Raw genomic sequence first — 57,671 nt, forward strand, 5'->3', positions numbered from 1 at the left:
TGTTGACGAGCCAGGGCGGCGACCGGGGCCGGGCGGGTTTTGGCTGAAATTCGGCGGGATGGCGCGGGTAACGTAGACTTTGCACTGTCGCGCCGGCCCTGGCGCCTGCCTTTTGAAGGATGCGCCATGCGCGAGCTGATCGAACGTTACCTGGCAGCCTATAACCGCTTTGATGTGGACGGCATGGTGGCGACGATGCATCGCGAGGTGGTGTTCGAGAACTACACCGCCGGCGTGCTGAGCGTGCGTACGTTTGGTGTCGATGAACTGCAGCATCTGGCGCAGAGTTCGAGCTTTCTGTTTTCGGCGCGCCGCCAGGTGATCCTGGCCTACGAAGAGCGGGATGGAACGGCGACGGCGCACATCCTGTTCGATGGAACGTTTGCCGTGGACCTGCCCAACGGCGTGCGGGCTGGCCAGTCGATTACGTTGAACGGGCGCAGCGAGTTCCGCCAGCGTGATGGGTTGCTGGTCTATATCGGTGACTACAGCGAGTGAGATGTTCGCTCCATCGCTTGATTGGTGCGAATGGACGAAGAGCGATGGCTGACGTTTCGATCAGGCCACCGAAGCGTTTCCAAGCACTTTTGTAGTGATGCACGCGGGCGCGAAGCGCTCTAGTCCTCGAAACCTGCAGCGCGCGCATCTTGCCTGAGCGCATCCACATCGGCACGGCGTAGTAATGCATTCCGCCAGCATTGTTGCTGGATGGTGTTGGATTCCACCAGCCATTGCGGTTTGCCGGCGACCCAGGCCGCGACAGCGGCACCATCCTCGTAGAGCACGCGCGTGCCGGCAACGGCGGGAAGCTTGTTGCCGGCGAGTACGGTGCCCACGAGGTTGAGTGGATCGGAGCCGCTGACGAGGACGAGTTCGCCTTGTGGTTCCTGCTGGCGAACGGCGCGCAGTTTGGCGATGGCTTCGGGCAGGGCGAATTGCTCGCCGACCAGGCCTTCGACGAAACGGCCGCCGCGAATTTCGCCACGGGCTTCCAGGCGGTGATAGACGCGCAGGAGTTCGCGCCAGCTGGGGAGCCAGGGAGCTTCGCGTTCGAGCAGCTTCCAGAAGATGACGCCGTAGCGGCGCAGGAGGCTGCGGGCGATGTGTTCGAGTTGGTCGGGGTCGAGCTTTTGGGTTGAGATAGGTCGGGCTTTCTCGAGCACCCGACCTTTATCCCCTTCCCGGGACTCATCTGCCCTGCCGGGCATCTTCTCCCCGGAGGGGAGAAGATTTGCTCGGTTTGACCTTACTAGCGACCATCTGCCTGCGTCTTCGATGCCGGTGAGCATGTGGCGGCGCAGGCGGCGATGACGATGGGCGTCGCGTTTGGCGGCGGGTACGAGGAGCGCGCGCAGGCCGGCGAAGCTGTCGGCGGTGACGCGGCCGGCGGCGACGAGTTCGCCGAGGGCGTCTTCCAGCTCGGTGCGAAGCAGGTGCGTGTCGGTCAGCAGTTCGTCGAAGAACAGCGCGCCGTGATCGCGCAGTGCATCGAGCACGGCCTGGGCGCGCGACGATACAACGACGTCTTGCAGATTGGCTTCGGCATTCGCGGCTTGCGACCACACGGAAAGACTGCGGCGTGGCAACAGCACGATGGGTGTAGCGCGCACGGGACCGCCGCCGCTGCCATTGCCGTTGCGCAATCGGCTCCAGCTCACGCGGCCGGCGCGGATCTGTTCGTCCAGCCAGGTGATGGAGTAGTCGTCGATGCGCGTGGGCAGCAGTTCGCTTTCCCATGCGCCCGCGGCAGCTTCGAAGCCCTCCAGTTGCGTGAGCACGGCAGGCAGTGCGTCCGGGCCACTGAGGCGTGCGCCGGGTGCGACGTGCTGCCAGTCGAACAGGAAACGCATCAGGTCGCGGCGGCTGACGGGTTCGATTTCACGACGCAGGCGACCGATGGTGTAGCGATGGATGCGCGCGAGCAGATGGCGTTCGCACCATTCCACGTCATGCGTGCCGGGCGTGAAATGGCCCTGCATGACGTAGCCTTCCGATTGCAGGCGCAGAAGGGTGAGGTCGATGTCGCTTGGCTCGACGTGGAGCACCGTCGCGAGTTGAGCGACGGTGATGGGGCCGGAGCCGGTGAGGCGGCCTCGAGTGAGTTCGAGGAGGGCGTCTTCGCGGGACCATCCTTCCGACGCGTATTCGGGTGGGGCGTCGATGGGTGGTTGTAGCGTGGCGGTCGGGTGGACGGCTTGCCACTTGGGCAATGCCTCCGCAGTGACCCAAATGGCCAAAGAGCGGGACTGAGGCGAGATTGACCCCTCACCCCGGCCCTCTCCTCGCTCCTCAGAGCCGCGGCCATCCATGGCCGCTCCCCGCGTACCCCGGAGGGGAGAGGGAGTAAGGTGTGTCGCTCGATGGTTCTTTGCGAGACTCTTCAGCCACTCGTTCCAGCCTTCGTTCGCATCGGCTTCGCTTTGCTTGATGCCGCCCAGGATGGTGAGCGCCTCATGCATCTCATCTGCGCTGCGCACTTGCGGCCACGCTTCTTCGCGCACGGAGGCGATGGCTTCCGGGTCCAGGCGGCCGAGATCGTCGGCGCTTTCCGGGTCGGACCAGCGGCGTGATTGCACGGCTCGCGTGCGGCGTTCTTCCAGCGGTGCGTCGTCGAGGTACGCGTACGGTGCAGCGGTGAGTACTTCGCCGGCCAGGGGGCTGGGCGCAGCGAGGTCGCGTGCGACGACGGCGATGTTGCCGTCTTCAAGCCCATGCAGGATATGCAGCAAGCCATCGACATCCATCGCTTCGCGCAGGCAGTCGTGCATGGTCTGGTTGACCAGCGGGTGGTCGGGAATTTCGCGCTCGCCGACAATGTTTTCCAGGCACGCCACCTGATCGGGAAATACGGTGGCGAGCAGGTCTTCGCTCTTCATGCGCTGCAATTGCGGCGGCACTTTCTTGCCGCCCTGGAAGCGCGGCAACGCCAGCGAGGTGGTGGCGTTCCAGCGCCATCGCGCGGGGAACAGCGGCGCGTCGAGCAATGCCTGCACCAGCACATGTTCGGCGGTGTTGGAGTGCAGGTAGCGGGCCACTTCGTCCAGCGGGAAGCTGTGGCTGGTGGAAAGCGACAGTACGATCGAATCTTCCGTGGCCGCGGCCTGCAACTCGAAGTTGAACTGCCGACAGAAGCGCTTGCGCAGCGCCAGGCCCCACGCGCGATTGATGCGGCTGCCCCACGGCGTATGGATGATCAGCTGCGTGCCGCCTGATTCGTCGAAGAAGCGCTCGAACACCAGGTTGTTTTGCGTCGGCAGCACGCCGAGTGCCGCCTTGGCCGCCGCCATGTATTCGGCCAGCTGCTGCGCGGACGATTCGTTCATGCCCAGCGTGTGCATCAACCAATGCATGACGGCGGGAGTGCCACCATTGTCCAAGCGCGTGGCGATCTCTTCGCGCAGACGCGATACGCCGTGCGACAACTCGGCGCTGCGGCCCGGCGCTTCGCCCAGCCAGAAAGGAATATTCGGTGGCACGCCTTGCGCGTCTTCCACGCGCAGGCGATCGCGTTCCACACGCAGGATGCGGTAGCTGGTATTGCCCAGCTGGAATACGTCGCCGGCGAGGCTTTCCACGGCGAAGTCTTCGTTTACCGTGCCGATGATGGTGGCCTGCGGTTCCAGCACCACCAGGTAGTCGGCGGTGTCGGGAATGGCGCCGCCGGATGTGACCGCCGTCAATCGTGCGTTGCGACGCGCACGCAATTGTTTGTGTACAGCATCGCGATGGATATACGCACCACGCGGACCGTGACGTGTCGTGAAGCCGTCGGCCAGCATGCGTACGGTAGCGTCGAACTGTTCGCGCGTGAGGTCGCGGTAGGGATACGCGCGGCGTACGACATCGTAAAGCGCGTCTTCATTCCATTCCTGGCAAGCCACTTCGGCCACGATCTGTTGCGCGAGTACGTCGAGCGGTTGCGGCGGCTGGATAAGCGTGTCGAGTTCACCGCGGCGAACGCAATCGAGCAATGCCGTGCACTCCACCAGGTCATCGCGCGAGGTGGGGAATAGGCGTGCTTTCGGCGTGCCGTTCACCGCGTGACCGGAACGGCCGGCGCGCTGCAGGAAGGCAGCGATGGAACGTGGCGAGGCGAGCTGGCAGACGAGATCCACATCGCCGATGTCGATGCCCAGTTCCAGCGACGCGGTAGCGACCAGCACGCGCAAATCACCGCGCTTCAGGCGTTGTTCGGCGTCCAGGCGTTGTTCCTTGGCAAGGCTGCCGTGGTGCGCAGCGACGGCTTCCTTGCCAAGACGTTCGGAGAGATGGCGCGCCACGCGCTCGGCCATGCGCCGCGTGTTGACGAAGACGAGCGTGGTGCGATGCGACTCCACCAACTGCGCGAGGCGGTTGTAGATGAGTTCCCAGCAGTCGTTGGACATGACGGCTTCGAGGGGAACGGGTGGGACTTCGATGGCGAGGTCGCGTTCGCGGGTGTGGCCGACGTTGATGATGGTGACGGCGTCTTTTTCCTTCTCCCCGCCGGGGAGAAGGTGGCCCGAAGGGTCGGATGAGGGGGCGGGGCGTGCTTCGGTTTTTTTCGGAGCGCGCTTGTGGGTGGACTTATCGCCAGACTGGCCCCTCACCCCAACCCTCTCCTCGCTCCTCAGAGCCGCGGCCATCCATGGCCGCTCCCCGCGTACCCCGGAGGGGAGAGGGAGTTGAGCGTTGGCACCGACGAGGAATTTCGCGACGTCTTCGATCGGCTTTTGCGTGGCCGACAAACCAATGCGCAACAGCGACCGCTGGCAGAGTGATTCCAGTCGCTCCAGCGACAACGCCAGATGTGCACCACGCTTGCTCGATGCGAGCGCGTGGATTTCATCCACGATCACCGTGCGCGTGCCCTTCAACATCGAGCGGCCCGATTCCGAGCCAAGCAGGATGTAGAGCGATTCGGGTGTGGTGACAAGGATGTGCGGTGGTTGCTTGCGCATCAACGTGCGCTCGCCCTGCGGTGTATCGCCCGTGCGTACCGCCGTGCGGATGGCTACATCCGGCAAGCCCATTTTTTCGAGCTCCGCGCGAATGCCTTCCAGCGGTGCATCGAGGTTGATGCGGATGTCGTTGGACAGCGCCTTCAGCGGTGAGACGTAGACCACGGTGGTCTCGTCGGGCAACGCACCGTCGTGCGCCACGCCCTCGCGCACCAGCGTATCAATGGCGGAGAGAAAGGCGGTGAGTGTCTTGCCTGAGCCTGTCGGCGCGGCCACCAGCGTGTGATGGCCTGACCGTATGGACGGCCATGCGGCTTTTTGCGGCGACGTCGGTTCAGGAAAGGTGCCCTGGAACCAGGCGGCGACGGCCGGATGAAAGTCGTGCAGGGGCATGGACTTAAGTGTGGCGCAACGCGCTCTCAGAGAGCGAGACATAGGGGCGCCAAGCGGTTTTCGCAACGCTGGCCGCAAAAATCCGCTTCAGTCCCACACGAAATTACGTGACAATATCGTTAAGCCGCGCCTACAGAATGGTTTCTTGCGGCTCTCTTGCACCACTTCTTCCTTTGCTCTTCCACTCTCCGGGGAAACTCAATGACCGCCGCCAGCCAGACGCGTTTCGCGTTGCTCGCCCTTTCCATTGCCAGCGCCCTTGCCGCAGGAACCAACGCTTTCGCACAGGACGCGAACCCGCCCGCCGCCACCCAGGCGAAGGGCAGCAATGGCAAGCCCGTCCAGCTCGAAACCGTCAACGTGACCGCTGAAAAGCGCGTCGAAGACATCCAGAAGGTACCGGTGTCGATGTCCGTCATCACGCCGGAACAGTTGAGCAACTACGGCCAGTCGGGTGACACCGTGCTGCAGCTCGCTGGCCGCGCGCCGAGCGTGTATGCCGAGACATCCTACGGTCGTGAGTTCCCGCGCTTCTACATCCGCGGCCTGGGCAACAGCGATTTCGATTTGAACGCATCGCAGCCGGTGTCGATGGTGTACGACGACATCGTGCAGGAGAACCCTATCCTCAAGGGTTTCCCGCTGTTCGATCTGGAGCAGGTGGAAGTGCTGCGCGGTCCGCAGGGCACCATGTTCGGCCGCAACTCGCCGGCGGGCGTGATCAAGTTCGATTCGGTGAAGCCGAGCCAGGAAACCAGTGGCTACGCGAAGGCCTCCTACGGCACCAAGGGCACGGCCAATGCCGAAGCCGCGCTGGGCGGTTCGCTCGGTGGCAACTGGTCGGGTCGCATCTCCGCGCTGGCGCAGCATCGCGACGGCTGGATCGACAACGACTACACCGACAAGAAGGACGCGCTGGGCGGCTACAACGATCGCGCCGTGCGCCTGCAGGCCATGTATGACGTGCAGGATTTCAACGCACTGATCAACGTGCACGGCCGCTGGCTGGACGGCAGCGCCATGGTGAATCGCGCGAACGCCATTCCGCTCGGCGGCGACAGCCTGGTCGAAGGTTTCGACCGCAATGTGGTGTACCAGGATGGCCTGAACCGTCAGCACCTGTTCTCGTGGGGCAGCAACCTGCACCTGACGTGGAATCTCGGTGACTACACGCTTACCTCTATCACCGGTTTCGAGAAGGCCACCACGTACAGCCTGGGCGACGTGGACGGCGGTATCGCCATTCCGCAAAACGCGAGCCAGCTGCCGTACGTGACACCGTTCCCGTCGGAGACGGCCGATGCGCTGCCGCACGATCGCCAGATCACGCAGGAAGTGCGGCTGGCCAGCAACCCGCAGGATCGCCTGAACTGGCAGGTGGGCGCGTACTACTTCTACGAAGACATCGCGATCGTCAATTACGACTACAACACGCTCGACAACCACGCGCTGGATGGCTACGCGCAGCAAAGCCAGACCACCAAGGCGTACGCGGTGTTCGGTTCGGCCGACTATCACATCACTGATGATTTCGACGTGCGTGCGGGTACGCGCTGGTCGCACGATTCGCGTGACTTCAACGTGGATCGCATCCTGTCGCCGATCGGCGGTGGCCCGCTGTCGCTGAGCGCCAATCCGCACGACGCGCGCTGGAGCGGCGACCTCACCGGCACGTGGACACTCAATCCGAACGTGAACGTGTATGGCCGCATCGCCAACGGTTTCCGCGCGCCGAGCGTGCAGGGCCGCGTGCTGTTCTCGGACTTCATCTCGCAGGCCAAGCCCGAGACCATCACCAGCTACGAGCTGGGCGTGAAGACCACCGGCATGGACAACCGCCTGCGCTTCAACGCGGACGTGTACGACTACACCATGCACAACCAGCAGCTCACCGCGGTGGGTGGTGCGGTGAACGTGACGCAGCTGGTCAACGCGAAGAAGACCGAGGGCTACGGCGCCGAGTTCGACATGGAAGCGTACGTAACGCCGAATTTCGTGCTCACCGCCGGCGGCAGCTACAACCACACCAAGCTGGTGGACCCGAACCTGGCCGTGGCTATCTGCGGCGCCGGCTGCACCGTGCTCAACCCGCTCAATGCGGACGGCAACGCGCTGATCAACGGCAACCCGCTGCCGAACGCTCCCGAGTGGATCGGCAACCTCACCGCGCGTTATGGCATTCCGTACGGCGAGAGCGGCGAGTTCTTCATCTACACGGACTGGAGCTACCGCAGCGAGGTGAATTTCTTCCTGTATGACTCGGAGGAATTCCGCGGCAAGCCGATGCTGCAGGGTGGCGTGCGCGTGGGCTACAACTGGGATTTCGGCAAGCGCGAAATCGCCCTGTACGGCCGCAACATCACCAACAAGCAGTACATCACCGGTGCCATCGACTTCGACAACCGCACCGCGTTCGTCAACGACCCGCGCATCATCGGCGTGGAGTTCCGCGCGGACTTCTGACGTGCTGGCGGGCGGCGACGCCGGTCGTGCAGTGCACAAGGGGAGCGGCCTGGCCGTTCCCCTTTTTCTTTGGCGGCACAAGGCGCCGACATTCCCCTCTTCCTTGGTGCCACGAGGCGCCGGCATTCCCCTCTTCCTTGGCGCCACAAGGCGCCGACATTCCCTCTCTTCTTTGGCGCCATGGGGCGCCGGCATTCCTTCTCTTCTTTGGCGCCATAGGGCGCCGGCATTCCTTCTCTTCTTTGGCGCCATAGGGCGCCGGCACTCCCTCTCTTCTTTGGCGCCATAGGGCGCCAAAGAGCCGCCGCTTGTTGCAGAATGTCTCGCCATTTCCAAACAGAGTGCGATGTGAACCACCCGGGCGACCACGGCAGCGAACGCTCCCTTACCCTCACCATGGCCGATGGCCAGACCCTGTTCGTGCGCGACTGGCCCAACAGCCGCGCGCAGGACTCGGTGCTGATCGTGCATGGGCTAGGCGAGCACAGCGGGCGCTACCAGCGGATGGCCCAGTGGTTCCGCACGCGCGGTTTCTCCGTGCGCTGCTACGACCAGCGCGGCCACGGCCAGACGCCGGGCCGCCGTGGTGCGCTTGCTCACGCGGACGACTTGCTGGAAGACCTGGCCACGGTCTACAACGACTATGCCCAGTCCCAGCCGACGCCCCCGCTGCTGCTCGGCCACAGCATGGGCGGCCTGGTCGCCGCGCGTTGCGTGCTGGATGGCCGTATCCAGCCGCCGGCGATGGTGTTGTCCTCCCCTTCCCTGCGCACCTGGGAACCGGTCTGGCGACAACAGCTGGCCGCCGTGCTGGCCAAGGTGTTGCCCAGCCTTCCGCTGCCGAACGGCTTGCCGTTCGACAAGCTCTCGCACGATCCGCAGGTGGAAGCGGCCTATCGCGCCGATCCGCTGCGGCACGGGTGGATCACGCCACGCCTGGCGGATTTCATTTTCCGGGCGGGCGACGCATCGGTTGCGGACGCCTCCAAGCTCACCATTCCCACGCTGCTGCTGGTGGCGGGTGCGGACATGCTGGTGAACCCGGCGGGCAGCCGCGATTTCTCATCCGGCAACTGGGCCGGCAACAAGCTGACCACGCGCTACTTCGACTCGCTGTACCACGAGCTGTTCAACGAAGCGGAACCCGCGCGCAGCCAGGTGTTGAAGCAGCTGGGTGATTGGTTGCAGAAGCGGGGCTGAGCAGCGTTCGCCTCGTCTTGTTGGTGCCAGCTCTTCTGTAGGAGCGCCCTCGGGCGCGACCGCAGCGTGGCTGCTGGCGATTTCGTGCGTGCCTGTCGCGCACAAGTGCGCTCCTACATAGAGCCTTGGGCGCCGGATTCTGTTGTGGGAGCCCACCCTGTGGGCGACAAGCTGACGGAGCGAGGATGCGTGATGCCCGTGTCGCGCACAGGGTGCGCTCCCACAAGTGCACTTCCATGCAGCCAGGTGCTGAGGCAGTTGGGGATTGATTACAGAAGCGGGGTTGAGCAGCGTTCGCCTCGCCTGTCGGTGCCAGCTCTTCTGTAGGAGCGCCCTTGGGCGCGACCGCAGCGTGGCTGCTGGCGATTTCGTGCGTGCCTGTCGCGCACAAGTGCGCTCCTACAAAAAGGCTTGGGCGTCGCGTTTCCTTTGTGGGAGCCCACCCTGTGGGCGACTAGCTGACGGAGCGAGGATGTGTGATGCCCGTGTCGCGCACAGGGTGCGCTCCCACAAGTGCACGTCCATGCAGCCAGGTGCTGACGCAGCTGGGGATTGATTACAGAAGCGGGGTTGAGCAGCGTTCGCCTCGCCTGTCGGTGCCAGCTCTTCTGTAGGAGCGCCCTTGGGCGCGACCGTAGCGTGGCTGCTGGCGATTTCCTGCGTGCCTGTCGCGCACAAGTGCGCTCCTACAAAAAAGGCTTGGGCATCACGTTTCCTTTGTGGGAGCCCACCCTGTGGGCGACTAACTGGCGGAGCGGGGATGCCGTGATGCCCATGTAGCGCACAGGGTGCGCTCCCACAAACGTAGCGCGGCGCTTCACATCCATTCGCGCTTGGCGGTGAAGACGATGGTGAGCCACTCGGCGCGGATGTCGCTGCCGAGGCGTCGCGCGATCTCGTCGCGTACCGCGTCCACATCACCCATGTCGCCGAGCGGACGTGTGGTTTCCACCAGGATGTGGATGTCGATGAAGCGCATGCGGCCGATCTTGGCGACATAGCTGGAGAAATCCAGGTAACCGCGCTCCTGCACCATCGCGCCCATGACATCGCGCACGCGCTGGTCCAGCGCATCGGGCGCTACTTGCAGCACTTCGCGGAATGCCTGCCACAGGCTGCCCAGTGGCAAAGGCAACAGCGCTATGGTCAGTACCAGCAGGATGGTGGAATCGATATAGCGGGTCCAATGACTCAGCGGTCCGCCCTGGATGATGGACGCCAGCGCAAAGCCCACCAGCACGGCGATGCTGATGCAGCCACCGATGAACCACCCCTTCGCATCCAGCTGCAGCAGCACGGAGCCCAGGGCCTTCGATTCGCGGCGCATGTAGAGCGCCATGCCCAGGCTGGCCACGCCCATGATCGCCGCCCACGCCGCGCCAAACCCGAATGCCAGTTCGTGCCCGCCGGTAAGCAGGCCGTGCAGCGCGGTGAAGCCACCGTAGCTGCAGATGGCGGTCAGCACTGCCGCATTGAACACCAGCACCAGGGGTTCCAGGTGCCAGTAGCCGAACTGGAAACGGCGGCTGCCTTCGCTGGTGACGAGGTGCGACACCATCAGGGAGCCGGCGGTGAGCACCACGTCCACCAGCGAATAGAAGCCATCGAAGGCAATGGCCTGTGAATGCATCAGCAGGCCCACGGCAACGCAGGCCACGCCCACGAGGAACGTCACGCCGATGGAGAAGCGCAACTGCCGTTGTTCGCGGGAGGTGTCCATGGCCATGGCGGCAGGTTAGAGGGACGGCGGGCCGGACGGAAGGCTCTGGCGTGAGCAGCAGAGCGGGACAAAGCGGAAGCGCCGGATGACCCTTTTCGCCGCTGGAGAGCGCCTCCGGCTTTCGACGGAATGCCTGTGAGGAAACCAGGAAGCAAACGGCGATAGCCCAACCTATCCGTCATTCCGGCGCAGGCCGGAATCCAGTGGCGATCACCTCACACTGAGGCTCTGGATTCCGGCCTGCGCCGGAATGACGAACAAAAGGCGCTTCGACTTCAGGGTTGGCGAGGACTTACTTCTTCAGCACTTCCACCACATACCTATCCCCATCCGGGTGCTGCTCGATGATCAGCCCGTGGATATCCGATTCAAAGCCCGGGAAGCGCGCATTCTGTTCCTTCGCCGTGCGCAGGCTTTCGATGATCGGCGAATCCTTCGCGCCAAACTTTTCGCCCGGCATGATCACCGGGATACCCGGCGGATACGGCACCAGCATGGTCGCGGCCAGGCGGCCGGCAAGCTTGTCGATTTCCACGCGCTCCACTTCGCCGCGCACCAGGCGGTCGTAGGCCTCCCACGGCGGGATCACCGGGTCGGGCAGCTCCACGTACATCTCGCGCATCACCTGCGCGATCTTGCTCTTGGTGTTGAACGCGTGCAGCTCGTCGCACAGGTCGCGCAAGCCGGTGTTGGCATAGACGTCCGGATACGACTGATACAACGATGGCAGCGACTTGCTGAGCGGCGTATTGGCGTCGTACAGCTCCTTGAACGCCAACAGTTCGGTGGTGAGCGTGCTCCACTTGCCCTTGGTGATGCCCATGGAGAACAGGATCAGGAACGAATAGAGGTTCGTCTTCTCCACCGTGATGCCACGACCCCACAGGAAGCGGCTCACCACGGCCGCGGGAATGCCCTGCTTTTCCATGCGACCATCCATGGTCAGGCCGGGCATCATCAGCGTGACCTTGATCGGATCGATCATCACGAAGTCGCGTGCGAGGTCGCCGAAGCCGTGCCATGCAGCCTTGGGTACCAGCTTCCAGTCCGCCTGCTTGGTGGTGACCGGCTGCGCGGCACGCTCGCCTTCGTCCAGGCGTTCCTTCAGGTTGTCCGGCTGCCACACGCTGAACCACCAGTCGCCCTTCTTGATGTCATCGCCCACGTGCAGCACGGCGCGGCGGAAAGCGATGGCTTCCTTATGCATCTGCTCGATCAGGCTGCGTCCGGCGCGGCCTTCCATCATGCGCGAGGCGACGTCGCACGAGGCGATGATGCCGTAGTGCGGCGAGGTGGACGTATGCATCATGTACGACTCGTTGAAGCGCTCGGCGTCCAGCGCGCGCGTGCGGCTGTTGCGCGCGTGGATCATCGAGGCCTGCGAGAACGCCGCCAGAAGCTTGTGCGTGGAATGCGTGGCAAAAATGATCGGGTCCTGGTCACGCGGCTTGCCCTTGGCCATGGCGTAGTGGTTGTCGTACATCTCGTGGAACGCGGCATACGCGTACCAGGCTTCGTCGAAGTGCAGGTAATCCACGCCGCCGCCAATGTCCTTGGCAATCTTCTCCACGTTGTAGCAAAGGCCGTCATAGGTGGAGTTGGTCACCACGGCGATCTTGGGTTTGAAATCCTTGCCCTTGGCCTTGGCCGCCTTGCTCGCCAGCGGATTGGCGGCAATGGCCTTGGCCATCGCCTTGGGTGTGAACTGGTCGAGGCTGATGGGACCGATGATGCCGTGCGCATTACGACTCGGCGTGAAGTACACCGGAATCGCACCCGTCATCACCAGCGCATGCAGCAGGGATTTGTGGCAATTGCGATCCACGAACACCACGTCGCCGCGCGCCACCACGCCGTGCCACACCATCTTGTTCGCAGTGGACGTGCCGTTGGTGACGAAGAAGGTGTGATCCGCGCCGAAGTTGCGTGCCGCTTCCTTTTCGGCCGCCTTGATGGGGCCCGTGTGATCGAGCAGCGAACCCAGTTCCGGCACCGACACGGACAAATCGCTGCGCAGCGTGTTTTCACCAAAGAACTGGTGGAACGCGCGACCCACCGCCGACTTGGTGAACGCCACGCCGCCACCGTGTCCCGGCGTATGCCAGGAGTAATTGGATTCGGCCGCATGCTCCACCAATGCCTTGAAGAACGGCGGCATCAAATTGTTCATGTACTCATCGGCGGCACGCATCACCTGCTTGGCGATAAAGGCCTTGGTGTCCTCATAGAGGAAAATGAAGCCATGCGTGATGCCGAGCAGCTTGGTCGGCACCTGTTCCACGGTGCGGCGCTCACCGTAGAGGAAGATCGGCAGATCCTCGCGATAAGCCAGCTGGGTATTGAGAAAATCGTAAAGGCGATCGAACTGGTGGGGCCCCTCTTCCTCGCCATCGATGGAAATCAACACCGCCGACGCGGCGTTATACGTGCGTGCGCCCGCTTCCGCATCACTCATGGTGAGGCCGCTCAGCACACGATGGCTGTAGCCACGGATCTCATCAGCGAGTGCACGGATCAGGATGCCGTTGATGCGAGGTGAATCGTAGTCAGCGTCGATGATGACGACGGGATAGTCGAGGGAATTGAAATACATGAGCAGACTCCATCAATCGCGGGGGCGAGGGAAAGCGTGTGTCAGGTGCGCGGCGTGCCGGGAAGCGTGGCTTTGGCGGCCTTGTCCTGCCGCCGCTGTTCGCTGAAGAACGGGTAGAACACCGTGATGAACAGCATGAACAGGAAGGCGTAGGTCACCATCTGGCCGTTGGTGCCGAAGATGGCCCACAGGCAGTACACCACGGTGATACTGGTGAGGAACCAGTAGATGCCGGTGTGCGTGGTGGTGTGGCTGAGTTCCACCGCGAAGTAGCAGGCCACGCACGAATAGATGTACGGCAGCAGCGTCAGCACCACGGCTGCCTGCGTAATCACTTCGAACTGCTCCGAGGCCGACGGCGATGCGGCAGTGATCAACACGATCAGCGACATCAGCACGCCGACGATCAGCAGGCCTTGGACCGGCGTGTCGTCCTTGTTCGCCTTGCTGAAGATCTTGGGGAACAAGCCGTCGTCACCAGCCGCCTTGGCGCTGAGCGCCGTCAGCAGAATCCAGCCTCCCAGCGAACCGCCGGCGCCCAACGCCGCGCACAGGCTGACGATGCCACCACCGATGTTGCCCACCGCCACCTGCGCCGCAAGTGCGAACGGCGCATCCGCCACTTGCAGCTGATCGTTGGGGATCATGCCCATGATCACGGCGGAGCTCGAGATGTACACCACCGCCGCCAGCGCCACGCCGGCGATGGTGGCAATGGCCACGTTCTTCTCGGGATCTTTCACCACCGCGGCCGACACCGAGGCGGACTCCACGCCGATGAACGCCCACAGCGTGAGCGAGGCCGCGCCGGAAATCGCCTGGAAATCGCCCTTGCCGGTGACGTTGTACGCAGAAGAGAACAGGTCGCTCTTGAAGAAGAACCAGCCGAAGATGGCGATGCCGAACAACGGCACCAGGGCAAACGACGTGGTGATCGACTGGATGCGCGTTACCACCTGCGCGCCGAGAATATTGGCGAAGGTGAAGACCCAGATCAGCACCAGCACCACGATGGTTCGCACCATCGGTTGTGACAGCGCCGGAATGAAATAGCTGAAATAGCCCACCGCCGCGACCGGCAGTGCCACGTTGCCGATCCAGTTGGCGAACCAGTAGATGGTGTTGGTCTGGAAGCCCATGTAGGGACCGAAGGCATCGCGCGCATACGCGTACGGGCCGCCCGCCTTGGGTGCGAGTCGCCCCAGCTTGGCGAACACGAACGCCAGCAGCAGCGAGCCGATGGTGGTAACCACCCATCCCCACATCGACACCGCGCCAATCTTGGCGAGGCTGCCCGGCAGCAGGAACACGCCTGAGCCCATCATGTTGCCGGCCACCAGGAAGGTCGCGGCGACGACGCCGATCTTTCGCTTTTCATCTGCCATGACATGGCTCCGGTAGGGCGAAGGGGGAAACGCAGTGCTCCGTCATCACGCCAGCGGCATGAAGCGGAGACATCGGAAAGCGCACAGCCCTGGCGGGCGCGGCATGCAGAACCTTGCACATGCGTTGTTCCATGCACGTCATGCAGGTCATGCGTCGAGCGGTTGGATGGACCATCGCGTGACACGCTCCATGTCGCGACTGACCTTACGTGTCAACGGTCCGCACGAGGGGCGCACCCCACCCCTGCGGTCAATTCCGCACCACGACCGACATGCACATGCATCGGCCCCTGCGTCCGGCGACACCCTGAGCGTGAATTGTCGCCACGCATGCGGTGCACATACCGTGAAGGATGGGCGTCCAAACACGATGGTAGAAATACCTATACGGCAAGCCTTTTACGCGTACTCGCGGTGGCGCATTCACGTTTTGCATTCACCTGTCGCGTCAGCATCAACCGGCGCGCGGCGCGCAAAAATACGGGGAGTGTCATGTCGAACAAGCCGAGCTCGCGATCGCGTCGCGACTTCCTGCGGCAATCGCTGGTGGCCGTTCCTGCCGTCAGCCTGCTGGGCACATCCGCCATTGCGCAGACGCAGGCCAGCAGCACCGCGGCACCGGCTGCCACGGCGACCTCCAAGTACACACCGCGCTACTTCACGGCACCCGAGTATGAATTCCTCGAGGCTGCCGTCGACCGCCTGATTCCCGCCAATGCGGATGGCCCCGGCGCCGTGGAAGCCGGCGTGCCGGAGTTCCTTGATCGGCAGATGGAAGCGGCGTACGGCCATGGCGGACTCTGGTACATGCAGGGGCCCTTCACTCCGGATGCGCCCGCCACGCTCGGCTACCAGCTGCGCTACACGCCACGCGAGTTCTATCGCAAGGCCATCGCCACCATCGACGACTGGTGCCAGAAGCAGCACAACCAGAAATTCGCGGCCCTGTCCGCAGACCAGCGCGATGCCATCCTGCATCAGCTGGAAAAAGGCGAGATCAAGCTCGACGACGTGCCGGCCACCACGTTCTTCTCGCAGCTGCTCACCAATACGAAGGAAGGCTATTTCGCCGACCCGATGTATGGCGGCAACAAGCAGATGGGCGCCTGGAAGATGATCGGCTTTCCCGGTGCGCGCGCCGACTTCGCCGACTGGGTGGAGCAACCCGGCAAGGTGTATCCGTTCGGTCCGGTTTCCATCGAAGAGGCCAAGTCATGATGCGCATGAAACCGGTCGACGTGGTGCTGGTCGGCTTCGGCTGGACGGGCGCCATCATTGGCATGGAACTGGTGGATACGGGGTTGAAGATCCTTGCGCTGGAGCGCGGCGCCTGGCGCGACACGTCGCCCGACTTCACCTATCCGCACAATGCCGACGAGCTGGCCTACGGCATCCGCGGCGAACTGTTCCAGCCGCTGGCGCGAGAAACGGTAACGATCCGGCACAACCTCAACGAAAATGCCGTGCCGTATCGCCAGTACGGCTCGTTCCTGCTCGGCAACAACGTGGGCGGCGCAGGCATTCACTGGAACGGCCAGCACTACCGGCCCTCGCCGGAAGACCTGGAATTCCAGAGTCACAACGCCAAGCGCTACGGGGCGAAGTTCATGCCCCCGGACATGCAGATCCAGGATTACGGCGTCACCTACGACGAGCTCGAACCCTTCCTGGATCAATTCGAATACCTGTGCGGCACGTCCGGCCGCGCGGGCAACCTCAACGGCGAGATCAAGGAAGGCGGCAATCCGTTCGAAGGCGTGCGCAAGCGCGAATATCCCAATCCGCCGGTGGCCGACAACTTCGGCGCCAAGCTCTTCGCCGATGCCGCGCGTTCCAAGGGTTACAAGCCCTTCCCGCAGCCTTCATCGAACGCTTCGCGTCCTTATACCAACCCGCATGGCGTGCGCCTTGGCCCGTGCAACCTCTGCGGCTACTGCGAGCGTTTCGGCTGCTTCATGTATTCCAAGGCCTCGCCGCAGACGACCATTCTTCCCGTGCTGATGCGCAAGCCGAATTTCCAGCTGCGTACCAACAGCCATGTGGTGAAGATCAACCTGGACTCCACCGGCAAGCGCGCCACGGGCGTCACCTATATCGACGCGCAAGGCCAGCAGGTGGAGCAGCCGGCGGACCTGGTGATCGTGTCGGCCTTCCAGATGCACAACGTGCGCTTGATGCTGCTCTCCGGCATCGGCACACCGTACGCCCCGAATACCGGCAAGGGTGTGATCGGCAAGAACTACGCGTACCAGATGATGAGCAACGTCACCACGTTCTTCGACAAGGATGTGGCGATCAATCCGTTCATCGGCGCTGGTTCGGGTGGCAACCAGATCATCGACGAATTCAACTCCGACCACTTCGATCATGGTCCGCACGGCTTCGTCGGTGGCGGTTACATCCTGGGCGGACAGACCGGCGGTCGGCCGATCCAGCAATTGCTGCTGCCGCCGGGTACGCCTGCGTGGGGCGAAAAATGGAAGCGCGCCGCGAAGGACAGCTACCTGCATACCACCGGCGTGCAGACGCACGGCTCGGTGATGTCCTATCGCGATCGCTATCTCGATCTCGACCCGACCTACAAGGATGCGTTCGGCCTGCCGCTGCTGCGCATCACCTTCGACTGGCACGACAACGAATACAAGATGACGCGCTTCCTGACCGATCGTGCGCAGGAAATCGCAGATGCCATGAAGCCGAAGCAGACGTCGCAGACGATCCGCAAGCCCGGCGATCACTACGATGTGCGGCAATACCAGACTACGCACACCACGGGCGGCGTGATCCAGGGAACGTCGCCGGAAACCAGTGCGCTCAATCGCTTCCAGCAGAACTGGGACGTGCACAACGTGTTCGTCACCGGCGCATCCGCCTTCCCGCAGAATCTCGGCTACAACCCCACCGGTTTGATCGGCGGCCTCACGTACATGTCCGTCAAGGCCATTCGTGAAACCTACCTCAAGAATCCCGGACCCCTGGTGCAGGCATGAACACGTATGCCCCTCCCCGTCGACGCGGTGGCGGCCTGTTGCGCCTCATCGTAGTGCTGGTCTTGCTGGTGATCATTGCGTGGGTAGCCGCCATGCTGTTTCCCGGTGGCGGAGGCGACGCTGCCGCCACGGCGCCCGAAGCCACGCCCGATCAGATCAAGCAGGGCGAATACCTGGCGCGCCTTGGCGATTGCGCGGCATGCCACACGGCGCCTGGCGGGCAAGCGTTCGCAGGCGGCCTGCCCATCGCTTCGCCCATCGGCACCATCTACAGCACCAACATCACGCCTGATCCCGAGTCAGGCATCGGCAAGTACACGTACGGGCAATTCGAGCGCGCGGTGCGTCGTGGCATCAACGCCGACGGCCACACGCTGTATCCGGCCATGCCCTACCCTTCGTATGCGAAGGTCAGCGACCAGGACGTGCAGGCGCTGTACGCCTACTTCATGCACGGCGTGCAACCGGTGAAACAGGAGAACCGCGCCGAGGGCATTGCGTGGCCGCTCTCCATGCGCTGGCCGCTGACGTATTGGCGTTGGCTGTTCGCACCCAAGGTGGAACCGGTACAGACCGCCTCCGGTGACGCGGTACTTTCGCGTGGCCAGTATCTGGTGGAAGGTCTTGGCCACTGCGGCGCGTGTCACACGCCACGCGCTTTCACCCTGCAGGAAAAGGCGCTCGGCCCGAGCAATGGCTCGGCCTACCTGAGTGGCGGCGACAGCGACAACTGGGTCGCTCCCAGTTTGCGCGGCGAACTTGCCAGCGGTCTGGGCAGCACCAGCGAAGAGGACATCGCGACCCTGCTGAAGTCCGGCCGCACGGAACGCAGCGCGGTATTCGGCGGCATGAGCGACGTGGTGGAACACAGCACGCAATACATGAGCGACCAGGATCTCGCCGCCGTCGCGCATTTCCTGAAGTCCTTGCCGCCCAATCGCCAGGAACAGGCCGTGACGTATGACGACGCCACGCACACCGCCCTGTACAGCGGCAACGTCAGCGCAGCGGGCGCGCAACTCTACGTGGACAACTGCGCCACCTGTCATCGCACGGATGGCCACGGCTACGGCGCCGTGTTCCCGGCATTGGCTGGCAATCCGGTGCTCAACGGTGAAAAGGCATCCTCGGCGATTCGCCTGGTCCTGCATGGCGGCACCATGCCGGCGGGTCGCGATGCACCCACGCAATTTGGCATGCCCGCGTTCCGCGAACGATTAAACGATCAGCAGATCGCCGACATCCTTACCTTCGTTCGTTCCAGCTGGGGCAATCGCGGCGGCGCCGTATCCGCCCAGGATGTTGCCCATTTCCGCGCCCTGCCACCCGGTGGCCAGCCGTTGATGACGGGTTACGACCCTCGCATTCAATCGCCCGGCGAACCGGGGCCCACGGCCGAGGAACAAGCCGCGGGCACACCGGTGACGAACAAGTAGCTGCGTTTCGTGGCGGCGCTCAACGTGCCGCCACGGCCTTTGCGTCGATAGTGCTGCCCGACCAGCCGCCGCCCAGCGCGCGGAACGTGGCGACAGCGGCGCGCGCGTCGTCGGCATGCACGCGGGCGAGTTCGTCGCGGGCGTTGAGCAGCTGGCGATCTTCATCCAACACTTCGATCAGGCTGACGGCGCCGCCCTTGTAGGCATCCTGGGCGGCATCGCGCGCCTGCACGTGGGCCTGCACTTCGGCTTCCAGGTCGCGATGCTGTGTTTCCAGCTCGGCCAGGGAGACGATGGCGTTTTCCACGTCTTCGGTGGCGCGCAGCATCGACTGGCGGTATTGCGCCAGCGCTTCGGCATTCGCGCCTTTCGCCTGCGCCACCTCGGCATCCACGCGACCGAAATCGAACAGGCGCCAGTGCAGCCCAAGCACGGCCTGCGGCTGGAATGCCTGCGAGGAAAACAGGGAACCGCTGGACAGGCTCTCCGCACCGAGCAACGCGCCCAGCGACACCTTGGGGTAGTACTCGGCCGTGGCGACGCCAATGCGTGCATTGGACGCAGCAAGCCTGCGCTCGGCGGCAATGACGTCCGGGCGGCGACGCAGCAGCATGTCAGGGCCGCCATCCGTGCCAATTACCGGCACGGTGAACGTCTGCGGGCTGTCCTTGAGTTCGGCGGCATACGTACCGGGTGCGGCACCCATCAACACATCAAGGCGATTGAGCTGCTGTTGAAGTGCGGTGCGCAACGGCGGCAACGTGGTCTTGGCCTGCAGCACCAGCGCCTGTGCCTGCGCCACTTCGCGCGACGTAGCCAAGCCACCCGCGAGGCGAACCTTCACCAGTTCAAGCAACTGGCTTTCGGTGTCGATCTGCTGCTGGGCCAGGCGAATACGCTCCTGCGCGCCGCGTACCTGGAAATAGCTGTCGGCCGCCTCGGCAGCCACGGACACACGCACGCCATCCTGTGCGGCCTCGGCTGCTTGCGCCTCGTCATCGGCAGCCTCGGCTCCGCGATGCAGGCCGCCGGCCACGTCGATTTCCCAGCTCGCGCCGACACCGAGCGTTTCCAGCGTCTGTGTGCGCTTGTAGCCCGGGAACTGGCTGGCGATTTCGCCCAGCGGACCTTTGGTGGACTGATGCTGCTGCACCACCTGGCCGTCGAGGCTGCCTTGCGGGGCAAGTTGCGCGCCGGCTTCGCGTGCCGCGGCGCGGGCCTGGTCCACGCGTGCCATGGCAGCGGCGAGATCCAGGTTCTGTGCCATCACGCGGCTGATGATGCGCGCCAGCTCCGGATCATCGAAGCCGTTCCACCACGTGTCCAAGGCGGGCGCTGCACGCGTTGCATCGCGTGCTTGCAGCAGTGACCGGCTGGTGTAGTCGGTGTTGGTCTTCACGTCGGGGCGAACGTAATCGGGGCCCACCGTGCAACCGGCCAGACCGATCAACGCCGCGGCGATGGCGCCCAGGCGAAGGGAGGAACGACGCGACGATGATCGTGACGCGCCAACGGGGGACGAAATCGAAATGTTCATCGTGATGTCTCGAAGGATGGAAGAAGAAGGGAATCAGTGCGCGTCGGCCGACGGGCCCTTCGGCGGGGCCACCTTGCGCATCAGCGGCACCATCGCCGTGGCGACGACAAAGCACAGGCCAATGGCGAGGAAGGCATCCGCATAGGAAAGCGTCTGCGCTTCGCGATAGGCGAGCAGCCACAACTGATGCAGCGAACCATCGCTGGCGTCATTCGGGTTCTGTCCCAGTTCGGACAGATGACTACTCGCGGTGGCAAGCCAGCCGTTCATGGCTTCGTTGCTGGCGTTGAGTCGCTCGGCCAGGTGATAGAAGTGTTCGTTGGTGCGATCGTTGAGGATGGTCGCGCACACGGCGATACCGATGGCGCCGCCCAGGTTGCGCATGAGATTGAACAGGCCCGAGGCCAGCTTGAGTCGCGCCGGCGCAAGGCCGCCCAGCGTAAGCGTCACCGCCGGCGGCACCGCCAGCTGTTGCGCCATGCCGCGCAAGGCTTGCGGCAACAGCAATTCGCGACTGCTCCAGTCGTGCGTGATCGGCGTGAAGTCCCACATGGAGACAGCGAAGAGCGCCAGGCCAGCCATCATGATCCAGCGCAGGTCGTAGCGTTTCGCCAGGAACGTATACAGCGGGATCGTCATGATCTGGAACACGCCCGTGGAGAACACGGCTTCGCCGATCTGCAGCGCGCTGTATCCGCGAACGCGACCGAGAAACAGCGGCGTCAAGTAGATCGTGGCGAACAGGCCAATGCCGGTCACGAACGAGAAGAAGCTGCCGAGTGCAAAGTTGCGGTCTTTCAGAGCCCGAAGATCCACCACCGGGTGTGCATAGAGAAGACTGCGCGCAATGAAGGCGACACCGGCAATACCCGACAACCAGGCGTTGGTGAGGATCACGCGATCGCTGATCCAGTTCCAGCGCGGGCCTTCTTCCAGCGTGTATTCCAGGCAGCCCAGGAAGATGGCCAAGAGCACCATGCCGAGGTAGTCGGCGTTCTTCAGCAGGGAAAAATCGGGGCGATCGATGTTGACCAGCAACGGCACGGCAACAGTGACGAACACGCCCGGGACAAGATTGATGAAGAACAACCAGTGCCACGACGAGTTGTCCGTGATCCAGCCACCCAGTGTCGGCCCAAGCGTGGGCGCCAGCGATGCGATGGCGCCGATGGTGGCAGCTGCCACCACACGCTGCTTGTTTTCGAAGAAGACGAATGCTGTGGTGAACACCGTCGGGATCATCGAACCGCCGAGAAAACCCTGCAGCGCGCGGAACACGATCATGCTCTGGATATCCCAGGCCGCGCCGCAGAGCATGCTGGTGATGGTGAAACCAGCGGCAGAAACGGCGAACAGCCAGCGCGTGGACATGACGCGGGAAAGCCAGCCCGACAATGGAATCACCACGATTTCCGCGATGAGATAGCTGGTTTGCACCCACGCCGTTTCATCGGTGCCGGCAGAAAGGCCGCCACCGATGTCGCGCAGCGAAGCGGACACGATCTGGATATCCAGCAACGCAATGAACATGCCTACGCACATGGTCGCGAAGGCGAAGACTTTCTGTGCCATCGACAAGGCGGCCGGGTCGATCGGCTCTGCAAACATGCCGCGAGAGGCGATGGCGTTCATGGCGTGGCGGCCTTGGCGCGCGTGTCGACATTGGCCACCACGGAAAGTCCGGGGCGCAGCACGCCCAGGTCGCCGTCGCTCTTGTCCAGCAACACGCGCACGGGCACGCGCTGCACGACTTTGGTGAAGTTGCCTGTGGCATTTTCCGGCGGCAGCACGCTGAATTGCGCACCCGTGGCCGGCGCCAGGCTGGCAAGGTGACCGTGGAACACGCGACCAGGCAGCACGTCGGCGCGAATCTCCACGGGCTGGCCGGCGCTCATGCGGGCGAGCTGGTCTTCCTTGAAGTTGGCATCCACCCACAAGCCATGCGCCGGGACCACGGACAGCAGCTGCGATCCGGCCGGCGCATAGGCGCCGTTGCGTGCGCGGCGGTTGCCAACCACACCGTCCACCGGTGCGCGCAGCTCGGTGTAGCCGAGATTGAGCCTGGCGATATCGCGTTCGGCCTTGGCCTGATCCAGCGCCGCGCGTGCCTGCTGCTTCTGCGATTCGATGACATCGATCTGGCGCTGTGCCGCGATAAGCGAGGCTTGTGCCTTGTCCGAATCGGCACGTGCCGTCTTGAAGGTGGCGTCGGCACGCTGTGCACTTTCGATGGAAACAGCGGCGCGGCTGGACAGATCGCGATAACGCGCTTCGTCATCGCGTGAGCGCTGCGTTTCCGCATCCGCTGCGGCGACACCCGCTTGCGCCTGGCGAATCACGGCTTCCTGCAGCTTTTCATTGGCGTCGAGATTGGCGAGCTGTGCGTTCTCTGCGGCGACAGCGCCTTCGGCCTTGGCCAGCGCGGCACGGTAATCGCGATCGTCGATCTTCACCAGCAGATCGCCGGCATGTACGAACTGGTTGTCCGTCACGGCGACTTGCTGGATATAGCCGGGCACCTTGGGTCCGACGACCGTGACATCGCCGCCGACGTAGGCGTCGTCGGTGTCTTCAAAGAAGCGACCGACGCTCCACCAGTGACCACCGTAGATGACGCCGGCCACGATGGCCGCACCAACGGCAATGCTGAGCAGGCGTTTCTTTCTGTTGCGCGGTGTGGGGTCCACGAGGACCGGGATTTCCGCGCGTTCCGCGGCAGTAGCGACGTTCATGGCAGTGACTCCGGAAGGTTGGGATCGGAAAGGGTCTGGCGCGCCAGCGCGCGCGAATTCCTGAATGCGATGCGCGCCTTCATGCGCTCGCTGGCGGCAGGGCCGGCGCGCATTTCGTGGCGTTCGCGAGTAATGGGTTCGCCCGTGTGGCGATCGATGAGCTGCGGTTCCACCACGTGGCCCGTCTGCCGGTCGACCAGCTCGATGGCTTGTCCTTCGTCGGCAAAGTGGCGATTGCCCCAGGCCATCATGGCCAGCAGCACGGGACGGAAATCGCGGCCGCGCTCGGTAAGCACGTAGTCGTAGCGAAGGGGGCGATTGCAGTAGCGGCGGCGCTCCAACATGCCCACCTCGACCAGCTTGGTCAGCCGGCGACTGAGGATGTTGGGTGCGATGCCCAGGCTGGTCTGGAAGTCGTCAAACCGGCTGAGCCCATAAAAGGCATCGCGAAGGATCAACATGCTCCACCACTCGCCCACGTGGTCGAGCCCGCGGACGATGGGACATGGCGTGTTTTCAGAGCTGCTACGGCGCACGTCGGCGGCCCATCTCATTGAATGATGTGCATCATATAAATGGTAACTTGCGGAATGCAAGTGACTTTTTGTGATGGGACCGTGAAACGGGATGACCGGAAAAAAGTTTCGGGAGCAGCCTTGAAAGGCCGCGCGGCGTCCTTTATATGATTTTCGTCATTTTATGGCTGCAGCACTTCTTCCCCTCTTTCAGGAACCATGCTCATGAAAATCCAAGGCTCAACCGTTCTCGTCACCGGCGCCAATCGCGGTCTCGGCCTCGCCTTCGCGAAGGCGTTCCTCGCTGCCGGCGCGAAGAAGGTTTATGCCGGCGCGCGCGATCCTTCCACCGTCACGTTGCCGGGCGTTGTGCCGGTGAAGCTGGATGTGACGAATGCGAAGGATGTCGCCGCCGCGGCGGTGCTGGCGTCGGACGTCGACATCGTGGTGAACAACGCCGGCATCAACGGACTTCCTTCGGTGCTGGATGCACAAGCCGACGGCAATCTGCGTCACATCATGGAAACGAACCTGTACGGCATTTTCAACGTCAGCCAGGCGTTCGCGCCTGTGTTGAAGAGGAATGGCGGTGGCGCGCTGGTGAACATGCTTTCTGCATTGAGCTGGCTCAGCCTGCCGACCACGGGCGCATATTCGGTATCCAAGGCGGCGGCGTGGGCGCTTACCAACAGCCTTCGCAATGAATTGCGCGAGCAGCACACGCAGGTGCTCGGCATCCACGCGGGCTATATCGATACCGACATGGTCGCCAGCGTCGACGCACCCAAGACCAGCCCGCACGACATCGCCGCACGCACGCTCGAGGCGCTGGAGCGCGGCGATTCGGAAGTGCTTGCGGATGAGACGTCCAGGCAGGTGAAAGCCGGCTTCAACGCCACGCCTGCGGCGTATCTCGGCGGTTGATCGACACCGGCATGACCGGGGCGTGTAGCGCCCCGGTCATGATGGACGGCCGGACGGCCAGCCATTCGGAAGCGAATGGCCAAAAAATAGCGGAACGAGGCGCCCGCAGTACTGGACGAAAAAGCCCGAGGGAGTCAGGCTTACTGTCTCCCCAAGTGCAGGATCGTCCATGAGAACACCAGCCCGTGCCGCCCCGACCTTGCTTGCTGACCTTGGCGGCACCAATGTGCGGTTCGCCCTGGCTGATACGGGCCGTGCCAACCCGCTGATGGACGACAGCGTGCGGCGCTATCGCGTGAAGGACCATGAGTCCCTCGCCGAAGCCATCCGCCAGTACTTCACCGACACCGGCCTGACCGCATCGCGCGCGGTCATCGCGGCCGCCGGTCGCGTGAGCGAAGGCGAGACGGTCAAGGTCACCAACAATCCGTGGCAGGTCGCGGCGCATTCGCTGCAAGCCGAGCTCAACATGGAATCGGTGCACCTGGTGAACGACTTCGCTGCACAGGCGATGGCGGTGCCGCTGCACACGGCGCAACAACTGGCCTCGGTCGGCCCGCAGGCGATGCCGGCATTGGGCACGCGCGATACGCAGACGTTCGTGGTGGTGGGCCCGGGCACCGGCCTGGGCGTCGCCGGCCTGATGCGTCGCGAGGGCCGCTGGATGGTGCTGGAAACCGAAGGTGGTCACGCCGGTTTTGCCGCGCACACGACTGAAGACGTGGAAATCCTGCATCGCCTCAACGATCGCTTCGGCCGCGTTTCCAACGAACGCATGATCTGCGGCAACGGCCTGGTGAATCTCTACCTTGCACTGGCCGACATCGCGGGCCAGCCGCCCGAGGAATACACGCCCGAAGACATCACCGCGCGTGCCGAGGCCGGCTCCGATCCGTTGTGCGTGCGCACGGTGGAAACGCTGGCCGGCATCTTCGGCAGCGTGGCGGGCGACCTGGTGCTGAACCTTGGCGGCTGGGACGGCGTGTTCCTCACCGGCGGCATGCTGCCCATCCTGCTGCCGTGGCTGAAGCACGGCGGTTTCCGCGAACGTTTCGAAGCCAAGGGCCGCTTCCGCGAAACCATGGAACAGGTGCCCACCGTCGCCATGATGCATCCGGACCCGGGCCTGCTCGGCGCCGCAGCACTGGCCGTGCTCGACGCCGGCAAGCCGCTGATGCCCAGCGCCTGACGCCAACCCGAGGCGTCACGTCCGTCCAGCAATAAACGGCGACACGCTCGCGTGTCGCCGCTGCGATCCATGCTGCAGTTCATCAGCCGCATGCCCGACCCACGCGCTTTGCAGTGCTACGCTGTCGTGCCCTCCCCCGACCAGGCGAACCTGCCATGCCACGCGCCGACACCGCGTTCCTGTTCGATCTCGACGGCACTCTTGTCGACAGCGTCTACCAGCACGTACTGGCCTGGAAAGAAGCACTCGACCGCGAAGGCGTGGAGCTTTCCGTGTGGCGCATCCATCGCAAGATCGGCATGAGCGGCGGCCTGTTCGCCAACATCCTGTTGCGCGAAACCGGCATCGAAATCACCGAGGAACGCCTCGCCCGCCTGCGCACCTGGCACGCCGAGGCGTACAACCGCCAGGCGACGCAAGGCTCGGTGCGTCCGCTGCCCGGTGCGCGTGAGCTGCTTGCCTTCCTGACCGACGCCGAGATTCCCTGGGCCATTGCCACCAGCGGTCGCATGACCACCGCAGCTCACAATCTTGAAGCGCTGGGCGTAGACCCGTCGAAGGTGCCGGTGGTGACGCGCGATCAGGTTCGCCACGCCAAGCCCGATCCGGATCTCTTCGTTACCGCCGCGCAGCGACTTGGCGTGGATATCCATTACAGCCTCGTCATTGGCGACAGCATCTGGGACATGCTTGCCGCGCAACGTGCACGCGCACTCGGCGTGGGCCTGCTGTCGGGCGGTTACGGAGAGGAAGAACTGGAAGACGCCGGCGCATTCCGCGTGAATGAAGATCCCGCTGATCTGCTCAAGCACATCGACGAAGTCGTCGCGCGTAGTTGAAGAGCATGCGTTAGCGCAGAAGAAGGACAATGGAGTGAGATGTCTGCCCTCTCACTTCTTGCTCCTTAACTCGCTCCTTATATTTCCTTGCGATTCATCGCCTCGCGGCAGCTTGCGGTTAGTCTCCCAAGTTGATCAGGAAACCAGGAGGCCGACATGCGCCGCTTTCTTGCCATGCTTCCTCTCGCACTGCTCGTGGCGTGCTCACCGGCGTCACCGCCGCCCGACCAGAAGCCACCGCAACCCAAATCCGAAGCAGCCAGTGCACCGGACAACGCGGAACTGGGTTCACCGCAATGGTTCGAGTGGGTCGACGAACGCCTGCAGATCAGCGACGACGGCCATGGCCCCGACCGCGGCTCCGCCGAGTGGAATCGCGCTGTGCAGCACAAGCTGGGACAGGAAGCGCCGCAGTCGCAACCGGGTTCGCCGCAGTGGCAGCAGGCGGTGGATGCGTTGTTGAGGACCAGGCCGGCGATGTAGGGCGGCTGGCTCGCTCAAATCGCTCACGCGGAGCTTGGGGTTAATTGCTTTAAACGAGCGCACCCTGAGGCGTCAGAAAAAGAAACGCTTTCGCGAGCACCCGACCTTTATCCCCTTTTCGGGACTCACCCCAACCCTCTCCCCGAAGGGGAGAGGGAGTAATGCGGCATTAGCCTGGCGCCAGCAGCGCGTCCAGATCGGCCTGATCGAAGCTGAGCTTCTCGCGCGTGCCGCCGCCTTCGAGCACGGCTTCGGCAAGCTCCGCCTTGCGTGCCTTCAGTTCTTCGATGCGCTCTTCCACGGTGCCGCCCGTGATCAGGCGGAATACGAACACCGGCTTGTCCTGCCCGATGCGATGCGCGCGATCGGAGGCCTGTGCCTCGGCTGCCGGGTTCCACCACGGGTCGTAGTGAATCACCGTGTCGGCGGCGGTGAGGTTGAGTCCCACGCCGCCGGCCTTCAGCGACAGCAGGAACAACGGCACCTCACCTTCCTGGAACTGGCGTACCGGCTCGGCGCGATCGCGCGTCTCGCCGGTGAGCGTGACGTACGAGATGCGATGACGATCAAGCTCGTGCGCAATCAGCTTGAGCATTTCGGTGAACTGCGAGAACAGCAGCACCTTGCGGCCTTCCGCAAGCAACGCGGGCAGCATGTCCATCAACAATTCGAACTTCGCCGAATCGCGCACGCCACGTGCCGCCTCCAGTTTCACCAGTCGCGGATCGCAGCACACCTGGCGCAGCTTCAGCAGTGCGTCGAGCACCACGATGCCGCTGTGCGCGATGCCGCGTTGCGCGATAACCTCGCGCAGCTCTTCCGCCAGCGACAAGCGCAGGCTTTCGTAGAGTTCGCGCTGCTTTCCTTCCAGCACCACGCGACGGGTGATTTCCGTCTTGGGCGGCAGTTCGCTTGCCACCTGCGACTTGGTACGACGAAGGATGAACGGCGCAAGGCGACGGTTGAGTCGATCCTGGCAATCCGTGTCGCGATGACGTTCGATCGGCACGCGGTAGTGACGACGGAACGCACCTTCGTCACCGAGCAGACCCGGCACGGAAAGATCCACCTGCGACCACAGCTCGCCCAGATGATTTTCAAGCGGCGTGCCGGTGAGGCAGATGCAACGCGGCGCGCGCAGGCTGAGCACCGCGCGACGCGCCTGCGTACGCGGGTTCTTCACCTGCTGCGCCTCGTCCAGCACGATCAGCGAGAACGGCTGCTTGCGCAGCGACACCACGTCGCGTGGCAACAGTGCGTAGCTGGTGAGAATGACGTCATGCGTGGCGATCTGCGAGAAATCACCGCTGCGTTGCGGACCGTGCAACGCAAGCACACGCAACGCCGGTGCAAAACGCGCCACTTCGGCCAGCCAGTTCGGAATAAGGCTGGTGGGCACGACGACGAGTGCAGGCTCGGTGAGCGCGCCGCTGTCTTTCAATGAAAGCAGATGCGTGATGAGTTGCAGCGTCTTGCCCAGACCCATGTCGTCCGCAAGCACGCCGCCCACGCCGGCTTCGGCGAGCGCATTGAGCCAGCGCAGGCCTTCACGCTGATACGGACGCAGTTCGACGGTAAGGCCTTCGGGCACCGCGTCGCTGGCACGCTCGGCCGCGTCGCGCAGGCGCGCGGTAAAACCGCGCAGCGCGTCCGGGGCTTCGAGTTCGCCGCCGGTGGGCAGCGCTTCCACGATTTCTTCGAGACGACCCGCCTGCACGCGTGGCAGGTGGAGCTTCTTGCGCGGGCGTTCGAGGTATTCGGCCAACGGCGCCAGCAGGCCGCGCAGTTCCTTCAGGCGCACGGGCACGCGGCGGCGCTCGTCGACCGGCGCGTACCACACGGCGTCCTCCGGCTCGTTCGGTACCGGGCTCAGGTTCAACTGATGATCGGCCAGCGCCTGCGCCACGGCGGGCAGCAGGTTGTGGCGCTTGCCTTCCACTTCGATGCCGATTTCCAGATCGAAGGCGTGATCGTCGGTGTCTTCCACCGCGTTGCCGTACCAGCGCACCGGCCCTTCGAGCACTTCGAACGGGAAGCTGGGCGCGTAATCGAGCACGAAGCCTTCCGCTTCCAGCTTGGGGCGAAGCGCCAGCCAGCGTGCCGGCGTGTTCACTTCCAGCGCACCGGCGTAGCCCTTGCCGGGGAACAGCCAGGCGTCATCGGGCAGCGTGTCGGCCAGATCCCAGGGCAGGCCCTCGGTATCCACGCCGGGCGTGAGGCCGGCGCGTTCCAACTGTTCCATGGCGGAGAGTTCTTCCGCACGGCGGCGCGTGATCTCGACCAGGTGACCGTTGCGCACGCGACGCACCAGCGGCTCGCCACCACGGCCAGGCAGGCGCTCGCCTGCGTAGTCGAAGGCGAGGCGCGCATACGCGAGCGGCGGCGTGCCGGCAGCGAGCCGCGCGTGCCGCGTGAGCGCATGCAGGGTCAACACGGGCTTGGGCGCCAGCTCCGCGCGACGCATTTCGCCCAGCACCTGCGGCAGCGGCAGGCGATGCGAAAGACGGCTGGTGGGCAACACGTCGCGCAGGGTCTGGCTGTACTCGTGTTTCAGCGGCGGAAGATCAAGCCACGATGTTTCTTCGATGGGTGCATCGAGGTGCCCCATCTCCGCGCGCTCGGCATCGAGGTACCAGAGGGCATCGATGCGCAGCACGCGATGGTTGGCCGGCATGCAGGGCAGCAGCCGCTGGCTGCCGTCGTTCTCCAGATGCCACTGCCAGTTGAGCTGATGCCCCTTGCCGCGCGACAGGCGCAAGCCGGCAAGGCCGCCGAGGAAGCACGGCGTGGTGTCGAGGATCTCGGCCAGTAGCGCATCGCCAACGTGACCCGCGAGGCGCGCGTAGCTGCGGCTCTTGCGCAAGGTCTGCGGCAAGCCAAGCACCGTGGCGGCGAGGCGTTGCTCGTGCGGCTGCAGCGGCTGTTGCGAGAGATGTTTGCTGTCCAGCGGTGCGGGGCGCACGTAACGCCCCTGTTCGGCCATCGCCAGCAGCACGGGCGCGATGTCCACGTGTGCGTAGGGCTGACCTTCTTCGGGCACCACGTCCACGAAGAAGCCGAGCACCAGCGGCTCGGGCGGCACTGCCGGCGTGGGCGCGGCCAGCAGCTTGCGCCAGACGCCAGGCAGCGGCTCGCCGACGCTGTCGTCGCGTTGCGTGGTCAGACGGTCGTGCCGTTTATCGTCCGGTGACTGCATGCGCATTCGGTCCGCTAGGGCGACCAAAAGATTCAGCTTAGCAAGGCTCTAGCAGATGTGCGCGTCTCAGCCTCCGGTTTTTTCAAACCGGAGGAGAGCGTCTTCAGGAGAGCATTCAGCGTGAACGAACGGCGCGATGGACCAAAGGCTCAAGCGGGCGGCGTGAAGAGGCCCCGGGGATATTCAGGCTTCTGCTCGCGGCTCATCAGCCTCTTGAGCCCTTCCGCGGGCGTCACTTCGCCATGCAGCACCGCACGCACGCCGCTGCTGATGGGCAGATCCAGCCCATGCTTGGCGGCCAGGCGAGCGACTTCGTCGGCCGTGAGCACGCTTTCGACCACCTGGCCGATCTCGCGAACGGCGTCGTCAATGGCCTTGCCACGTCCCAGCGCCAGGCCGAGACGGCGATTGCGCGACAGGTCACCCGTGCAGGTAAGCACCAGGTCGCCCAGTCCGGCGAGACCCATCAGGGTTTCCGGGCGGGCACCCAGCGCCACGCCAAGGCGGAGCATTTCGTTCATGCCGCGCGTGATGAGACCCGCGCGCGCATTCAGGCCCAGATCCATGCCGTCGGCCACACCCGTGGCCACCGCCAGCACGTTCTTCATGGCGCCACCGAGTTCCGCGCCCAGCACGTCGTTGCCCGAGTAAGCGCGGAAGTTCGACGCGTGCAGTATCTGCGCCAGCTCGTGGCCGAAGGCTTCGTCTTCCGAATGCACGGTGACGGCACTGGGCATGCCCGAGGCCACTTCCTTGGCGAAGGAAGGGCCGGTGACGACGGCCGCCGGACGGTCCGGGAAGCGCTCGGCCACCAGTTCGTGCAGGAAACGGCCGGTGCCGGGCTCGAAGCCCTTGGTGGCCCACGCGATGCGGGCGCCGGGTTCCAGGTACGGCTTCATCTCCTCGAGAATCGAGGCGAAGGCGTGACTGGGCACCACGATCAGCACCACCTGGGCGCCGCGCAGCGCAGCGACCAGGTCGGGTTCGTACGTGAGTTCGGCCGGCAGCTCGATGTCGGGCAGGTAGCGCTGGTTGCAACGGGTTTGCTCCATTGCCTTCAGCGCAGCCGCGTCCCGTCCCCACAGGCGGGTGGGGACGTGATTGCGGGCCGCCAGGGCCGCCAGCGCGGTGCCCCAGGAACCCGCACCGAGGACGGCCAGGGTTGGACGCTCAACCATGAGCAGACCCTTGGATTAGCTGTTGAGCGTCGGCGCGGCACTGCCGCTGAGGATGCGACGCTGCTGTTCAGCGTAGAGCGCATCGAAATTGATCGGCTGCAGCAGGAACGGCGGGAAGCCGCCTTCCAGCACCAGCGACGACAGCATCTGGCGGGCATACGGGAACAGCAGGTTCGGGCAGTAGCTGTTCAGCACGCCAGCCTGGTCTTCTTCCGAGAAACCAGCAATGCCGAACACGCCGGCCTGGTGCACTTCGGCCAGATAGGCGGTGCGCTCGCCCAGCGAGCAGGTCAGCGTGAGGCTGAGCACCACTTCGAACATGTCGTTGCCGAGGTCGGTGGACTTCTGGCCCAGGTTCAGCTGGACCTGCGGCTGCAGGTCGGTCTCGCCTACATCCTGGAAGATCTGCGGGGCGTTGGGCGCCTCGTAGGACACGTCCTTGATGTAAATCTTCTGCAGGACCAGCTGCGGCTGGCCGGCCTGGCCGTTGGCGGAGACGTCTGCCATGGGGTATTCCTCTTAAGTGTTCGGTGCGTGAAAACGCAAAGGGTTTGATTGTTCCATACATCCCCGCGGCCTGCCATGCGCCCGAGGCCCGAAAGTGAGCAAATATTGCGCACCGACCTGTTTTTCTGGGAGAATAGCCGGCTCGACCATGCCGACCCGGTCTTCCGGGCACGTCCGCAACGCGATGCGGCCCTCACGGCAGACGCGAAAAGCTCCATCTCCAGCATCGCGTGGCCTTGTGCCGCTGGGCCGATGCCGCCCTGGCTAACGGGTGGCAAACGCGCCCCAGGGCGCCTACACAGGAGGTCATCATGGCCCGTATTTGCCAAGTCACCGGAAAGGGTGTGCAGACTGGTAACAACGTCTCGCACGCTAACAACAAAACCCGTCGCCGCTGGTTGCCGAACCTGCATGAGCGCCGCTTCTGGGTCCCGAGCGAGAACCGCTGGGTGAAGCTGCGCGTTTCCAACCACGCCCTGCGCACCATCGACAAGAACGGCATCGAGTCCGTCCTCGCCGACCTGCGCGCCCGCGGCGAAAAGATCTGAGGATTAAGCCATGGCTAACAGCAAGCAAGACAAGATCCGCCTGATCTCTTCGGCCGGCACCGGCCACTTCTACACCACGCAGAAGAACAAGAAGAACACCCCGGAAAAGTTCGAGTTCAAGAAGTACGATCCGGTGGTTCGCAAGCACGTGATCTACAAGGAAGGCAAGATCAAGTAAGCCCTCGGGTTTACTGATGCTTACCACGAAAAACCCGCCGAAAGGCGGGTTTTTTTGTTTCTGCGTTGGGAAAAAATCGGACGAACGCTTTCGCGAAACGCCGCCATGTCGGGCCTTGGCTCTTTGCCCTTCGCTCTTCGCTCTTCGCTCTTCGCTCTTCGCTCTTTGCTCTTTGCCCTTTGCTCTTTGCCCTTTGCTCTTCGCTCTTCGCTCTTCGCTTTTCGCTTTTCGCTTTTCGCTTTGGCTTCTAGCTCTTCCGGGCCCCGTATGACAGCGGCGTGCGGGTGGAGGACCAGCCCGAAGGGTGGCTGGCATGGATGCCAGCCAGTTTGTCGTCAGGGCAGGATGCCCTGTCGACAAACCCCGTAACCCGTACGCGAACCTGGAGGCCGAAGGCCGGAAGGCGCGTCATCCGGGGTGCCCTTCTCTTTGGTTACTTTCTCTTGGGCAAGCAAGAGAAAGTGACCCGGCCTCCGGCAGGAGGTCGGAAGCCCGCGGCATGCGAGCCAGGTTGTGGGATCGCCGCATAAGAGCGACCGACTAAACAATGACGACCCAGCGCAAAGTCACTGGATCCCGGCCTGCGCCGGGATGACGGCTAAAAAATGAAACGTTGAGGCGAGCACCCGCCCCTCACCCCAGCCCTCTCCCCGGCGGGGAGAGGGAGCAGAGCGTTAGGCCGCTCGGCGTCATCGCACACCCAAAAAAAAAACGACAAGCGAAAAAAAGCCCGCCAGATGGCGGGCTTTTTCTTTCAGCTGGTGAACACCGATCAGGCGTTCGCCGCCACCGAATAACTCTTCAGGCGGCCCGCGAATTCCTGCAGTGCACGAATGCCACTCTGCTCAGCCTCGGCGATCCACTGCTGCAGGCCCTTCAGCGCCTGATCCGCACCACGCTGCTCCATCAGGGCAGCCAGGCGATTGCGGAAATCACACACGGTGCTGAGCGTCGGGCGCTTGGCCAGCACGGCCTGCATGCGGTCACGGCCTTCGTTGTCCAGCCAGCGGCCGCCGTCGGCCAGCGCAAGGCGCATGCGGCGCGGCACCGACTTGATGCTCTCGCCGGCGTGCTGCGCTTCGTCGCGCAGGGTCGGCGTGATCACGTTGCGGTAGTAGTCGGTCATCGCGGCGAAGCGGTGGGTGAGCACGCCCTTGAGCGTCTCGGCATCCGGCAGGTGCACGTTCGGGCGGACGTCGAGCGTCGGCGCCACGCGCAGCACCTTGGCAAGGCCGACCGCGCGCAGGACGCAGATGGCAGCCCAGCCAATGTCGAACTCCCACTTGCGCAGCGCGAACTTGGCCGAGCTGGGGAAGGCGTGGTGGTTGTTGTGCAGCTCTTCGCCACCGATCCAGAAACCCCACGGAATGAGGTTGCGCGCGGTGTCGGCGCTTTCGAAGTTGCGGTAGCCCCACCAGTGGCCGATACCGTTGACGAAGCCGGCCGCCCAGAACGGGATCCAGATCATCTGCACGGCCCACAGGGCAGCACCGATCACGCCGAACAGGGCGAGGTTGATGATGAGCATCAACGCCGGGCCCCAGTACGGGTGGGCGGAGTAAAGCTTGCGCTCGATCAGGTCGTCGGGGGTGCCGCGACCGTACTTCTCGAGGTCTTCCTTCACTTCGCTGGCGTCGCGGTACAGCGACACGCCGTCCCAGAACACCTTCTTGATGCCGTAGATCTGCGGGCTGTGCGGATCTTCCTCGGTCTCGACCTTGGCATGGTGCTTGCGGTGCACCGCCACCCACTCCTTGGTGACCATGCCCGTGGTGAGCCAGCCCCAGAAGCGGAAGAAGTGCGAGATGGACCAGTGCAGATCCACGCCACGGTGGGTCTGGCAGCGGTGCAGATACAGCGTCACCGTGAAGATGGTGAGCTGCGTCATCGCCAGCATGTAGATGAGCATGGTGCCCCAGCCGGCGTGCGTGAGGCCGTTGGAGAGGAAGTTAAGTACTGCGTCGAGCATGGGAAGCACCCAGGTGTATGAAAATTCAGTCTAAACGAGGGGTTTCCGTACCCGCCAGCATGGACCAGCAAAATATTGTCGCACTCATTTGCGGCAGCGACGTTAATGTGCTGTAGCGCCCATTCGACGGCCCCACCCCGTTGTGTGAAGTTGGGGGCCCCGTGACAATCATGCAATGACCGCGCCTACTCCCGTTCTGGAACTGGATCACATCACCCGACATCGCGCGGGCCGACCCGCCGTGGCGGATCTCAGCCTGACGCTGGACGCGGGACAGGTACTGGGTTTGCTGGGCGTCAACGGCGCCGGCAAGAGCACCACGCTGGCGATGATCGCCGGTGCGCTGACACCCGATAGCGGCGCCATCCGGCTGAACGGCAGGGACTTCATCGAACACCCGGAACTGGCGCAGCGCGGCATCGGCTGGCTGCCGGAACGTGCCCCTTTGTGGCCGGAACTGACAGTGCTGGAACATCTGGACGCCCACGGGCGCCTGCGTGGCCTGGGCGGCGCGGCGCTGGCCAAGGCGCGCCAGCGCATCGTGGAACGACTGGAACTTGGCGCGCTTTCGCGTCGATTGGCCGGCGTGTTGTCGCAGGGCCAGCGCCAGCGCCTGGGCCTGGCCTGCGCGTTGCTGCATCAGCCGTCGCTGCTGGTGCTGGATGAACCGGCCAACGCGCTCGATCCGGTGCAGGTGGCGTCGCTTCGCGCGGTGATACGCGAGCAGGCAGCTGCAGGCACCGCGGTCATCCTTTCCACGCACCTGCTGGCGGAAGTCACCGCGGCCTGCGACCGCGTGGCCATCCTGCACGAAGGCAGGCTGCGTCATGACGCCGCCATTGCCGGTGACGATCACAAGATGCTCGAACAGACCTTCTTCGATATCGCCATGCGAGGCGACGGGAACAACGACAAGGTGCAGGCCGCATGAGTGTGTTCGCCGTGACGCGGCTGGAGCTGCGCCGCCTGTTTGTCCGTCCGCTCGCCTGGGTGCTCGCCGCGTTGACGCTGGCGCAGCTGGCGTGGCGTTTCACGTTGCTGCTTGGTGGCTTTCTCGCGGGACAGATCAAGCTGGCGGCCCTGCCCGGCGGTCCCGGTTACACGGACCTGGTGGGCGTGCCGATGCTCAGCAGCATTCTCACCGGCGGCATCCTGCCGTTCGGCGTGGTGGAGCTGGCGCTGGTGATCGTGCCGCTGCTCACCATGTCCACGCTGGCTGGTGAACGCAGCAACGGCACGTTGCCGTTGTGGTTCTCCGCCGGCCTGCCCGCCTCGCGCATCGTGCTTGGCAAATACCTCGCGCTGATGCTTTGGCTGGTGCTGTGGCTGGCCATCGCACTCGCCATGCCGTTGAGTCTTTCGCACGGCATCACCCTGGACTGGGGCAAGCTGGGCGCCGCGGCGCTCGGTACGTTGCTGACGCTCGCCGCGCTCGCGGCGATTGGCATGGCCAGTTCCGCCTACGCTTCCCACGCATCCATCGCCGCCACCATCGCACTCACCATCGGCCTGGCGCTTGCGGGCATGAACATCGCTGCGCAGAAGGCAGGTGCGAGCGATGGCGTGTTCAATTGGCTGGCGCTCAGCAGCCATCTGGAAAACATGTTGCGCGGACTGGTGTCGACCGCCGACGTCGCCTGGTTCCTGATCCTCATCGTGGTGGCGCTTGCACTCGCCACGCAACGACTCGCCGCTGAAAAGGAGCGTGGCTGATGGCGCGCTTCTTCCGGCACGTGAATGGATGGCTATTTGCGCTGGGCCTGTTGCTGGCCGCTGGCGCGGTGGGCTACCTCACCACGCGGCACGCGAGTGTCGGCGACTGGACGTTCGGCGGCCGTGCGAGCCTTTCCGCCGAGAGCCGCGCCGTGCTGGCCACGCTGCACGGCCCGGTGGAGATCGTCAGCTACGCCAATCCACAGGGCGATCTGCGCCATACCGTGTCCGGCTTTGTCGAACGCTACCAGCGTGCGAAGCCGGACCTGACGCTGCGCTTCGTCGATCCACAGCAGGACCCGGCGGCGATGCGCGAACTGGGCATCACGGTGGATGGTGCCCTGATCCTGCATTACCAGGGCCGCGAGCAGCGCCTCGACGAATTGAACGAGCGCGCGCTCACCAATGCGCTGGAGCGTCTTGCACGCGGCGGCGAACGCATCGTCGCGTTCGTTTCAGGTGACGGCGAGCGACGCCCGGTCGACAAGGGCAACGCCGACCTCGGCACGTTCATGGCGCAGCTGGAAGGCCGCGGCATGCGCGCAGTGCCGCTGAACTTCGCGCAGGTCACGTCGGTGCCGCAGCACACGGATCTGGTGGTGCTCGCCAGCCCCGAGCTCGCGCTGCCCGATGGCGCGGTGAAGGCATTGACGGACTACGTGGCCAACGGCGGCAACCTGCTGTGGCTGAGCGAGCCGACCAACGACGACCTGCATCTGGAACCGCTCGCCGATGCGCTGGGCATTCGCGTCCTTCCCGGCGTGCTGGTGGATGGACAGGGGGCTGCCTTGGGCCTGAAGGACCCGCGCATGCTGGCGCTGGGCGATTACCCGCAGCATGCGATCACGCGCGGCTTTCAGTTGACCACGTTGTTCCCCCAGGTTTCCGCGCTGGCCATGGCCGCGCGTACCGACTGGAAAGTGGCGCCCTTTCTTCGCTCCAGCGCGCAGAGCTGGACGGAGTTCAAGCCCATCGACAACGCGCAGGCGTCCACCATCCAGTACGACGCCAGCGCGGGCGAGTTGAAGGGCCCGCTGGATTTCGGTTTTGCGCTGAGCCGCCTCTCGCCGAGTCCCGACAAGGCCGAGCAGCGCGTGGTGGTGATTGGTGACGGCGATTTCCTTTCCAACACGTTCCTCGGCAACGGCGGCAACCGCGCGCTGGGCGAACGCATCTTCGACTGGTTGCTGGGTGACGATGCACTGGTGAACCTGCCGCCGCGTGGCGCGCCGGATCGCGTGCTGCAGATCACTCAGGCGCAGCTGAGCGTCGTGACGCTCGGCTTTCTCATCGTGTTGCCGTTGCTGTTGCTGATCATCGGCGGCTTCATCGTGTGGCGCCGTCGCCGGGCATGAAGCGCGCAGCGAAGCAGCGCCTGGGCATCGCTGCAGGCGTGGTCGTGCTGCTGGCGCTGGCCGGCTGGCAGTGGCAGCAGGATCGTGCGCAGGCACCGGGCACGCTGCTGAAGCTCGCACCCGGGGCCATCAGCCGCGTGGCGCTGGCCATCGGCAGCGCACCGACCGAACACTTCGAGCGACGCGACGGCCACTGGTGGCGCACGGACGGCACGCCCGTGCGTGCCGACGACGGGCGCCTCGGCGAACTGACCGACACGGCCAGCGCCGCCGTGCTGAGCTGGCGCCCTGCCAGTGACTTCGACCCGGCCCGTATTGGACTGGCATCGCCCGTGGCCGTGCTGACCCTGGACGATCAACGGCTGGAGTTCGGCGAGACCTCGGTCACCGGCCCGCAGCGCTATGTGCGCGTGGGCGATCGCGTAGCACTGGTGCCCGTGCGTTACACGCCACGACTGGCCACGTCGGAAAGCCGCACGCTGCAGGCCGGCAAGGACCAGTAACTGGCCGGCGTCGGTTTTCGCCCGCTGTGGCGCGCCTTCACCCCATTCTTCACCCGAAAGCGTACCTTGCACCGTCTCCCTGACTCCCCATATGGGATTCATTCCTCGACTGGAGCGATGACATGAGCAAGCAGGCGATCGGCGTAGTGGGCATGGCAGTGATGGGCAGCAACCTTGCCCTGAACATTGAAAGTCGCGGCCATGCCGTGTCGATCTTCAACCGGCATCGTGATCGCACCGACGAAGTCGTGACGCAGAATCCCGGCAAGAAACTCGTTCCCACGTACACGCTGGAAGAGTTCGTCGATTCGCTGGAAAAGCCGCGCCGCATCCTGCTGATGGTGAAGGCCGGCGAACCTACCGACGCCACGCTGGCGCAGCTCAAGCCGCTGCTGGACAAGGGCGACATCGTCATCGACGGCGGCAACACGTTCTTCAAGGACACCATGCGCCGCGAGAGCGAGATGAGCTCGGCCGGCCTGCACTTCATCGGCACCGGCGTGTCCGGCGGCGAAGAGGGTGCGCTGCACGGCCCCTCGATCATGCCGGGCGGCCCGCGCGAAGCGTATGACCTGGTGGCGCCCATCCTTACCGAGATCGCCGCTCGCGCCCCCGACGGCGATCCCTGCGTGGCCTACATGGGCCCGAACGGCGCCGGCCACTACGTGAAGATGGTGCACAACGGCATCGAATACGGCGACATGCAGCTCATCGCCGAAAGCTATTGGGTACTGCACAACGTGCTGGGCCTTTCCAACGACGAACTCGCCGAGGTGTACGCCGATTGGAACAAGGGTGAGCTGGACAGCTACCTGATCAGCATCACCGCCGACATCTTCACCAAGAAGGACAAGGACACCGGCAAGGCGATGGTCGACATCATCCTCGACCGCGCCGCACAGAAAGGCACCGGCAAGTGGACCAGCCAGAGCGCGCTCGATCTCGGCGTGCCGCTTCCCCTGATCACCGAGTCGGTGTTCGCGCGTTTGCTTTCGGCGCTCAAGGACGAACGCGTCGCCGCCAGCAAGGTGCTGAAGGGGCCCGCGTCATCAAAGTTCAACGGTGACCGCAAGGCGTTCATCGAATCCGTGCGCCGCGCGCTGTACCTGAGCAAGATCGTCTCCTATGCGCAGGGCTTCGCACAGTTGCGTGCGGCCTCCGACGAATACCAGTGGAATCTGCCGTACGGCACGATTGCACGCATCTTCCGCGCCGGCTGCATCATTCGCGCGCGTTTCCTGCAGAAGATCACCGACGCATACGAACGCGATGCGCAGCTGAAGAACCTGCTGCTCGATCCGTACTTCCGCGATATCGCCACCGAATACCAGGGCGCCTTGCGTGATGTGGTCTCGGCGGCGGTCCAGGCCGGCGTTCCGGTGCCGTGCTTCTCTTCCGCCATTGCCTACTACGACGGTTACCGCGCCGAGCAGCTGCCGGCGAACCTGATCCAGGCGCAGCGCGATTACTTTGGCGCGCATACGTTCGAGCGCGTGGACAAGGAAGGCAGCTTCCATAACGACTGGGGTTGAGCGGGCCGCTAACGCCTCGCCATGTTCGCGCGGCGCGCTGGAGCGCATCGGTCGCGCCCAAGCGCGCTCCTACAGGAGCATCGGTTTTATGTAGGAGCGCACTGGGGCGCGACAACAATGCTCACGGTAGCGACCGCCGACCTCTGAAACGAATCATCGAGACGCGCAGTGCCCGAACTACCCGAAGTCGAAACCACCCGCCGCGGCATTGCTCCGCATCTGATCGGACGACGCGTCACCTCCGTGACACTGCGTCGTCCCGATCTGCGCTGGCCGATCCCGCCGGAAATCAGCTCGCAATTGCCAGGCCAGCGCATCGATGCCGTCGAGCGCCGGGCGAAATATCTGTTGCTGCACACACAAGTGGGCAGCGCCCTGCTGCACCTGGGCATGACCGGCGTATTACGCGTGCTCCCGCCTGATGCGCTGGTGGGCAAGCATGATCATGTCGACATCGCCCTCGAACCCACCGCAACGGAAGGGCCGCGCGTGCTTCGCTTCACCGATGCCCGCCGTTTCGGCAGCCTGCTGTGGCAGCCCGCAGGCGAAACACACGAACTGCTGGCTGACCTGGGGCCCGAACCGCTAACCGATGATTTCGACGGCGACCTGCTGTGGGGCCTGTCGCGCGGACGCACCGCGGCGGTGAAGTTGTTCCTGATGGACAACGCCATCGTGGTTGGCGTGGGCAATATCTATGCAAGTGAAGCGTTGTTCGCCGCGGGCATTGATCCCCGCAAACCTGCGGGCTCCATTTCACGCGCGCGCTATGCGCGACTCGCTGCTGAAGTGAAACGCATCCTGGCGTGGGCAATTGAGCGAGGCGGAACGACGTTGCGGGATTTCATCAACCCCGATGGTGCGCCGGGCTACTTCTTTCGCGAGTTGCAGGTGTATGGGCGTGAGGGGGAGCCGTGTCGGGTGTGTGGAACGGCGATCAGGCAGGTGGTGTTGGGGCAGAGGTCGACGTTTTGGTGTCCGCGGTGTCAGAAGTAGTGGGATAAAAGGGGTGGGTGTTTACGGTAGATCTTCGTTTTTCTTGCCTTAGCTTCTTGAAGGTTTTGCGCTTCAGCCTTCGCGCTCTCAAAAGCCTTCGGTACCCCCTCACCGTCACTCCCGCGAAGGCGGGAGTCCAGTGACTTCGCTTTTGTTTTTTGCGTTTTTGGTCGTTCGCAACTTCGAGCGCGTCCGCGATCTGGCCGCTCACGCCGCGGCGGCGTTTCGATCGTCTGCCGACGCTCGAGTCACTTTTCTTTTGCTGGCCCAAAAGAAAAGTAACCCAAAGAAAATGGCCTTCAGAGCCAAGGCTCCTAGCATTGCGATGGGATAAGCCCGAACGGTTGAGGTGTGTTGCTGCTTGGCAACCTCCGCCGAGACACAGCGGGTACTTCCAAGCGCTTCGCAACGCGCCGATGCCAAGAGGGCTTAAAACAGGTGGCCGCTACCCTTCCCGACCGCTCCGATAGTTCAAAGCGAACGCTCCGCTTCCCGACCGCTATAGTGGTGTAAAGCCCGCGCGCTGCTTTCCGACCGCAGGGTCGATTCAAGAGACTCGCTTCGCTTTCCGACCGAAATGGGCAATGAGCTCCATTAAACACGCCATTGCGCAACCGCCGCTTTGGCTCCCTCTCCCCTCCGGGGAGAGGGTTGGGGTGAGGGGCCAATCTAGCCTCTCCCCTTCCAAGTGCTTCTTCTTGAAGGCAGGAGCTCAGCGACCTGCCCACGACGCGATGTGCAGCGCAGCTGCACGAGCCGTCCGCTCCGCTCTTGATCTTGGGCCCCCTGTGCGGCGGTGAGGGGTGGACGAGCAGGCCCCGCAGGGGTGCCTGGCAGGACGCCAGGCACTTTTCGTCCGGGCAGGAGCCCGGTCGAAAGGCCCGGCCGCCCCTCACGGACTGGCTGGGCTGAAAGCCCAGACAGCGCCAAGTGGGGGTGCCTTTTCTTTTGGTTACTTTCGACGCGAAGCTAGTCCCGTGGGATCTTTGGGCAAGCAAAGAAAAGTGACCCGGACTGCGGCAGCAGTTCGGAAGCCCGCGGCAGGCGAGCTAGGTCGAGGTAACGCTTCAACCGAGCGACAGAGCTAAGGCAAAGTCCCTGGATTCCCGCCTTCGCGGGAATGACGGTGAGGGGTAGAGACGTCGTCGTCAGAATGGCGGATAGAGACGAATAGAGATAGGAACGTCATCGCGACGATGCCGGTGAGAGATAGAAACGGTATCGCAAGCACCCACCCCTCACCCCAACCCTCTCCCCGGAGGGGAGAGGGAGCAGAGCATTGCGCTCACTCCGGCCAGCGAAACTCGACAAACGTATTGTTGAAATCCGGATCCTCGATCCCGCCACCCAACGTAGCGGCAAACGTCAAACCATCCGCCTCCAACTCCTGCCCCTCTTCAAAGCGGGCACCGAGCGCCTCCAATTCCACCAACCGCTCGCACAACATCCCTGCCCGATCGCTGTCGGCCTCGGGCACGTTGCGCAGGCTTACATCGGGACGGCCGAACTTGCGCATGCCGCGCGTGTGAATCCAGTAGCGGCCTTTCTCTTCTTCCTGGTCGCGCAGGATCAGCAGATGGTTGCGGATCGGCGCACCCTCGCGCACCACGAAGTGGCGGCGCCACGTGTCGGCGTCGTAGAGGTTCAGCGTCTGCGGATCAAGAATGGCCACGCCACCCACATCAAGCAGTGCCGCCAGCACGCCAAGCGTGTCACGCAGGTAGCCCGTGTCGGCGCTGTCGGGCAGGCGGCCGCGGATCACCAGCACTTCCGGCGCGTCGAGGGCTTGGCGATAGGCTTCGGGTGCATCTTCCTTGAACATGCGACCCACGCTGCCCTTGAGCGGATAGCCTTCCCACTGGCGCAGCTGTGCATGGTTGTGGCTGGTCAGTTCCACCCCTTCCGGCAGGCCTTCGCTGCCGTAGTCGAGCGAGGGCGCCCGGCCCGACTGGAATTTGCCGAACACGAAGAACTGCAACAGGATCTCTTCGTTGCTGGACTGCCAGTGCGGGCGTTGCCAGGCGGGAAAGGGGATCTTGGACATACCGTTCCTTAGGTCAATGCGAAGGGCTCAATGCCCCTCGCCCAGCGGCAGCACCGGCTGCTGCAGTTCTATCCTGCCGTGTCCTTCCGTAATGTTCTTGAACTCGGCGCGACTCACGGAGACATAGCGGTCGTTGCCGCCGATCTCAACCTGCGGACCTTCGGTCACCGCCCGGCCCTGTTCATCCACGCGCACCACCATGGTGGCCTTGCGGCCGGTGTGGCAGATGGTCTTGATCTCGTCGAGGTTGTCCGCCCACGCCAGCAGGTAGCGGCTGCCCTCGAACAGCTCACCGCGGAAATCGGTGCGCAGTCCGTAGGCCAGCACCGGGATGTTGAGCTTGTCGACCACGTCGCTCAGCTGCCACACCTGCGCCTTGGTAAGAAACTGCGCCTCGTCCACGAACACGCAATGCAGCGCCCCGCGCGCCGCGATATCGGCCTGGACCAGTGCCAGCAAATCCTCTTCCCCGCCGAAACGGCGCGCGTTGGCCTTCAGGCCGATGCGCGAGGCCACCACGCCTTCACCGAACCGGTTGTCCAGCGCTGGCGTGAGGATGAGCGTGCGCATGCCGCGCTCGTGGTAGTTGTAGGCGCTCTGCAGCAAGGTCGTGGTCTTGCCGGCATTCATCGCCGAATAATAGAAATAGAGCTTGGCCATGGCGGTTCCTGTGGCGGGGCGCCGATGTTACCCGGTTGTCCTGCGGTGTTCAGCGCTCAAGCCTTGTCCAGTGGTGTGTTGCCACCCGTGAACTGCGAGCGGGCCTGGGCCAGCCGGTAGCGCCGCTCCGCCTTCCAGCGGCGCCAGTTGCCTAACGCCAGCACGCCATAGACGACGCGGAAGGCGGCGATGCGCGACCACACCTTGAACGAGTCGAACACATCGCCCGCCAGCATGGAGATCACGCCCTGCTCGATCTGGAAGACATTGTTCGGCGACCGGAACAGCTTGCGCATCACGGGCCCGTTGAAGCGGTAGATGAAGAAGCCGAACCGCCGCATGCCGCGACGCTGGCGTCGTTCCAGGCGCCGTTGCAACGCGGCTTCCCGCCCGGGGCTTCGCAGCGCTTCGTCAACCACCTCCACCGCCTGCTCCGCGCCGCTCATGGCCAGGTAGACGCCCGAGGAAAACACCGGATCGAGGAAGGCGAAGGCGTCGCCCACGAGAATCCAGCCCGGGCCACCCATGCGCGCCGAGTCATAGGAATAGTTGCCGGTCACACGCACATCGTTGCCCATCAGTTCGGCGTGCTCGATGCGCTCCCACAGCGCCGCGTTCTGGCGAAGGGTATCGAGCAGGAATTCCACGGTGCGGCCACGTCGCTGCTTGAGATAATCGGGGCGGCACACCGCGCCTACGCTCATCACGCCGTTCGGCAGCGGAATCATCCACATCCAGCCGTGATCGAAACGGTAGATGCTGATGTTGCCCGCGTCCTTGCCGGGCCGAAACGTGGCGCCACGGAAGTGGCCGAAAATGGCCGCGCTCTGGTGTTCGGCGTTCTTGCGCTTGAGCTTCTTTTTGCCGGAGAGAAACGCATCGCGACCTGACGCATCCACCACGTAACGTGCATGAAGCTCGTAGTCGCTGCCATCGGCGGCGGTCACACGCAGAAGCCAGTCACGCGGCCCGCGCTGCTCCACGCCACGCACTTCGTGTCCCTCGCGCGCATCCACGCCGTTCTCGCCTGCGTGGCGATAGAGCATGCAATCGAAATCCTGCCGCCACACTTGATACGCGTGCGGCGGGCTGTTGCCGAGGGCGCGTGAGAAATCGAACGTGTTGTAGCCCTGCTCGTTGTCGGCTTCGAAATCCGCGCCAGGCTTGTGCACACCCAAGGCTTTCACCTTCTCCATCACGCCCAGGCGCGTGAAGATGGGCAGGTTCATCGGCAACAGCGATTCGCCGATATGAAAACGGGGATGGTGGTCCTTCTCCAGCGCAATGACGCGGTGGCCACGCCGAGCAAGCAACGTGGCCGCCGTGCTCCCCGCGGGACCGCCGCCGATCACCACCACGTCGCACGCATGCCCGGAAGGCCGTTCGTCCGCCGTCATGCCGCCACCCACGCGTCGATGTCGTGCCCGCGTGCCGCGCGACACACATCCCTGTTCCTGATCGCATCATCGAAGTACCGCTTGACCATGCCGGCTCCCTGAAACAACGCCACGACCGTTGAACTAGGCTGCCGGTCGCGTCGGATTGACGGGTGGTGGCGCGACCTGTTCCGGATCGCCCACCTTGACGTGACCACTCATCTGCATCTGCCACTGCAAATCCTTCACCTGCAGATACTCCGCGGTGTTCATGTGCAGTGCCTTGTCGAACTTGCTCAAGTCCTCGACCGTATTGTCGCCATACGTCGCGTAGCCATTGCCCACCCAGCCCAGATGACTGCCGGTGACCTGGCTGCGGCTTGTACCGATCTCCAGTGTGAGTCGACGGGCACCCACGTCATCGCCGTAGTCGGCATCGAGCGTGCCGCGCAACACCATGGCCTTGGCGCGCTCCTCGTCGTTCAGCTGACTCCAGTAGATCCGCAGCTGGCGTTGCAGCTCGGTGTAGCCGCGGCTGGCGGCAAGCTCCATCCATGCATAGCCAAGCGGGCGATCCCTGGCCACGCCATCGCCCGTCCAGTACATCACGCCAACGAGGGCCTGCGAGGTCTTGTCGGCGTAACGCGACGCCAGGCGGAAGTAGTTGAAGGCATCGCGGTGGTGGCCGTCGCCGTAGGCTTCCATACCCTTGATGCGGTAACGCAGATCGCTGTGGGCGTCGATGAATACAGGCGACGCCATCCCGCCGAGCAGTTCGGTGCTGCGCTTGGCTTCCGCGTCGCCGGTGGCCGGTTGCTGCGCCCCTGCATGGCTGGCGCAAGCCAGCACCATCACGCCTACGCCTACGTTCGTCAGTCTGCCCATCTCACGCTCCCGTGATCTGCAGGTTCCTGTGCTACATCGCCAGCGGCCAAGGCAGCATAGCCTGCTTTGGCCGGGGGTGCTCTGCTAACATCAGGCGCCGCCAAACCACCGCGTCCACCATGCTCAATCCCCAACAATTGGCCGCCGTCGAACACTGTGACGGACCACTGCTGGTATTGGCGGGCGCCGGTTCGGGCAAGACATCCGTGATCACGCAGAAGATCGCGCATCTCATCGCCCGCAAGAAACTCGCACCGTCGCGCATTGCCGCCATCACCTTTACCAACAAGGCGGCGAAGGAAATGCGCGAACGCGTGGCCAAGCTGATCAGCAGCGAAGACGCCGCCGCGCTCACCGTGTGTACGTTCCACGCGCTGGGCCTGAAATTCCTGCAGATGGAGCACGCACGCGCGGGCCTGCGCAAGGGTTTTTCCGTGCTCGACGCGGACGACAGCGAAGGCATCATCAAGGAGCTGTCGCCCAAAGGCGTGAAGCCCGACGTGCTGTTCGGCATCCGCAACCTGGTGAGCCGTGCGAAGAACGCTGGCCTGTCGCCCGAAGAAGCTCTGGCCGCTGCACGCAGCCCGCGTGAGATCGACGCCGCGACCATCTACCAGATGTATCAGCAGCGCCTGAACGCATTCAACGCCGTCGACTTCGACGACCTGATCCGCCTGCCGTTGCGCATTCTGGAAAGCGACGAAGAATGCCGCACGGTGTGGCGCGAACGCCTGCGCTACTTGCTGGTCGACGAATACCAGGACACCAACGACGCACAGTTCCGCCTGCTGAAGGCACTGGCCGGCGAGCGCGGCAGCTTCACCTGCGTGGGCGACGATGACCAGTCGATCTACGCATGGCGCGGCGCCAATCCCGAGAACATCGACCAGCTCGGCAAGGATTGGCCGAGCCTGCGCGTGATCAAGCTTGAACAGAACTATCGTTGCGGCAAGCGCATCCTGCGCGCGGCCAACAAGCTGATCGCCAACAATCCACATCTTCATGAAAAGAAGCTGTGGAGCGAGCATCCGGAAGGCGCGCAGATCCGCGTGCTCGAATGCAAGGAAAACGAACACGAGGCCGAACGCGTCGCCGCCATTGCCGCGACGCTGGCGGAAAAGCACAAGGCACGCTGGCACGACATCGCCATTCTTTATCGCGGCAACTTCCAGGCGCGACCACTGGAAAAGGCCTTGCGCCTGGCACGCGTGCCCTATCACCTTTCCGGCGCCTTGAGCTTCCTCGACCGCGCGGAGGTGAAGGACCTGCTCTGCTATTTCCGCCTGCTCACCAACCCAAGCGATGACGCCGCCTTCCTGCGCGTGGTGAATGTGCCCAAGCGCGAAATCGGCTCCACCACGCTGGAGAAGCTCGGCGAGATCGCCCAGACACGTCACGCGCCACTACTGGAGGCGGCACGCAGCGACAGCGTGTTGCGACAGCTTTCGCCGCGTCCCGCATCCGCACTCGCTTCATTCACGCAGCTGATGGACGAGCTGCGCAGCGCCTCGATTCACCAGAGTGCGGCGGATCTCGTGGAAACGGTTTTGCAGCGCACGGGTTACGCCGCCCACGTTGCCGCCAGCACCCCCGACGCGACGCTGCGCGAGCGTCGCCTGGGCAACCTGCGCGAACTGGCCGACTGGTTCCGTGCCATGCAGCGCAACGACAACACCACCGGCGACCTGGCCGCGCAGCTTGCCTTGCTCACGCATGCCGATCGCGACGAACCCGGCAACGCCGTGCGCATGATGACGCTGCATGCAGCGAAGGGCCTGGAGTTTCGCTTCGTCTTCATCGTGGGCTGCGAGGAAGGCACGCTGCCGCACGATGGCGCCATCGACGAAGGGCGCATCGACGAAGAACGTCGCCTGATGTACGTGGGCATCACCCGCGCCAAGGAAATGCTCACGCTGTCGTGGTCGGCCAAGACCAAGCGCTACGGCGAAGTGCACAGCAACCAGCCCAGTCGCTTCCTGCACGAGCTGCCGCAGGACGACCTGCACTGGCAGGGCAAGGACCCGGAAGCGGACAAGGAAGTGGTGCGCGAAACCGCCGAGTCGCACCTGGCCAAGATCAAGGCCATGCTGGCGGGCTAACACGCCCGCGTCATGCAGTTACTATCCGGTTTCGCATGTTCTGCGCCGCCGGATGCCATGACCGATTTCTCCCAGATCTACGAACAGACCCTGGCAGCGTTCAACCGCCGCGAGTGGCCGCGTGTAATGCAGCTTGGCACGCCCTTGCTGCGCGGGCTGTCGGAGAACGCAGGGCTTCATTACGTACTCGGCATTGCATCGCTGGAGCTTGGCCAGTTGCAGGCAGCAGCCCGCCACATGGGCTATGCGGCCGCGCTTGAGCCGGCCAGCAGCCTCTATGCGAGCCAGTTCGCGCGCATACTGTCCGCCTGCAATCTCACCGCGGAAGCGCTCGCCGAAGCCGATCGCGCGTTGGCACTGGCGCCCAGCGATGCCATGCAGCTCGATACGCTTGGCGTCATCTACACGCTGGCCAACGCGCACCAGAAGGCGTGTGTCGCCTTCGAGCGCGCAACGGCGCTGGCCCCGGATAGCGCTCATCATCACTACAACCTTGCTTCGTCCCTGATCGCGACGGGACGACTGGACGATGCCGAGCGCGAGCTGGAAACCTGTATTGCCCTCCAGCCGAACGCGTGGCGCGCGCACTTCACACTGGCGCATGCACGCAGGCAGACGCCGGAACGGCATCACCGGGAGCGCCTGGAACACTTGCTTCCTGCAACGGGCGGCGACGATCAGGCGCACATGTACGTACACCTTGCGCTGGCCAAGGAATGCGAAGACCTTGGCGACTATGCCGCGGCCTTTGACCACCTGACGAAAGGCAAGGCAGCAGGAGGCAAAGGGCGCGGTTACCGGCGCGAGAACGACCAGGCCCTGTTCGATGCGCTGACGAAGGCGTTTCCCGAAACCCCAACCGTCCATCGCGGACACGACAGCGCCGAGCCCATCTTCATCATCGGCATGCCGCGCTCGGGCACGACGCTGGTGGAGCGCATCGTGAGCAGCCATCCGGACGTGCAGACGGCCGGCGAACTGCAGAACTTTGGCCTGGTATTGAAGCGGTTGTCGGGCAGCCGTACGCCCGCGCTGCTGGACGAAGACACCATTACGCGCGCCCTGCAGGCCGATCCCGCGCTGGTCGGGCGCAACTACATCGCCAGCACGCGCCCGGGCACCGGCACGCGACCTCGCTTCATCGACAAGCTGCCCCACAATTTCCTCTATGCCGGCTTCATCGCGCGCGCGCTGCCCAACGCGAAAATCCTCTGCCTGCGGCGGGACCCCATGGACGTTTGCCTGAGTAATTTCAGGCAGCTGTTCAGCCTTACATCGCCCTACTACGACTACGCGTTCGACCTGCATGACACGGGCTACTACTACGCCCAGTTCGATCGTCTGATGTCGCACTGGCAGCGCGTGTTGCCCGGTCGCATTCTCGAGGTGGACTACGAGACCCTGGTCGATGAACAGGAAGCGCAGTCGCGGCGCATCATCGATTTCTGCGGATTGGCCTGGAACGATGCGTGCCTGGACTTCCATGAAAACCGCTCGCCGGTTTCCACCGCCAGCGCCGTGCAGGTACGTGAACCCATGAATCGCCGTTCGCTGCAGCGCTGGAAGCGGTATGGCGCGCCAATGGAGCGCCTGCACGCGCTGCTGGAAAGCGAAGGCGTCGCGCTGCGTAACTGACACGTTATCCGCCGCAAAAAGAAAGGCCCCGCTTGCGCGGGGCCTTTTGTGTTGCGACATCGAAAAACGAACGCTTAGAACTTGTAGTTCGCTTCGAGGTAGTACGCGCGACCGTACACGTTGTAGTTCGTGTCGTTGTACGCAGACGACGTGGTACCCGGATAGCTGTGATCTTCCGGCGGCATCTTGTTGAACACGTTGTTGACCATCAGCGACAGGCCGAGGTTCTTGAACACGTTGTACGTGACGCTCGCGTTGTACAGGATCCACGGGGCCAGCTTGCCGGTGCCTGCCACGGTGTAGTTGTCTGCCACCGTTGCCAGGTAGTTCGGCGTGGAACCGTAACGGTTGAAGTACACCGTGCCGCTCCACTGGTCGTTCGGGGTCCAGGTCAGCGAGCCGTTGACCTTGGTCTTGAAGTCCGTGCTGTAGTACGGGTGACGCAGCACGTCCACGAGCGGGTCGCCCGGGTACTGCTGGATCTCGTGCTTGAGCACGTCGCTGTACGACGTGGCGAAGCTCATGTTGCCCCAGCTGCCGACGCTCCAGCCGTAGCTGAATTCAGCCGTCAACGCGTTGACCTTCTCGCTCGCCACGTTCACCTTCGGGGTGAGGATCGACTGGATCTGGCCCAGCAGGGTCGGATCGAGCGAGATGCCGCGGGTGATCTTGGCGAACGCGTTCTTGCAGGTCGGCGAGCTGATGTCGAGGGTGCCGATGTCGCACAGGTATTCGGCCTGCGAGAGCTTGTCGGCGTCTTCGATGGCCACTTCGTTGCTGATGTCGTAGTGGTAGTAGTCAACGCTGAAAGACATGCGCGTGACCGGTGCCCACACGAAGCCGTAGCTCCACACCTTGGCGGTGATCGGCTTCAGCGCCGGGTTGCCCGACTGCGTACCGGAGTACTGGGTATCGTCGTACGGCGCCTTACAGTTGGCGATATCCGACGGCGGGTGACCCATGCGTGCGCAGTTGAGATAGTCAGGCACGAAGGAGTAATAGCCGCTCTCGCCCTGGAACTCGTCGGACAGGGTCGGCACCTTGAACGCCGTGCCGTAGCGACCGCGCAGCAGGAACGACTCCCACGGACGGTATTCGATACCGATGTTGTAGGTGCCGTGGCTGACGTCATTGCCGTCCACGTTGTAGCTGTCGTAGCGACCAGCGGCGTCCAGCGTCAGCTGGCTGAGCAGCGGCAGGCGCAACTCGGTGGTGACAGCGTAACGCGAGCGATGACCCGCACCCTGCACGTCCGAACGGCCCCAGATGTCGCCGTCGAGCAGGCGCTGATCAGGGACGTACGACCAACCCTGGTTGCCGCCTTCGGCCACCACGGCGAGACCCGCGTCACCACCCGGCAGCACGAACAGCGAACCGTTGGTCACCTGACCGCGGATCATGTTGTCCCAGGTCTTGGCGTTGGTGGTGGTGTAGCCCGTCATGGCCTTGAAGTCGGCCTGCGAAATCTGCTTGTAGAAGTTCGCGTAGTTCGGGGTGAACACCGGGTAGCTGTGGTAGTACGGGTCGGTACCCTGCTGCGGACCCAGCACATTGTTCTGGAAGTACGCATCCATTGCGCCGGCGAAGCGATCGAAGTTACGCACTTCGAGCTTGTCGTCCGAATGGGTGAAGCCCAGGTCGTAATCCCAGTTGGACTGGCCGAAGGTACCCTTGCCGCCCACCGTGAACATGTAGGAGTTCTCGGTCTGCTTGTCCATGATGTTCTGGAAGCCGCCGACTTCTTCCGGGCCGAACGCGCGCTGCAGCGCCACGAAGTCGTCCAGGTTCGGATCGTAGAACGCGCTGCCGAAATCGCTGGTGCCCCACCAGGTGTACGCAGCACCGGCCGTGTACTTCTGCTCCTGGTAGTTGTAGAGGAAGTCACTGTACAGCTGCAGGTTTTCGTTAACGTCGAAGGTGGCGTGCGTGTAGACGTTCGCCGTTTTCGAATCGTTCTGCAGCGTGCGATAGCCCGGCGAGTAGAACGTGCCGCAATAGGTGCGGCCGCCGCTGCGCGTTTGCAGGCCTTCCGTGCCCTTGAACAGGCCGGTGGTGCCGGCGCAGTTGTTCGGATCTTCGAAGTAGTAGTGGCCCGAGAACGGGCTGTACACCAGGAAGTCACGCGACGCGACCGCGGCGCTGGTGCCCTGGGTGTAGAACTGCTTGGTCAGGCTGCGATCGAAGCCCCAGATCGGCTGGGTGCTTTCGAACTGGCCGCCGACGAGGATGTTGAATTTGCCGGCGTTCCAGCTATCGGCAAAGCTGACGCGACGATCCGCACCGCCGCCGCCCGAGTGCCAGCCGTAGCGGGCATCGATGGTCGGGGCATCGATCTTCTTCTTCAGCACGATGTTGATGACGCCGGCGATGGCGTCCGAACCGTACAGCGACGACTGGCCACCCGGCAGGATGTCGATGTGATCGACCATGTCCATCGGGATGCCGCTGAGGTTGTTGAACGAATCGCTGCCGTTGTAGAGGGCCGGGAAGTTACCCATCGGACGACCGTCGATGAGGTACTTCACGAAGCCGACGGGCAGGCCGAACAGGCTGAGCGTCTGGGCACCCTGGGTGAAGCTGGCGGAGGTGCTGGCGCCCTGCACGCTACCCGTGGCAAAGCTGGACTGCTGCAGTGCTTCGGCAACGGAGGTGAAGCCGCGCACCTTCATGTCTTCCGCCGTGATGGTGGTGACCGGGGCGGAGGTTTCGATCTGCGACTGCGGAATGAGCGAGCCGGTGACGGTAACGGCCTCGAGCTTCTTGGCCTTGTCGCTCTGTGCCTGATCCTGCGATTGCGACGCCGTGTCTTGCGGATCGGGCATGGCAGTGGCCGCATAAGCGTGCGAATAACCGAACGCCATGGCTGCCAGCACGGCAACCGTGAGCTTGGACTTCAACATGTTTTTCTCCCCTACTAAACGCAATGATTTGCTGTCGTTGCTGCCGTGTTTTGAGCGATGCCGGCTCCCTCCCGGCATAACCCTTCGTTGAAAAACGCGATACGACTACGGCTTGTATAGCTGACGGCTAGCTGAACGCACCGCAAAATCATGTTTAGCACGAGACAAATTTTTCACACAACCGTTTCTTTTTGCGAATTCGCAAGTGTGTGTTTTTACGTATGTTTTTCGCAAAAATGTGACGTAAAGTTGTAGGGTTTTTCCTACAAGCGATGCAACGAAGCCAGAAAAGGCCTACCGCTGGAGGGGTAAAACGGCAGCGTATGGAACAAAAAAACCCCGCCACGAGGGCGGGGTTTTCTGTCAGCCGAGGGGTTGCCTGGGCAACCCTGGATTCAACACGAATCAGCCGTTGGTGTGGCCTCCGAAGCGCCACTGCAGCTGCAGCATCACTTCGCGGCCATACACGTTGTAGTTCTCGGTGTTGTAGTACGGGAACGTGCCCACATACGAACCGTCCTTGGGTGGCATCTTGTTCGTGATGTTGTTGGTCAACAACGAGACGTCCACATCCCTGGTCGGCGAGTAGGTGAAGCTCCAGTTCCAGGTGATCCACGGTGCCACCTTGGCATCGCCCGGATAGTTCGGACCATTGATGGTGCCGGTGTAGTTCGGCGACGGTCCGTTGCGATGCCAGTACAGCGTGCTCGCCCAGGTGTCGTGGAACGACCAGCCCAGCGAACCGCTGATGATGCTCTTGAATTCCTGGCTGTACAGCGGATTGGTGAGCTGGTTGATGGTCGGGCCGCCCGGGTAGATCTGGTACGCATGCTTGAGCATGTCGTTCCAGTCCAGCTGCACGTTGAACTGGCCAATCGGGCTGGGATGGAACAGATACTTGATCTGCGACGTCACCGATTCGGTCTGTTCGCTCGACACGTTGATGTAGTACTGCGTGATGCTGGTGACCTGGCCGGTCAATGCGTCGCGCTGCACCTGCGAGGTGGCCGCCACGCAGTCCGGCGAGTTGGCCGGCAACTGGCCTTCCAGACACTGGTCTTCCTGGCGCATCAGCAAATCAGCAGGCTGCGGTGCGATTTCGTTGCTGATGTTGATGTGCAGGTAGTCGCTGGTGATGCTCAGGTTGTCGATCGGCGCCCACACGAAGCCCACCGACCAGCTCTTGGCCGTAGTCGGCTTGAGCTTGGGGTTGGCCAACGTGGTGCCTGACACTTCGTAGTAGTAGTTCTGCGTGCAGTTCTTGCCACCGCCCTGCGTGTTGCACAGGTAGTAGTCGGTGATGTCCTGGTAGTTGCCGCTGGGGCCCAGGTACAACGCCGACATGTCGGGGGCGAGGAACGCCGTGGAGTAATTGCCACGCAGCAACAAGGTGTCGAGCGGGCGGAATTCCAGGCCGGCCTTGTACGTGAACTTGCCGTTGTCGCTGTTGGACGCGCTGTAGTGGTCATAACGACCCGACAGGTCGAGCGTCAGCATCTTCCAGATCGGTGCGTTGAACTCGAACGCCGACGCCGCATGGTTGCGCGTGCCGCCACCGGAGTTGCCGGTAAGGCCCCACACATCGCCATTGAGGATCAGCGGGTTCAACGGCTCGTACCACGCCTGGCTGCCGCCTTCCACCAGCACGGCCAAGGCCGCGTCACCGCCCGGCAACGAGAACAGGCTGCTGTTGGTGATGGTGGCGCGCGTGTTGTTGACCCAGGTGTTGGATTCGCTGCTGATGTTCTGCATGAAGCTGGCGAGCTGTGCCGGCGTCAGCGGCGTGTAGAACTGCTGCCAGTTCGGGTTGTAGACGTTCAGACCGGTGTTCGGGTCCTGCCCCAACGAGGGTCCCAGGATATTGCCGAAGTAGCTGTCTACCGCGGCAGCCATGCGTTCGGGCGTGCTCGAGGTGGTCTTGTCGCCCGAGCGCACGAAGTACACATCCCACTGCCAGTTCGAATCACCAAACGTACCGTTGGCGCCGATGTCGGCCTGGTACATCAGGTCATCCTGACGACCCAGCTGGTTGTAGTAGTTGTTGCCCACTTCTTCCGGACCGAACACGCGCTCGGGATAGAGGATGTGGCCGTTGGGGGCTTCGATCAGGCCGCCCGGGTAATCGATGGGGCCCCACCAGTTGAAGTCCGAACCCGGCGTCCACTTCTGCTGCTGCCAGTCGACCAGGGCATCGCCGTAGAAGCGCACGTAGTCGTTGAGGTCGTACTTCAACTTCAGCATGCCGTCGTAGCTGCGGCTCTGGTTCTGCAGCGTGGTGTAGCCGTAGACGTCATTCGAACCGCAGAACGTGCCGGTACGCGTGGCGATCGTGGAATGGGCGTCGACCGTGGTGCCATGGAACAGGCCGCTCATGGCGGAGCAGTTGTCCGGCGGGCTGATGTAGCCCTGCACACCGCCGGTGTAGGTGTCGAGCGTGCCGTAGTCGAGCACGCGCGCCACCGTGACGGGCGTCGGGTTGGTCGCGGTAAGCGAACGCTGGTAGGCCCAGATCGGCGACTGGTTGTCGAATTCGATCGAGCCCAGCACATCGAGCTTGCCGAACTGGTGGCCGAAGCTGAGCGACATGCGCTGGCTGGAGCCACCGCCGCCGTCGTAACCGCCCGCGCGCACCAGCACTTCGGCACCGTCCATGTGCTGCTTGGTAACAATATTCACCACGCCCGCGATGGCCTGCGAACCGTAGATGGACGACGCGCCACCCGGCATCACGTCGATGTGATCAATCATCGACAACGGAATGTTGGAGATGTTGGTGAAGTTGCTCTCGCCGTTGTAGAGCTGGCCGAACTGGGTGATGGGACGACCATCGATCAGGGTCAGCGTGTACTCGGGGTTCAAGCCGTAAAGGCTGATGGTCTGCGCGCCCTGGGTGAAGCCGCCGCTGGCCTGCGGACCCTGCACGGAGCCTGTAGCCATCACGGAGCTCTGCAGCACTTCGCTCACGCTGTTGAAGCCGCGCGCTTTGATTTCCTGGCTGCTGATCGTGTAGATCGGCGCGGCCGTCTGGATTTGCGCGTTGTTGATCAGCGTACCGGAGACGCTGACGGTATCGAGTCGCTTGGCCTTCTTCTCATCGGCCTGCGTAGCGGACTGGTCCTGCGACGCGTCCTGAGGCTGGTCGGTTGCGGTGTTGCTACCCGGCTGGGCATTGCTGCTTGAATCGGAGGTAGCGGCGAACGCTGGCACGCAGCCGAACGCCAAGGCCGCCAGCACGGCGACCGTGAGCTTGGACTTCAACATGGATCTCCCCTACTGCTTTATGTAATGAGTGATGTCGAGCACGCACGCTTTAAGCAAGTCGATGATTCCGGCGTCCCGTCTCCCCACGGTTCGCATGTCATTTGGACGCCCAAATGAAATCACCTGCCTATTTTTCTAACACAAAGCTGACGTGTCGCAACAGCCCTTGGACGATCGCAAATTGTTGAATCGCAAGAAGTATTTTTTAACGTCAAGAGATTGCGCGTTATTCGCAGGAGTGCGCCGGATTCGCAGGTTCACCATGCCGTCGCGCAAGAATGCGTTCACGCTTCGCAAGCGCGAACGACCAAAGCATGAAAGTTTGCGACGCGCGCCGCGAAGCTTGAGGCGGGTCAGATCAGCCGCTCGGCTTCCAGCTCGCTCTTGAGGTACGCGTAGTAGATCGGCGCAGCAATCAAGCCTGCAAGGCCGAACGCCGCCTCCATCAACAGCATGGCCACCAGCAGTTCCCATGCACGTGCACGGATCTGGCTGCCCACGATGCGCGCATTGAGGAAGTATTCAAGCTTGTGGATGAGGATGAGAAAGCCCAGCGCCGCGATACCGACCCCAAGCGAGATGGAAAGTCCTGCAATCGTGATGGCGGTATTGGAGATGAGGTTGCCGATTACCGGCAGCAGACCCACGATGAAGGTGATCACCACCAGCGTCTTCGCCAGCGGCACGTGGATGTCCAGCAGCGGCAGCACGCCGAGCAGGAAGATTGCCGTGAACACGGTATTGAGCAGCGAAATCTTTATCTGCGCGAACACGATGTTGTGGAACGCTTCCGCCAGTCGCTGCGCACGCAAGCCGAGCGCCGATGCGAGCGGCCCCACCTGGTGTGCCGGCCGTGCGCGGCTGAGCGCCACGATGGCACCCAGCACCATGCCGATCAGGATGTGCACGAACACGCGCGCCGCTTCCTTGCCGATGGTCTGCAGGCTCACCGAGTGCTTGCGCGTCAATTCCATGGCCATCAGGCGAAGGTCGTCCACGCTGTCCGGCAACCAGCCCACCACGGTGGCCGGTAACTGCTCGCGCGCCTTCTCCACCAGTGGCATCAGCTGCTGCTGCCACAACAACTCCGGATTGCCGATTTCATTGCGCAGGAAGCTCACCGCGCTGAGGATCAGCAACACCAGCAGCCCGACCACGATGGTGGCTAGCAACGCCACCACCAGCACGCGCGCCCGATCACCCGGCACACGCTTGCCAAGCAAGGGCGCCGTGGACTGCACCAGTTCGTATACCAGCAGGCCGGCCAGCAGGGCCGGCATCAACCTCAGGCCCAGCAGCAGCACCAACGCGAGGCCGGTCAGCACGTAACTCGTGATGCGGATGGCGGGCGACGGAGGACGGACGATCGGTGCAGGGTCCATGCAAAATCATGCGAACGATGGGGATGCGTGCAGTCTGTCAGCAGACCATGACGGCCGCCAGCCTCACGGGTAAACCGTCAGGACGGAGCGGCGCGCCATTCAGACCGGCGGCCGGGCGTTCGGTGGCCTGGCCCCACCCACCGTCAGCCGTCTGCCGCGCTCACTTGTTGCCGTCCATCTGCAGGAACGGGATCGGCGCATTGGCATAAATATGCTGCGGCAGCTCACCGTTCCACTTCTCGGCCTTGATCTTTTCAACTTCGATGCGGCGCAGTTCCAGAACATCCTTGCTCTTGGCCAAGGCATCGCTCTGCGCCCTGAGCGCTTCGGCCTGGGCATTGGCGGCGGTCACGGTGGCATAGGCCTCACCATCCGCCTGGGCTTTCAGCGCATCCGCATCGGCCTGTGCGGTGAC

The 57,671-nt window shown here is 63.6% G+C and carries 40 protein-coding genes (1 of these 40 running past the window's edge); 20 read left to right on the plus strand and 20 right to left on the minus strand.

From position 1 onward, the window contains the following. Positions 1 to 126 precede the first annotated feature (126 nt). Positions 127 to 498, plus strand: a complete 372-nt coding sequence (locus DK366_RS18665; RefSeq protein WP_109127065.1) for a nuclear transport factor 2 family protein — start codon at positions 127 to 129, stop codon at positions 496 to 498. Positions 499 to 617: 119 nt separating this feature from the next. On the opposite strand, the gene DK366_RS18670 is transcribed toward DK366_RS18665, so the two are convergent. Then, positions 618 to 5,333, minus strand: a complete 4,716-nt coding sequence (locus DK366_RS18670) for a DEAD/DEAH box helicase (protein WP_109127066.1) — start codon at positions 5,331 to 5,333, stop codon at positions 618 to 620. A gap of 201 nt (positions 5,334 to 5,534) precedes the next feature. Here DK366_RS18670 and DK366_RS18675 point away from each other — a divergent pair, with 201 nt between their 5' ends. Beyond that, positions 5,535 to 7,796 carry a TonB-dependent receptor gene (locus DK366_RS18675; RefSeq protein WP_109127067.1) on the plus strand — a complete coding sequence of 754 codons (2,262 nt, stop codon included), beginning with the start codon at positions 5,535 to 5,537 and terminating at the stop codon, positions 7,794 to 7,796. A gap of 348 nt (positions 7,797 to 8,144) precedes the next feature. Then, the gene (locus tag DK366_RS18680) at positions 8,145 to 8,996 is read left to right on the plus strand and encodes an alpha/beta hydrolase (protein WP_232821113.1); all 852 of its coding nucleotides are present in this window, start codon (positions 8,145 to 8,147) and stop codon (positions 8,994 to 8,996) included. 817 nt (positions 8,997 to 9,813) lie between these two features. On the opposite strand, the gene DK366_RS18685 is transcribed toward DK366_RS18680, so the two are convergent. The 3 genes from DK366_RS18685 to adiC all read right to left on the minus strand — a co-directional run bounded on the left by DK366_RS18685 (position 9,814) and on the right by adiC (position 14,694). Continuing rightward, the gene (locus tag DK366_RS18685) at positions 9,814 to 10,716 is read right to left on the minus strand and encodes a cation transporter (protein ID WP_109127103.1); all 903 of its coding nucleotides are present in this window, start codon (positions 10,714 to 10,716) and stop codon (positions 9,814 to 9,816) included. A 292-nt stretch (positions 10,717 to 11,008) separates the two neighbouring features. Beyond that, the gene (locus tag DK366_RS18690) at positions 11,009 to 13,309 is read right to left on the minus strand and encodes an Orn/Lys/Arg decarboxylase N-terminal domain-containing protein (RefSeq protein ID WP_109127069.1); all 2,301 of its coding nucleotides are present in this window, start codon (positions 13,307 to 13,309) and stop codon (positions 11,009 to 11,011) included. Positions 13,310 to 13,350: 41 nt separating this feature from the next. Then, complete coding sequence (gene adiC / locus DK366_RS18695; RefSeq protein WP_109127070.1) at positions 13,351 to 14,694, minus strand: arginine/agmatine antiporter; 1,344 nt, start codon at positions 14,692 to 14,694, stop codon at positions 13,351 to 13,353. Between the two features lie 492 nt (positions 14,695 to 15,186). Here adiC and DK366_RS18700 point away from each other — a divergent pair, with 492 nt between their 5' ends. From DK366_RS18700 to DK366_RS18710, 3 genes are read left to right on the plus strand one after another with little or no spacing between them, the layout of a single operon-like run. Continuing rightward, positions 15,187 to 15,912, plus strand: coding sequence for a gluconate 2-dehydrogenase subunit 3 family protein (locus DK366_RS18700; RefSeq protein WP_109127071.1), 726 nt, complete (start codon positions 15,187 to 15,189; stop codon positions 15,910 to 15,912). After that, positions 15,909 to 17,684, plus strand: a complete 1,776-nt coding sequence (locus tag DK366_RS18705) for a GMC family oxidoreductase (protein ID WP_109127072.1) — start codon at positions 15,909 to 15,911, stop codon at positions 17,682 to 17,684. Before DK366_RS18700 ends, DK366_RS18705 begins: the two co-directional genes overlap by 4 nt. Then, positions 17,681 to 19,120 (plus strand): cytochrome c, encoded by a 1,440-nt coding sequence (locus DK366_RS18710; protein WP_109127073.1) that lies wholly within the window; start codon positions 17,681 to 17,683, stop codon positions 19,118 to 19,120. Before DK366_RS18705 ends, DK366_RS18710 begins: the two co-directional genes overlap by 4 nt. A 19-nt stretch (positions 19,121 to 19,139) precedes the next feature. On the opposite strand, the gene DK366_RS18715 is transcribed toward DK366_RS18710, so the two are convergent. Genes DK366_RS18715 through DK366_RS18730 form a run of 4 tightly spaced genes read right to left on the minus strand, consistent with a single transcriptional unit; the run spans position 19,140 to position 23,943 of the window. Then, positions 19,140 to 20,657, minus strand: a complete 1,518-nt coding sequence (locus DK366_RS18715) for an efflux transporter outer membrane subunit (RefSeq protein ID WP_109127074.1) — start codon at positions 20,655 to 20,657, stop codon at positions 19,140 to 19,142. A gap of 33 nt (positions 20,658 to 20,690) precedes the next feature. Further along, a complete protein-coding gene (locus tag DK366_RS18720; RefSeq protein WP_109127075.1) occupies positions 20,691 to 22,289 on the minus strand; it encodes a DHA2 family efflux MFS transporter permease subunit in 1,599 nt (532 codons plus the stop codon). Then, entirely contained in the window at positions 22,286 to 23,389 is a 1,104-nt protein-coding gene (locus tag DK366_RS18725) for an HlyD family secretion protein (protein WP_109127076.1), read from the minus strand. Before DK366_RS18725 ends, DK366_RS18720 begins: the two co-directional genes overlap by 4 nt. Then, positions 23,386 to 23,943 (minus strand): helix-turn-helix domain-containing protein, encoded by a 558-nt coding sequence (locus DK366_RS18730; protein WP_255412621.1) that lies wholly within the window; start codon positions 23,941 to 23,943, stop codon positions 23,386 to 23,388. The genes DK366_RS18725 and DK366_RS18730 overlap by 4 nt, the downstream gene beginning before the upstream one ends. Positions 23,944 to 24,129: 186 nt before the next feature. On the opposite strand from DK366_RS18730, the gene DK366_RS18735 reads away from it, so the two are divergent. From DK366_RS18735 to DK366_RS18750, 4 genes are all read left to right on the plus strand, one after another. After that, positions 24,130 to 24,828, plus strand: a complete 699-nt coding sequence (locus DK366_RS18735) for an SDR family oxidoreductase (protein ID WP_109127077.1) — start codon at positions 24,130 to 24,132, stop codon at positions 24,826 to 24,828. Positions 24,829 to 24,997: 169 nt separating this feature from the next. Continuing rightward, positions 24,998 to 26,017 (plus strand): glucokinase, encoded by a 1,020-nt coding sequence (glk, locus tag DK366_RS18740; RefSeq protein ID WP_109127078.1) that lies wholly within the window; start codon positions 24,998 to 25,000, stop codon positions 26,015 to 26,017. A 155-nt stretch (positions 26,018 to 26,172) separates the two neighbouring features. Further along, entirely contained in the window at positions 26,173 to 26,856 is a 684-nt protein-coding gene (locus DK366_RS18745) for an HAD family hydrolase (protein WP_109127079.1), read from the plus strand. Positions 26,857 to 27,012: 156 nt separating this feature from the next. Beyond that, on the plus strand, positions 27,013 to 27,339 hold the full coding sequence (locus DK366_RS18750) for a hypothetical protein (RefSeq protein ID WP_109127080.1): 327 nt from the start codon (positions 27,013 to 27,015) through the stop codon (positions 27,337 to 27,339). A gap of 169 nt (positions 27,340 to 27,508) precedes the next feature. On the opposite strand, the gene DK366_RS18755 is transcribed toward DK366_RS18750, so the two are convergent. The 3 genes from DK366_RS18755 to secB all read right to left on the minus strand — a co-directional run bounded on the left by DK366_RS18755 (position 27,509) and on the right by secB (position 32,220). Continuing rightward, positions 27,509 to 30,535, minus strand: coding sequence for a DEAD/DEAH box helicase (locus tag DK366_RS18755; RefSeq protein WP_109127105.1), 3,027 nt, complete (start codon positions 30,533 to 30,535; stop codon positions 27,509 to 27,511). 149 nt (positions 30,536 to 30,684) lie between these two features. Further along, a complete protein-coding gene (locus DK366_RS18760) occupies positions 30,685 to 31,713 on the minus strand; it encodes an NAD(P)H-dependent glycerol-3-phosphate dehydrogenase (RefSeq protein ID WP_109127081.1) in 1,029 nt (342 codons plus the stop codon). A gap of 15 nt (positions 31,714 to 31,728) precedes the next feature. Next, a complete protein-coding gene (secB, locus tag DK366_RS18765; RefSeq protein ID WP_109127082.1) occupies positions 31,729 to 32,220 on the minus strand; it encodes a protein-export chaperone SecB in 492 nt (163 codons plus the stop codon). A gap of 311 nt (positions 32,221 to 32,531) precedes the next feature. Between secB and rpmB the strand changes: the two genes are divergently transcribed. Both rpmB and rpmG read left to right on the plus strand, forming a co-directional pair. Further along, complete coding sequence (gene rpmB / locus DK366_RS18770; protein WP_109127083.1) at positions 32,532 to 32,768, plus strand: 50S ribosomal protein L28; 237 nt, start codon at positions 32,532 to 32,534, stop codon at positions 32,766 to 32,768. A 10-nt stretch (positions 32,769 to 32,778) separates the two neighbouring features. Continuing rightward, a complete protein-coding gene (gene rpmG, locus DK366_RS18775; RefSeq protein ID WP_008211962.1) occupies positions 32,779 to 32,946 on the plus strand; it encodes a 50S ribosomal protein L33 in 168 nt (55 codons plus the stop codon). Positions 32,947 to 33,718: 772 nt separating this feature from the next. Here the strand turns inward: rpmG and DK366_RS18785 are convergent. Next, complete coding sequence (locus DK366_RS18785; RefSeq protein WP_109127085.1) at positions 33,719 to 34,915, minus strand: fatty acid desaturase; 1,197 nt, start codon at positions 34,913 to 34,915, stop codon at positions 33,719 to 33,721. A gap of 175 nt (positions 34,916 to 35,090) precedes the next feature. Here DK366_RS18785 and DK366_RS18790 point away from each other — a divergent pair, with 175 nt between their 5' ends. The 6 genes from DK366_RS18790 (at position 35,091) to mutM (ending at position 41,014) form a co-directional block, all read left to right on the plus strand. Beyond that, positions 35,091 to 35,846: an ABC transporter ATP-binding protein gene (locus tag DK366_RS18790; protein WP_109127086.1), complete on the plus strand. Its 756-nt coding sequence runs from the start codon at positions 35,091 to 35,093 to the stop codon at positions 35,844 to 35,846. Continuing rightward, positions 35,843 to 36,628, plus strand: a complete 786-nt coding sequence (locus tag DK366_RS18795) for an ABC transporter permease subunit (RefSeq protein WP_109127087.1) — start codon at positions 35,843 to 35,845, stop codon at positions 36,626 to 36,628. Before DK366_RS18790 ends, DK366_RS18795 begins: the two co-directional genes overlap by 4 nt. Further along, the gene (locus DK366_RS18800) at positions 36,628 to 37,983 is read left to right on the plus strand and encodes a DUF4350 domain-containing protein (protein ID WP_109127088.1); all 1,356 of its coding nucleotides are present in this window, start codon (positions 36,628 to 36,630) and stop codon (positions 37,981 to 37,983) included. Before DK366_RS18795 ends, DK366_RS18800 begins: the two co-directional genes overlap by 1 nt. Beyond that, positions 37,980 to 38,486, plus strand: a complete 507-nt coding sequence (locus DK366_RS18805) for a hypothetical protein (protein WP_109127106.1) — start codon at positions 37,980 to 37,982, stop codon at positions 38,484 to 38,486. The genes DK366_RS18800 and DK366_RS18805 overlap by 4 nt, the downstream gene beginning before the upstream one ends. Before the next feature lie 122 nt (positions 38,487 to 38,608). Beyond that, positions 38,609 to 40,018 carry an NADP-dependent phosphogluconate dehydrogenase gene (gene gndA / locus DK366_RS18810; protein ID WP_109127089.1) on the plus strand — a complete coding sequence of 470 codons (1,410 nt, stop codon included), beginning with the start codon at positions 38,609 to 38,611 and terminating at the stop codon, positions 40,016 to 40,018. A gap of 168 nt (positions 40,019 to 40,186) precedes the next feature. Then, positions 40,187 to 41,014 carry a bifunctional DNA-formamidopyrimidine glycosylase/DNA-(apurinic or apyrimidinic site) lyase gene (gene mutM, locus DK366_RS18815; RefSeq protein ID WP_109127090.1) on the plus strand — a complete coding sequence of 276 codons (828 nt, stop codon included), beginning with the start codon at positions 40,187 to 40,189 and terminating at the stop codon, positions 41,012 to 41,014. A 1,285-nt stretch (positions 41,015 to 42,299) separates the two neighbouring features. Here the strand turns inward: mutM and DK366_RS18825 are convergent. From DK366_RS18825 to DK366_RS18840, 4 genes are all read right to left on the minus strand, one after another. Further along, entirely contained in the window at positions 42,300 to 43,058 is a 759-nt protein-coding gene (locus DK366_RS18825; RefSeq protein ID WP_109127092.1) for a hypothetical protein, read from the minus strand. A 27-nt stretch (positions 43,059 to 43,085) separates the two neighbouring features. After that, the gene (locus DK366_RS18830; protein ID WP_109127093.1) at positions 43,086 to 43,718 is read right to left on the minus strand and encodes a thymidine kinase; all 633 of its coding nucleotides are present in this window, start codon (positions 43,716 to 43,718) and stop codon (positions 43,086 to 43,088) included. 56 nt (positions 43,719 to 43,774) lie between these two features. Continuing rightward, the gene (locus DK366_RS18835; protein WP_232821115.1) at positions 43,775 to 45,160 is read right to left on the minus strand and encodes an NAD(P)/FAD-dependent oxidoreductase; all 1,386 of its coding nucleotides are present in this window, start codon (positions 45,158 to 45,160) and stop codon (positions 43,775 to 43,777) included. 78 nt (positions 45,161 to 45,238) lie between these two features. After that, positions 45,239 to 45,979, minus strand: a complete 741-nt coding sequence (locus DK366_RS18840) for a sel1 repeat family protein (protein ID WP_109127094.1) — start codon at positions 45,977 to 45,979, stop codon at positions 45,239 to 45,241. Positions 45,980 to 46,098: 119 nt separating this feature from the next. On the opposite strand from DK366_RS18840, the gene DK366_RS18845 reads away from it, so the two are divergent. Together DK366_RS18845 and DK366_RS18850 are read left to right on the plus strand one after the other, a co-directional pair. After that, complete coding sequence (locus DK366_RS18845; protein WP_109127095.1) at positions 46,099 to 48,078, plus strand: UvrD-helicase domain-containing protein; 1,980 nt, start codon at positions 46,099 to 46,101, stop codon at positions 48,076 to 48,078. A gap of 57 nt (positions 48,079 to 48,135) precedes the next feature. Beyond that, on the plus strand, positions 48,136 to 49,713 hold the full coding sequence (locus tag DK366_RS18850) for a sulfotransferase (RefSeq protein ID WP_109127096.1): 1,578 nt from the start codon (positions 48,136 to 48,138) through the stop codon (positions 49,711 to 49,713). 74 nt (positions 49,714 to 49,787) lie between these two features. Here DK366_RS18850 and DK366_RS18855 read toward each other — a convergent pair whose 3' ends face one another. From DK366_RS18855 to DK366_RS18870, 4 genes are all read right to left on the minus strand, one after another. Further along, positions 49,788 to 52,613: a TonB-dependent receptor gene (locus DK366_RS18855; RefSeq protein WP_109127097.1), complete on the minus strand. Its 2,826-nt coding sequence runs from the start codon at positions 52,611 to 52,613 to the stop codon at positions 49,788 to 49,790. A gap of 405 nt (positions 52,614 to 53,018) precedes the next feature. Next, positions 53,019 to 55,874, minus strand: a complete 2,856-nt coding sequence (locus DK366_RS18860; protein ID WP_109127098.1) for a TonB-dependent receptor — start codon at positions 55,872 to 55,874, stop codon at positions 53,019 to 53,021. A 353-nt stretch (positions 55,875 to 56,227) separates the two neighbouring features. After that, entirely contained in the window at positions 56,228 to 57,256 is a 1,029-nt protein-coding gene (locus tag DK366_RS18865) for an AI-2E family transporter (protein WP_109127099.1), read from the minus strand. A gap of 160 nt (positions 57,257 to 57,416) precedes the next feature. After that, positions 57,417 to 57,671, minus strand: the end of a protein-coding gene (locus DK366_RS18870) for a prohibitin family protein (protein WP_109127100.1). It continues 645 nt past the right edge of the window; 255 of the gene's 900 nt are visible here — the last part of the coding sequence; the start codon falls outside the window, past its right edge; it ends in the stop codon at positions 57,417 to 57,419.

The sequence above is a fragment of the Dyella sp. C11 genome, from assembly GCF_003121485.1.
In the GTDB taxonomy this organism is placed as follows: Bacteria; Pseudomonadota; Gammaproteobacteria; order Xanthomonadales; family Rhodanobacteraceae; genus Dyella.

Excerpts from the sequence above, each read along its gene's own strand:
- DK366_RS18665 (WP_109127065.1), top strand. The coding sequence starts at position 127 with ATGCGCGAGCTGATCGAACGTTACCTGGCAGCCTATAACCGCTTTGAT.
- DK366_RS18670 (WP_109127066.1), bottom strand. The coding sequence starts at position 5,333 with ATGCCCCTGCACGACTTTCATCCGGCCGTCGCCGCCTGGTTCCAGGGC.
- DK366_RS18675 (WP_109127067.1), top strand. The coding sequence starts at position 5,535 with ATGACCGCCGCCAGCCAGACGCGTTTCGCGTTGCTCGCCCTTTCCATT.
- DK366_RS18685 (WP_109127103.1), bottom strand. The coding sequence starts at position 10,716 with ATGGACACCTCCCGCGAACAACGGCAGTTGCGCTTCTCCATCGGCGTG.
- DK366_RS18690 (WP_109127069.1), bottom strand. The coding sequence starts at position 13,309 with ATGTATTTCAATTCCCTCGACTATCCCGTCGTCATCATCGACGCTGAC.
- adiC (WP_109127070.1), bottom strand. The coding sequence starts at position 14,694 with ATGGCAGATGAAAAGCGAAAGATCGGCGTCGTCGCCGCGACCTTCCTG.
- DK366_RS18700 (WP_109127071.1), top strand. The coding sequence starts at position 15,187 with ATGTCGAACAAGCCGAGCTCGCGATCGCGTCGCGACTTCCTGCGGCAA.
- DK366_RS18705 (WP_109127072.1), top strand. The coding sequence starts at position 15,909 with ATGATGCGCATGAAACCGGTCGACGTGGTGCTGGTCGGCTTCGGCTGG.
- DK366_RS18710 (WP_109127073.1), top strand. The coding sequence starts at position 17,681 with ATGAACACGTATGCCCCTCCCCGTCGACGCGGTGGCGGCCTGTTGCGC.
- DK366_RS18715 (WP_109127074.1), bottom strand. The coding sequence starts at position 20,657 with ATGAACATTTCGATTTCGTCCCCCGTTGGCGCGTCACGATCATCGTCG.
- DK366_RS18720 (WP_109127075.1), bottom strand. The coding sequence starts at position 22,289 with ATGAACGCCATCGCCTCTCGCGGCATGTTTGCAGAGCCGATCGACCCG.
- DK366_RS18725 (WP_109127076.1), bottom strand. The coding sequence starts at position 23,389 with ATGAACGTCGCTACTGCCGCGGAACGCGCGGAAATCCCGGTCCTCGTG.
- DK366_RS18730 (WP_255412621.1), bottom strand. The coding sequence starts at position 23,943 with ATGAGATGGGCCGCCGACGTGCGCCGTAGCAGCTCTGAAAACACGCCA.
- DK366_RS18735 (WP_109127077.1), top strand. The coding sequence starts at position 24,130 with ATGAAAATCCAAGGCTCAACCGTTCTCGTCACCGGCGCCAATCGCGGT.
- glk (WP_109127078.1), top strand. The coding sequence starts at position 24,998 with ATGAGAACACCAGCCCGTGCCGCCCCGACCTTGCTTGCTGACCTTGGC.
- DK366_RS18745 (WP_109127079.1), top strand. The coding sequence starts at position 26,173 with ATGCCACGCGCCGACACCGCGTTCCTGTTCGATCTCGACGGCACTCTT.
- DK366_RS18750 (WP_109127080.1), top strand. The coding sequence starts at position 27,013 with ATGCGCCGCTTTCTTGCCATGCTTCCTCTCGCACTGCTCGTGGCGTGC.
- DK366_RS18755 (WP_109127105.1), bottom strand. The coding sequence starts at position 30,535 with ATGCAGTCACCGGACGATAAACGGCACGACCGTCTGACCACGCAACGC.
- DK366_RS18760 (WP_109127081.1), bottom strand. The coding sequence starts at position 31,713 with ATGGTTGAGCGTCCAACCCTGGCCGTCCTCGGTGCGGGTTCCTGGGGC.
- secB (WP_109127082.1), bottom strand. The coding sequence starts at position 32,220 with ATGGCAGACGTCTCCGCCAACGGCCAGGCCGGCCAGCCGCAGCTGGTC.
- rpmB (WP_109127083.1), top strand. The coding sequence starts at position 32,532 with ATGGCCCGTATTTGCCAAGTCACCGGAAAGGGTGTGCAGACTGGTAAC.
- rpmG (WP_008211962.1), top strand. The coding sequence starts at position 32,779 with ATGGCTAACAGCAAGCAAGACAAGATCCGCCTGATCTCTTCGGCCGGC.
- DK366_RS18785 (WP_109127085.1), bottom strand. The coding sequence starts at position 34,915 with ATGCTCGACGCAGTACTTAACTTCCTCTCCAACGGCCTCACGCACGCC.
- DK366_RS18790 (WP_109127086.1), top strand. The coding sequence starts at position 35,091 with ATGACCGCGCCTACTCCCGTTCTGGAACTGGATCACATCACCCGACAT.
- DK366_RS18795 (WP_109127087.1), top strand. The coding sequence starts at position 35,843 with ATGAGTGTGTTCGCCGTGACGCGGCTGGAGCTGCGCCGCCTGTTTGTC.
- DK366_RS18800 (WP_109127088.1), top strand. The coding sequence starts at position 36,628 with ATGGCGCGCTTCTTCCGGCACGTGAATGGATGGCTATTTGCGCTGGGC.
- DK366_RS18805 (WP_109127106.1), top strand. The coding sequence starts at position 37,980 with ATGAAGCGCGCAGCGAAGCAGCGCCTGGGCATCGCTGCAGGCGTGGTC.
- gndA (WP_109127089.1), top strand. The coding sequence starts at position 38,609 with ATGAGCAAGCAGGCGATCGGCGTAGTGGGCATGGCAGTGATGGGCAGC.
- DK366_RS18825 (WP_109127092.1), bottom strand. The coding sequence starts at position 43,058 with ATGTCCAAGATCCCCTTTCCCGCCTGGCAACGCCCGCACTGGCAGTCC.
- DK366_RS18830 (WP_109127093.1), bottom strand. The coding sequence starts at position 43,718 with ATGGCCAAGCTCTATTTCTATTATTCGGCGATGAATGCCGGCAAGACC.
- DK366_RS18840 (WP_109127094.1), bottom strand. The coding sequence starts at position 45,979 with ATGGGCAGACTGACGAACGTAGGCGTAGGCGTGATGGTGCTGGCTTGC.
- DK366_RS18845 (WP_109127095.1), top strand. The coding sequence starts at position 46,099 with ATGCTCAATCCCCAACAATTGGCCGCCGTCGAACACTGTGACGGACCA.
- DK366_RS18850 (WP_109127096.1), top strand. The coding sequence starts at position 48,136 with ATGACCGATTTCTCCCAGATCTACGAACAGACCCTGGCAGCGTTCAAC.
- DK366_RS18855 (WP_109127097.1), bottom strand. The coding sequence starts at position 52,613 with ATGTTGAAGTCCAAGCTCACGGTTGCCGTGCTGGCAGCCATGGCGTTC.
- DK366_RS18860 (WP_109127098.1), bottom strand. The coding sequence starts at position 55,874 with ATGTTGAAGTCCAAGCTCACGGTCGCCGTGCTGGCGGCCTTGGCGTTC.
- DK366_RS18865 (WP_109127099.1), bottom strand. The coding sequence starts at position 57,256 with ATGGACCCTGCACCGATCGTCCGTCCTCCGTCGCCCGCCATCCGCATC.